53 protein-coding genes and 1 pseudogene (1 of these 54 only partly in view) are annotated in these 56,675 nt (G+C 71.3%); 38 read left to right on the top strand and 16 right to left on the bottom strand.

The window, feature by feature from the left end; genetic code table 11:
• The 3 genes in view from ACGFIW_RS09540 to ACGFIW_RS09530 are tightly spaced (each overlapping or abutting the next) and all read right to left on the bottom strand, a layout consistent with a single transcriptional unit that may run on beyond the window.
• Positions 1–743, bottom strand: the 5' portion of a protein-coding gene (locus ACGFIW_RS09540; protein WP_393312368.1) for an ABC transporter ATP-binding protein. 229 nt of this gene lie to the left of the window's left edge; only the first 743 of its 972 coding nucleotides appear in the window; its start codon is at positions 741–743; its stop codon lies beyond the left edge, outside the window.
• Positions 740–1,051 (bottom strand): transcriptional regulator, encoded by a 312-nt coding sequence (locus tag ACGFIW_RS09535; RefSeq protein ID WP_357068679.1) that lies wholly within the window; start codon positions 1,049–1,051, stop codon positions 740–742. Before ACGFIW_RS09535 ends, ACGFIW_RS09540 begins: the two co-directional genes overlap by 4 nt.
• Positions 1,048–1,686, bottom strand: a complete 639-nt coding sequence (locus tag ACGFIW_RS09530; protein ID WP_393312366.1) for a transporter — start codon at positions 1,684–1,686, stop codon at positions 1,048–1,050. Before ACGFIW_RS09530 ends, ACGFIW_RS09535 begins: the two co-directional genes overlap by 4 nt.
• Positions 1,687–1,888: 202 nt before the next feature.
• Here ACGFIW_RS09530 and ACGFIW_RS09525 point away from each other — a divergent pair, with 202 nt between their 5' ends.
• Both ACGFIW_RS09525 and ACGFIW_RS09520 read left to right on the top strand, forming a co-directional pair.
• A complete protein-coding gene (locus ACGFIW_RS09525; RefSeq protein WP_393312364.1) occupies positions 1,889–2,059 on the top strand; it encodes a hypothetical protein in 171 nt (56 codons plus the stop codon).
• On the top strand, positions 2,056–2,667 hold the full coding sequence (locus ACGFIW_RS09520; protein ID WP_393312362.1) for a hypothetical protein: 612 nt from the start codon (positions 2,056–2,058) through the stop codon (positions 2,665–2,667). The genes ACGFIW_RS09525 and ACGFIW_RS09520 overlap by 4 nt, the downstream gene beginning before the upstream one ends.
• Here ACGFIW_RS09520 and ACGFIW_RS09515 read toward each other — a convergent pair.
• Together ACGFIW_RS09515 and ACGFIW_RS09510 are read right to left on the bottom strand one after the other, a co-directional pair.
• Entirely contained in the window at positions 2,656–4,995 is a 2,340-nt protein-coding gene (locus ACGFIW_RS09515; protein WP_393312360.1) for a HelD family protein, read from the bottom strand. The genes ACGFIW_RS09520 and ACGFIW_RS09515 overlap by 12 nt on opposite strands.
• Before the next feature lie 886 nt (positions 4,996–5,881).
• Positions 5,882–7,132: a DUF222 domain-containing protein gene (locus tag ACGFIW_RS09510; protein ID WP_393312358.1), complete on the bottom strand. Its 1,251-nt coding sequence runs from the start codon at positions 7,130–7,132 to the stop codon at positions 5,882–5,884.
• Positions 7,133–7,331: 199 nt separating this feature from the next.
• On the opposite strand from ACGFIW_RS09510, the gene ACGFIW_RS09505 reads away from it, so the two are divergent.
• On the top strand, positions 7,332–8,183 hold the full coding sequence (locus ACGFIW_RS09505; RefSeq protein ID WP_393312356.1) for a menaquinone biosynthetic enzyme MqnA/MqnD family protein: 852 nt from the start codon (positions 7,332–7,334) through the stop codon (positions 8,181–8,183).
• Positions 8,184–8,402: 219 nt separating this feature from the next.
• Here ACGFIW_RS09505 and ACGFIW_RS09500 read toward each other — a convergent pair whose 3' ends face one another.
• Together ACGFIW_RS09500 and ACGFIW_RS09495 are read right to left on the bottom strand one after the other, a co-directional pair.
• Positions 8,403–9,362 carry a hypothetical protein gene (locus ACGFIW_RS09500; RefSeq protein ID WP_393312354.1) on the bottom strand — a complete coding sequence of 320 codons (960 nt, stop codon included), beginning with the start codon at positions 9,360–9,362 and terminating at the stop codon, positions 8,403–8,405.
• Complete coding sequence (locus ACGFIW_RS09495) at positions 9,362–10,348, bottom strand: hypothetical protein (protein WP_393312352.1); 987 nt, start codon at positions 10,346–10,348, stop codon at positions 9,362–9,364. Before ACGFIW_RS09495 ends, ACGFIW_RS09500 begins: the two co-directional genes overlap by 1 nt.
• Positions 10,349–10,717: 369 nt before the next feature.
• Here ACGFIW_RS09495 and paaA point away from each other — a divergent pair, with 369 nt between their 5' ends.
• The 6 genes from paaA to ACGFIW_RS09465 all read left to right on the top strand — a co-directional run bounded on the left by paaA (position 10,718) and on the right by ACGFIW_RS09465 (position 14,912).
• Positions 10,718–11,797, top strand: a complete 1,080-nt coding sequence (gene paaA / locus ACGFIW_RS09490) for a 1,2-phenylacetyl-CoA epoxidase subunit PaaA (RefSeq protein ID WP_393312350.1) — start codon at positions 10,718–10,720, stop codon at positions 11,795–11,797.
• Positions 11,794–12,081, top strand: coding sequence for a 1,2-phenylacetyl-CoA epoxidase subunit PaaB (gene paaB, locus ACGFIW_RS09485; RefSeq protein WP_355027413.1), 288 nt, complete (start codon positions 11,794–11,796; stop codon positions 12,079–12,081). The genes paaA and paaB overlap by 4 nt, the downstream gene beginning before the upstream one ends.
• Complete coding sequence (gene paaC / locus ACGFIW_RS09480) at positions 12,078–12,803, top strand: 1,2-phenylacetyl-CoA epoxidase subunit PaaC (RefSeq protein WP_393312348.1); 726 nt, start codon at positions 12,078–12,080, stop codon at positions 12,801–12,803. The genes paaB and paaC overlap by 4 nt, the downstream gene beginning before the upstream one ends.
• Before the next feature lie 131 nt (positions 12,804–12,934).
• On the top strand, positions 12,935–13,408 hold the full coding sequence (gene paaD / locus ACGFIW_RS09475) for a 1,2-phenylacetyl-CoA epoxidase subunit PaaD (RefSeq protein ID WP_393312782.1): 474 nt from the start codon (positions 12,935–12,937) through the stop codon (positions 13,406–13,408).
• Complete coding sequence (paaE, locus tag ACGFIW_RS09470) at positions 13,405–14,514, top strand: 1,2-phenylacetyl-CoA epoxidase subunit PaaE (RefSeq protein WP_393312346.1); 1,110 nt, start codon at positions 13,405–13,407, stop codon at positions 14,512–14,514. The genes paaD and paaE overlap by 4 nt, the downstream gene beginning before the upstream one ends.
• Positions 14,511–14,912, top strand: coding sequence for a hypothetical protein (locus ACGFIW_RS09465; protein ID WP_393312344.1), 402 nt, complete (start codon positions 14,511–14,513; stop codon positions 14,910–14,912). Before paaE ends, ACGFIW_RS09465 begins: the two co-directional genes overlap by 4 nt.
• A 12-nt stretch (positions 14,913–14,924) precedes the next feature.
• Here the strand turns inward: ACGFIW_RS09465 and ACGFIW_RS09460 are convergent, their stop codons facing one another.
• Positions 14,925–15,131, bottom strand: a complete 207-nt coding sequence (locus tag ACGFIW_RS09460; RefSeq protein ID WP_393312342.1) for a hypothetical protein — start codon at positions 15,129–15,131, stop codon at positions 14,925–14,927.
• A 303-nt stretch (positions 15,132–15,434) separates the two neighbouring features.
• On the opposite strand from ACGFIW_RS09460, the gene ACGFIW_RS09455 reads away from it, so the two are divergent.
• The 22 genes and pseudogenes from ACGFIW_RS09455 to ACGFIW_RS09350 all read left to right on the top strand — a co-directional run bounded on the left by ACGFIW_RS09455 (position 15,435) and on the right by ACGFIW_RS09350 (position 39,651).
• On the top strand, positions 15,435–16,283 hold the full coding sequence (locus ACGFIW_RS09455) for a helix-turn-helix domain-containing protein (RefSeq protein ID WP_393312340.1): 849 nt from the start codon (positions 15,435–15,437) through the stop codon (positions 16,281–16,283).
• A 7-nt stretch (positions 16,284–16,290) separates the two neighbouring features.
• Entirely contained in the window at positions 16,291–16,497 is a 207-nt protein-coding gene (locus ACGFIW_RS09450) for a DUF397 domain-containing protein (protein ID WP_393312338.1), read from the top strand.
• Positions 16,498–16,590: 93 nt separating this feature from the next.
• Complete coding sequence (gene mqnC / locus ACGFIW_RS09445) at positions 16,591–17,781, top strand: cyclic dehypoxanthinyl futalosine synthase (protein WP_393312336.1); 1,191 nt, start codon at positions 16,591–16,593, stop codon at positions 17,779–17,781.
• Between the two features lie 423 nt (positions 17,782–18,204).
• Positions 18,205–19,492: pseudogene (locus tag ACGFIW_RS09440) on the top strand (LPXTG cell wall anchor domain-containing protein).
• A gap of 155 nt (positions 19,493–19,647) precedes the next feature.
• Entirely contained in the window at positions 19,648–20,358 is a 711-nt protein-coding gene (locus ACGFIW_RS09435) for a demethylmenaquinone methyltransferase (RefSeq protein WP_357557411.1), read from the top strand.
• A 79-nt stretch (positions 20,359–20,437) separates the two neighbouring features.
• Positions 20,438–20,662: a hypothetical protein gene (locus ACGFIW_RS09430; RefSeq protein ID WP_357557412.1), complete on the top strand. Its 225-nt coding sequence runs from the start codon at positions 20,438–20,440 to the stop codon at positions 20,660–20,662.
• Positions 20,663–20,801: 139 nt separating this feature from the next.
• On the top strand, positions 20,802–22,079 hold the full coding sequence (locus ACGFIW_RS09425) for a geranylgeranyl reductase family protein (protein WP_357557413.1): 1,278 nt from the start codon (positions 20,802–20,804) through the stop codon (positions 22,077–22,079).
• Between the two features lie 135 nt (positions 22,080–22,214).
• Positions 22,215–22,580 (top strand): NADH-quinone oxidoreductase subunit A, encoded by a 366-nt coding sequence (locus tag ACGFIW_RS09420; protein ID WP_110565037.1) that lies wholly within the window; start codon positions 22,215–22,217, stop codon positions 22,578–22,580.
• A gap of 14 nt (positions 22,581–22,594) precedes the next feature.
• Positions 22,595–23,272 carry an NADH-quinone oxidoreductase subunit B family protein gene (locus ACGFIW_RS09415; protein WP_030486262.1) on the top strand — a complete coding sequence of 226 codons (678 nt, stop codon included), beginning with the start codon at positions 22,595–22,597 and terminating at the stop codon, positions 23,270–23,272.
• Entirely contained in the window at positions 23,269–24,006 is a 738-nt protein-coding gene (locus ACGFIW_RS09410; RefSeq protein ID WP_393312333.1) for an NADH-quinone oxidoreductase subunit C, read from the top strand. Before ACGFIW_RS09415 ends, ACGFIW_RS09410 begins: the two co-directional genes overlap by 4 nt.
• Positions 24,003–25,328 carry an NADH-quinone oxidoreductase subunit D gene (locus tag ACGFIW_RS09405; RefSeq protein WP_393312331.1) on the top strand — a complete coding sequence of 442 codons (1,326 nt, stop codon included), beginning with the start codon at positions 24,003–24,005 and terminating at the stop codon, positions 25,326–25,328. Before ACGFIW_RS09410 ends, ACGFIW_RS09405 begins: the two co-directional genes overlap by 4 nt.
• Entirely contained in the window at positions 25,325–26,494 is a 1,170-nt protein-coding gene (gene nuoE / locus ACGFIW_RS09400) for an NADH-quinone oxidoreductase subunit NuoE (protein WP_393312329.1), read from the top strand. Before ACGFIW_RS09405 ends, nuoE begins: the two co-directional genes overlap by 4 nt.
• Positions 26,491–27,807 (top strand): NADH-quinone oxidoreductase subunit NuoF, encoded by a 1,317-nt coding sequence (gene nuoF, locus ACGFIW_RS09395; protein ID WP_393312327.1) that lies wholly within the window; start codon positions 26,491–26,493, stop codon positions 27,805–27,807. Before nuoE ends, nuoF begins: the two co-directional genes overlap by 4 nt.
• Entirely contained in the window at positions 27,807–30,314 is a 2,508-nt protein-coding gene (locus ACGFIW_RS09390; RefSeq protein ID WP_393312325.1) for an NADH-quinone oxidoreductase subunit G, read from the top strand. Before nuoF ends, ACGFIW_RS09390 begins: the two co-directional genes overlap by 1 nt.
• Positions 30,311–31,663, top strand: a complete 1,353-nt coding sequence (nuoH, locus tag ACGFIW_RS09385; protein WP_393312323.1) for an NADH-quinone oxidoreductase subunit NuoH — start codon at positions 30,311–30,313, stop codon at positions 31,661–31,663. Before ACGFIW_RS09390 ends, nuoH begins: the two co-directional genes overlap by 4 nt.
• Before the next feature lies 1 nt (position 31,664).
• Positions 31,665–32,306 carry an NADH-quinone oxidoreductase subunit NuoI gene (gene nuoI, locus ACGFIW_RS09380; protein WP_393312321.1) on the top strand — a complete coding sequence of 214 codons (642 nt, stop codon included), beginning with the start codon at positions 31,665–31,667 and terminating at the stop codon, positions 32,304–32,306.
• Complete coding sequence (locus tag ACGFIW_RS09375; protein WP_393312319.1) at positions 32,303–33,073, top strand: NADH-quinone oxidoreductase subunit J; 771 nt, start codon at positions 32,303–32,305, stop codon at positions 33,071–33,073. Before nuoI ends, ACGFIW_RS09375 begins: the two co-directional genes overlap by 4 nt.
• Positions 33,073–33,390, top strand: coding sequence for an NADH-quinone oxidoreductase subunit NuoK (gene nuoK / locus ACGFIW_RS09370; RefSeq protein ID WP_393312317.1), 318 nt, complete (start codon positions 33,073–33,075; stop codon positions 33,388–33,390). The genes ACGFIW_RS09375 and nuoK overlap by 1 nt, the downstream gene beginning before the upstream one ends.
• A 12-nt stretch (positions 33,391–33,402) precedes the next feature.
• Positions 33,403–35,328: an NADH-quinone oxidoreductase subunit L gene (gene nuoL, locus ACGFIW_RS09365; RefSeq protein WP_393312315.1), complete on the top strand. Its 1,926-nt coding sequence runs from the start codon at positions 33,403–33,405 to the stop codon at positions 35,326–35,328.
• Between the two features lie 64 nt (positions 35,329–35,392).
• Complete coding sequence (locus tag ACGFIW_RS09360) at positions 35,393–36,925, top strand: NADH-quinone oxidoreductase subunit M (RefSeq protein ID WP_393312313.1); 1,533 nt, start codon at positions 35,393–35,395, stop codon at positions 36,923–36,925.
• A 53-nt stretch (positions 36,926–36,978) separates the two neighbouring features.
• Positions 36,979–38,475: an NADH-quinone oxidoreductase subunit NuoN gene (nuoN, locus tag ACGFIW_RS09355; protein WP_393312780.1), complete on the top strand. Its 1,497-nt coding sequence runs from the start codon at positions 36,979–36,981 to the stop codon at positions 38,473–38,475.
• 90 nt (positions 38,476–38,565) lie between these two features.
• Complete coding sequence (locus ACGFIW_RS09350; protein WP_393312311.1) at positions 38,566–39,651, top strand: polyprenyl synthetase family protein; 1,086 nt, start codon at positions 38,566–38,568, stop codon at positions 39,649–39,651.
• 19 nt (positions 39,652–39,670) lie between these two features.
• On the opposite strand, the gene ACGFIW_RS09345 is transcribed toward ACGFIW_RS09350, so the two are convergent.
• Positions 39,671–40,864 (bottom strand): MFS transporter, encoded by a 1,194-nt coding sequence (locus ACGFIW_RS09345; RefSeq protein ID WP_393312309.1) that lies wholly within the window; start codon positions 40,862–40,864, stop codon positions 39,671–39,673.
• Between the two features lie 154 nt (positions 40,865–41,018).
• Here ACGFIW_RS09345 and ACGFIW_RS09340 point away from each other — a divergent pair, with 154 nt between their 5' ends.
• The gene (locus ACGFIW_RS09340) at positions 41,019–41,801 is read left to right on the top strand and encodes an IclR family transcriptional regulator (protein ID WP_393312307.1); all 783 of its coding nucleotides are present in this window, start codon (positions 41,019–41,021) and stop codon (positions 41,799–41,801) included.
• A 114-nt stretch (positions 41,802–41,915) separates the two neighbouring features.
• Here the strand turns inward: ACGFIW_RS09340 and ACGFIW_RS09335 are convergent, their stop codons facing one another.
• A complete protein-coding gene (locus ACGFIW_RS09335; RefSeq protein ID WP_393312305.1) occupies positions 41,916–44,042 on the bottom strand; it encodes a PhoX family protein in 2,127 nt (708 codons plus the stop codon).
• A gap of 248 nt (positions 44,043–44,290) precedes the next feature.
• Here ACGFIW_RS09335 and ACGFIW_RS09330 point away from each other — a divergent pair, with 248 nt between their 5' ends.
• Together ACGFIW_RS09330 and ACGFIW_RS09325 are read left to right on the top strand one after the other, a co-directional pair.
• Complete coding sequence (locus ACGFIW_RS09330; RefSeq protein WP_393312778.1) at positions 44,291–44,785, top strand: sigma-70 family RNA polymerase sigma factor; 495 nt, start codon at positions 44,291–44,293, stop codon at positions 44,783–44,785.
• Positions 44,782–45,501 carry an anti-sigma factor family protein gene (locus ACGFIW_RS09325; protein ID WP_393312303.1) on the top strand — a complete coding sequence of 240 codons (720 nt, stop codon included), beginning with the start codon at positions 44,782–44,784 and terminating at the stop codon, positions 45,499–45,501. The genes ACGFIW_RS09330 and ACGFIW_RS09325 overlap by 4 nt, the downstream gene beginning before the upstream one ends.
• On the opposite strand, the gene rarD is transcribed toward ACGFIW_RS09325, so the two are convergent.
• The 4 genes from rarD to eccE form a co-directional block, all read right to left on the bottom strand.
• Positions 45,486–46,487, bottom strand: a complete 1,002-nt coding sequence (gene rarD / locus ACGFIW_RS09320; RefSeq protein WP_393312301.1) for an EamA family transporter RarD — start codon at positions 46,485–46,487, stop codon at positions 45,486–45,488. The genes ACGFIW_RS09325 and rarD overlap by 16 nt on opposite strands.
• Positions 46,488–46,516: 29 nt before the next feature.
• Complete coding sequence (locus tag ACGFIW_RS09315; RefSeq protein ID WP_393312299.1) at positions 46,517–46,981, bottom strand: GNAT family N-acetyltransferase; 465 nt, start codon at positions 46,979–46,981, stop codon at positions 46,517–46,519.
• 114 nt (positions 46,982–47,095) lie between these two features.
• A complete protein-coding gene (locus ACGFIW_RS09310; RefSeq protein ID WP_355027384.1) occupies positions 47,096–47,482 on the bottom strand; it encodes a phage holin family protein in 387 nt (128 codons plus the stop codon).
• Positions 47,483–47,543: 61 nt separating this feature from the next.
• Positions 47,544–49,508, bottom strand: coding sequence for a type VII secretion protein EccE (eccE, locus tag ACGFIW_RS09305; protein WP_393312297.1), 1,965 nt, complete (start codon positions 49,506–49,508; stop codon positions 47,544–47,546).
• Between the two features lie 291 nt (positions 49,509–49,799).
• On the opposite strand from eccE, the gene ACGFIW_RS09300 reads away from it, so the two are divergent.
• Both ACGFIW_RS09300 and ACGFIW_RS09295 read left to right on the top strand, forming a co-directional pair.
• The gene (locus ACGFIW_RS09300) at positions 49,800–50,120 is read left to right on the top strand and encodes a WXG100 family type VII secretion target (protein WP_393312295.1); all 321 of its coding nucleotides are present in this window, start codon (positions 49,800–49,802) and stop codon (positions 50,118–50,120) included.
• Positions 50,121–50,143: 23 nt separating this feature from the next.
• The gene (locus ACGFIW_RS09295; protein WP_357068594.1) at positions 50,144–50,437 is read left to right on the top strand and encodes a WXG100 family type VII secretion target; all 294 of its coding nucleotides are present in this window, start codon (positions 50,144–50,146) and stop codon (positions 50,435–50,437) included.
• An 85-nt stretch (positions 50,438–50,522) separates the two neighbouring features.
• On the opposite strand, the gene mycP is transcribed toward ACGFIW_RS09295, so the two are convergent.
• Positions 50,523–51,752: a type VII secretion-associated serine protease mycosin gene (gene mycP / locus ACGFIW_RS09290; RefSeq protein WP_393312293.1), complete on the bottom strand. Its 1,230-nt coding sequence runs from the start codon at positions 51,750–51,752 to the stop codon at positions 50,523–50,525.
• Positions 51,753–51,904: 152 nt separating this feature from the next.
• On the opposite strand from mycP, the gene ACGFIW_RS09285 reads away from it, so the two are divergent.
• Positions 51,905–55,078, top strand: coding sequence for an SseB family protein (locus ACGFIW_RS09285; RefSeq protein ID WP_393312291.1), 3,174 nt, complete (start codon positions 51,905–51,907; stop codon positions 55,076–55,078).
• Complete coding sequence (locus ACGFIW_RS09280; RefSeq protein WP_393312289.1) at positions 55,075–55,440, top strand: hypothetical protein; 366 nt, start codon at positions 55,075–55,077, stop codon at positions 55,438–55,440. The genes ACGFIW_RS09285 and ACGFIW_RS09280 overlap by 4 nt, the downstream gene beginning before the upstream one ends.
• A 4-nt stretch (positions 55,441–55,444) precedes the next feature.
• Here ACGFIW_RS09280 and ACGFIW_RS09275 read toward each other — a convergent pair whose 3' ends face one another.
• The gene (locus tag ACGFIW_RS09275) at positions 55,445–56,377 is read right to left on the bottom strand and encodes an alpha/beta fold hydrolase (RefSeq protein ID WP_393312287.1); all 933 of its coding nucleotides are present in this window, start codon (positions 56,375–56,377) and stop codon (positions 55,445–55,447) included.
• Positions 56,378–56,675: the final 298 nt, after the last annotated feature.

The raw sequence follows: 56,675 nt of genomic DNA, 5'->3' as shown, positions 1-56,675 counted from the left end.
AGGTGCAACCGCCCGTCGATCCGTTCGCTGCGGACCACCCCGGGAAGGTCGGGCAGTCGGTCGGCGACCAGGCTGACCCGGCGTACGCCGACGATCCCGCGCACCGCGTCCACTGTGTCGTCGGCGAGCACGCGGCCCTGCCCGATGACGACCACCCGGTGGGCCAGCGCCTCCACCTCCTCCAGGTAGTGGCTGCTCAACAGCACGGTGCCGCCGTCGCTGTGAAAGGCGCGGATCGCCTCCCACAGGGTGTGCCGGGCGGCCACGTCCAGGCCGGTGGTCGGTTCGTCGAGCAGCACCAGCCGGGGCCGGCCGACGAACGCCAGCGCGACCGCCAACCGACGGCGCTGCCCACCGGAGAGCCCACCGGTCTGCCGTCGGGCGAGATCGCCCAGACCGAACTGGTCGAGCAGTTCACCACGGGGGATCGGGTCCGGGTAGTGCGCCGAGACGAAGTCGACGACCTCACCGACGCGCAGCGTGCCCGGCAGGCCGGTCTCCTGCGGGGTGACCCCGATCTGGCGACGGCTCGCCGCGTCGCGGGGGTCGCCGCCGTTCAGCTCGACCCGGCCGGACGTGGGGCGGCGCAGACCCACCAGCAGGTTCATCAGTGTGCTCTTGCCGGCACCGTTCGGCCCGAGGAGGCCGACCAGTTCACCGGCCCGGACTTCCAGGTCGACGCGGTCGAGGGCGAGGACGTCGCCGTACCGGCGACTGACCTGGTCGGCGCGAGCGAGGATCATGACTGCTCCTTCGACGGGGTGGGGTCGAGCAGGGCACGAATTGTCTCGGTGTACTCCTCGAACGCCCGCCGGCCCCGCCGGCTGAGCCGGACCAGGGTTGCCGGGGTGCGCCCACGGTGGGTCTTGCTGATCTCCACGTAGCCGGCGTCCTCGAGTTTGCGCAGGTGCACGGAGAGGTTGCCGGCGGTCATGGCGAGCAGTTCCTGCAACCGGGGGAACGCGATCCGGTCGCCGTCGCCGAGAGTGGAGAGGCTGGCGACCACCCGCAGCCGGGCCTGCGCGTGGATGACCGGGTCGAGTTCGGTCATGCCCGGTGCCGCTGCCGCCGTCGGGCCATCGCGCCTGCGACAAGCATTCCGCCACCACCGGCCACCGCCACGATCAGCGCGTGCCAACCCGGCCCGGCTAGGACACCGGCCAGGTTGATCATGCTGACCCAGACACCCAGCCGGAACAGGTCCCGGTCCAGCCAGATCGCTGCGCCGGCCATGTGCAGTGCGCCGGTCAGCCCGACGGCGGTCGCCGACCAGAGCAGCGCGGCCAGGTCGTGCGGCAGGTGCTCGGAGATCCGGCCGAGCGCCGCATAGACGCTCACCGGGCCCAAACCCCAGGCCCAGAGGTACCAGTGCCCGCGCCGGGCGGAGTCGCCGGTCACCTGCCCGTAGGCGCGCGCGCCGGCCATCGCCTGGATCGCCGCCGCGACCAGGAGCAGTGCGAAGAGGGCGATCAGCGGCAGCCAGCTCGGCAGGTGGACCAGCGACCGCTCGCCGGGGGAGAACCGCAGGAAGAACAGCCCGAAGCCGACCAGCCAGGCGACTCCCCAGGGCCAGTAGAGCAGGCGGGCGTCGGGATCGAGTCTGCGTACCGTCGCGGACCGCTGCTCCTCGATCAGCCGGAGCGCCGCCGCGGCGTCGGCGGGCGGCAGATCGTCGTCGTGATTCACGCAAAGAACTTTACGGCACAAAGTCAAAGGGTGGTGTCCCCGACGACGGGGTCACCGGCGGTGGTGGGCAGTGCCTATGGTGGGGCCGTCGCGGCTGACCCGTCGCACCGGGCCACAGGCCCGGATCGAAGACGCCGACGGTCCGGCAGTCCAGAAGGGGCCGTCGCGGCTGACCCGTCGCACCGGCCACAGGGGAGGGTCCGTGTCGAGCCCGAACAGCGAGCCGAAGGTCCAGCCGGAGGCCCTGCCGGCGTTCGCCGAGGCACCCAGGGGCCGGCGGGCGAGCAGTCGCGAGCCGCACCGCTCCTTCGGCGACGGGCACGCCCCCGGCACGACCCGCACCGACCAGACGGCCACGAGGGGGCACCGATGACGCTCGACGGGAGTCACGCACGCCACGTCGAGGGGGTCACCCGACTGCTACCGGATGGCGAGCGGGTGCGTGCGGTGGCCCGGGTCCGAGCCGGCGCAGGTCTGACCCCGGCGGCACCTCCGCAGCCAGCGGCACCACCTGCGCCCGGTGGTCCGGGCATCCTGGGCATCCTGCTCAACGTGCTCTCTCCCACCATCACCTTCGGTCGGGCGGACAACGCCGTCGACTGGCTCTTCTTCGGTGTCGGAGGTCGAGGCGCACCGGGTTCGCAGGCGTCCTTGCTGCACCACGCCCTGACCGTGGCGACGAAGGGGGCCGGCCTCCGGGACATCGTGTTGGGGGTCACCGACAGGCGGTTGCTGCTCGGCGTGACAGCACCGGTCGGGCTGCTGTCCAGCTCGGCGACGGACGCACGAGCGCAGGCCGATGTCGAGCTGCTCGGGTCGGTGCCGCGTACGACCGTCGCCGCCCGGGTCGGCCGCTACCGGTTGAACCGGAAACGGCTGCGGATCGACTTCGCCGACGGTTCGTGGCTGTCGTTCCACGTGCCGCTGGGGGACTCCGGCCGCCCCCTGCGGGACGTCGCGGCGGCAGTGTCAGCCGACTGAGCTGCCGTCGAGCGGGGCGGGCAGCGGCTCGCGGTGCAGCACCGTCAGTCGGGACACCGCCCGGGTGAGCACCACGTACAGCCGGTGCAGCCCGCGCGGCTCGGCCGCGACGATCGCGGCCGGCTCGACCACCACCACATGGTCGTACTCCAGGCCCTTGACCAGCGTCGCGGGCACCACGGTGACCCGCTCCGCGGCGGCCACGTCGTCGGCGGTCGCGGTCTCGACACCGGCGGCGGCCAGCGCCGCGCGCAGCCCGTCGACCGCGTCGTCCGCGGCGATCACGCCGACCGAGCCGTCGTAGTCGAGCGCCGCGCGCACCTCGGCCACCGTCTCCGCGACCAGATCGGTCACGGTACGCACATCCAGCCCGCCGTCGTGGCGCAGCGACTCGGCCGGCGGTACGTCCACCGCGAGGGCCGGGAGCAGCAGGTTCGCGAAAGCGACCACCGCCGCGGGCACCCGGAAGCCAACAGTCAACGGGACCACCACGGCGTCCGGCTTGCCCAGGTGGGCGAGGGACTCCCGCCAGTCCGTCGCCGCCCACGGCGCGGTGCCCTGTGCGAGGTCACCGAGGAGGGTGACCGAGCCGTGTTCGCTGCGCCGAGCAATGGCCCGACACTGCATCGGGGACAGATCCTGCGCCTCGTCCACGACCACGTGCCCGAACCCGGAGGGCCGTTCCAGCAACCCGGCCGCCTCGTCGATCAACACCACATCGGCGGCGGTCCAGCGGGTCGCCTTCGCGGTGCGAGCCGGCTTCACCCAGCTGAGCAGCGCCTGCTCGGTGTCGCTGAGCAGCCCGTCCGCCGCTGCGGCGAGCCGTCCCGGGTCGGCGAGCAGACCGTAGACCAGCCCTTCCGGGGTGAGCGCCGGCCAGACCGCGTCCAGAAAATCGAGGACCGGACGGCAGCGGCCCATCCGCCGTAACCAGGCATCGCTTGGCGACTCCGCCCGACGCGCCTCGGCCTGCCGTTGCAGCAGGCTCACCACCCGCGCCCGGACTCGTTCCCGGCCCGTGCCGTACGGCAGCCCTTCCCGTCGGGTCTCCTCGACGATCCGGTGCAACGGCTCCAGCCCTACCCGCCACCGGAACGACCCGTCGGACACGGTGATCGACTCGGTAGGAGTGCCGATCTGTGCCTGCACCGCGCGCTGTAACACCCGCGCCATCCGTACGTCGTGCTTGAGCACCGCCACCGCCGGCGCGTCGACCGCCCGAACCGGCACCCCGGAAATCAACTCCTCCACCGTGGCCTGCTCGACCTCGACCTCACCGAGCGCCGGCAACACCGCCGCGATGTACGACAGGAACGCCCTGTTCGGCCCGACGATCAGCACACCCGCCCGCCGCAGCCGCTCCCGGTGCAGATAGAGCAGGTACGCGGCCCGATGCAGGCCGACCGCCGTCTTTCCGGTGCCCGGCGCTCCCTGCACACAGATCGAGTCGGCAAGGTCGGCTCTGACCAACTCGTCCTGCTCCGGCTGAATCGTGGCGACGATGTCCCGCATCGGCCCGACGCGCGGTCGCTCGATCTCGGCGGTGAGGATCCGGCTCGTCGTGCCAAGCTCCTCGCCCCGATCGAGACGCTCATCCTCGAAGCTGGTCAGCACCCCGTTGCTGAACCCGAACCGTCGCCGGACCGCCACTCCCTGCGGATCCCGTGCGCTGGCCTGGTAGAACGACCGGGAAACGGGTGCCCGCCAGTCCAGCACCAACGGCTCGCCGCGCTCGTCGGCGACGTGCCGCCGCCCCACGTGATACCGCCGCCCGTCATGGCCAAAGCTGCTCGCACCCGCGCCGGGATCCGCGCCGGACCTGCCGTCAGTGCTGCCGGTGTCGGTGCTGGTGCTGGTGTGGGTGGTGGGCCTGTGCGCGGCGCTGGTGTGCGCGGTGCTGGTGTGCGCGGCGCTGCTGTGTGGGGTGCTGGTGTGCGCGGCGTGGCCGTGGTCGGTGCTGGTGTGTGGGGTGATGGTGTGCTCGGCGCTGGTGTGGGCGGTGCTGCCGGGGTCCGTGGCGTCCGGGTCCGTGGCGTCCGGGTCCGTGGCGTCCGGGTCTGTGGCGTCCGGGTCTGTGGATTCGGCGAAGTCGAGGCGGCCGAAGAAGAGTGGCGTGGTCGGGTCGTCGGCCAGTTCGGTCACCCGTCGGGCCAGGGTGCGGCCGAGCGTCTCCGCCGCGTACGCGTCGCCGGCCACCTGATCGCCGGTGGCGAAGAGGGCTTCGGCGCGCTCCCGCATCCTTCGCAGCGCGGCCCGCGAGGCTGCCAGGTGTGCGCGTTCGGCGGACAGATCCGTGTCGAGGTGGGTGTCGATATCGAGTGCGGGCATGCTGACGTCCCATCGTTCACATCTGCTGCGCGCTCGCGTGTCCGGGGGCGGATGGCCGGCCGCCCGGCGCGAAGACGTCCGTGCCGGTGCAGGTCACCTCGGCCGTCAAGCGGCCTGCAACCTTACGCTCTTCTCTCGGTTACCACTACCGAAATACCCAGGGGGCCACCTGTCCGAGACGGCGTGTTGCCGGGCGGGGCGTCCCGCCCGAGGGCGATCCGCGAGAGGCGACAGAACGACCTGGCCATCCAGGGCGTCACCTGATGGCCCGGCGGGCTGCCGACTTGATCGCCACCCGGAAACCTAGCGACTCGGTAGCCCGGAGGTCTGCTGGTCTGCTGGTCTGCTGGGCGGTCTGGCGGCCTGGTGGTGCCGGCGGCCTGGTGGTGCTGGTGGCCTGGTGGTGCCGCGGCGGTCTGGTGGTGCCCGTGGTCTGGTGGTGCCGGCGGTCTGGTGGTGCCCGTGGTCTGGTGGTGCCGGCGGCCTGGTGGTGCTGGTGGCCTGGTGGTGCCGCGGCGGTCTGGTGGTGCCCGTGGTCTGATGGTGCCGGCGGCCTGGTGGTGCCCGTGGTCTGGTGGTGCCGGTGGCGCCGGCGGTCTGGTGATCAGGTGGCCTAGTCACCTGGTGGCCCGCCGCCTAGTCATCCGGCGGCATGGTGGTCCGGCGGCACGGGTGGTCTGGCGGCACGGGTGGTCTGGCGGCACGGTGGTCCGGCGGCACGGTGGTCCGGCGGCATGGGTGGTCTGGTGGCATGGGTGGTCTGGTGGCGCGGTGGTCTGGCGGCACGGTGGTCCGACGGCACGGTGAGCTAAGGGCCTGGTGGGCGGCAGGGGTTGGCCCGCCTGCCTGGTCGGGGCCTCGGGTGGTGTCGGCGTGCTCGACGGCATCAGCATCGCCGGTGGTAGAGGTTGCGACGTGGTGTGCGTAGTGGGTCGAGCCAGCGGGGCGGAAGGAACTCGGGCCGGCCGTCCGCCGCGATGCGGACTGTCCAGTCGCCGCGGTGGACGAACCGGTGGTGGTAGCCACAGAGCAGCACCGCATTGCCCAGCGCTGTCGCCCCACCGTCGGCCCAGTGTCGGACATGGTGACCGTCGCACCATCTCGGCGGTCGATCACAGCCGGGGAAGGCGCACCCGCCGTCTCGCAGCACCAGCGCACGCCTCAGCGGGCCGGTGAAGAGCCTCCGCTGGCGGCCGACGTCCAGGACCTGACTGTTGCCGCCCAGCACGGCCGGCAACAGGCTGGCGTCGCAGGCGAGCCGACGGACCGCACCCGGCGTGAGGAGTGCTCCGGTCTCCAATGTGCCGGCGCGTACGCCGTTGACCAGATCGTCGAGCGAGACGGTCACCACGAGCTGAGGTCTGTCTCCGCCGCTGTCGGGCAGCTGGCCTGTGCGCAGCGCCAACCGGCAGATCTCGCCCAGCGCGTCGGCGCGGCGTTGACCAGGACTGCGATCATCGTGCTCGCCGGCCGGGGCGCAGAGCGGGTCGATCGCCTCACGGAGCAGGCTCGCGGTTTCGGTGTCGAGGTTTCCGCTCAGGCGTACCTGACCGTCTTGCTGCTCGGAGAGCGTGACGTGCCGGCGGGCCTCGGCCCGCTCGGTGGCCCGTTGAAGAGCCTTCAGCTCGGCCTGGTCGGCCAGATCCGGTGCGACGTGCGTGAGGACGCGCTCCCCGAGCCGGCTCAGGATGGTCGGGTCGAACCGGTCGGCCCAGGCGACCAGCAGTTGGGTGGCCTTGTCTGCGACCTCCGGACCGGCCTCCACGGGGAGGGCGGCGATCGTCTCGGCCACGACTCGGCCCTGCTCCACGGTGATGGCGCCGCTGAGCAGTGCGTCACGCACCGCTGCTGGCGCGGCGTCGACGGTGGCGGCGAGCTGGACCAGTTGGCGCGCGGAGCGGCCGGAGAGTCGGAGCCGCTCCCGCAGCCAGACGGCGGTGGACGAGGCACCCTGGTCGACCGCCAGGCCGCGGCTGTCCAACTCGCGGATCAGCCCGAGCTGAACGGTGGCCAGCCGCTGCGTGAGCACCTGGGTCGCGTCGAGGGAGGCGAGCAGCTCGTCGTCGGAGAGCCCCCACAGCGCGGCCTCGGCGCAGTCGTCGACCGCACCACCTGCCTGCGCCAACGCTCTCAACATGACACCAGATTAGAACTGACGTACGACAATTTCCGTTGGTGTTGATCAATGGGTAGGAGGCGTTTCCACCCGGGCGGTACGACGTGGGTGGCTGGTCGAGCCCTGCGGGGGCCGAGGTTGTCGACCGGTCGGATGCGGGGTTGGCCACTCCGGGGCGACCCGCCGAGCCGGTTCGGAAAGCCGGGGATACGGTCGGGCCATGGCTGAGCGCATCGCACGCCCGCGGGTCGGGCACATCCAGTTCCTGAACTGCTTGCCGATCTACTGGGGTCTGATGCGCTCCGGTGCACTGCTCGACGTCGACCTGCAGAAGGATTCGCCGGACCGGCTGAGCGCGGCACTGGTTGCCGGCGATCTCGACATCGGCCCGATCACCCTGTTGGAGTACCTGAAGCACGCCGACGAACTGCTCCTCCTGCCGGACCTGGCGGTGGGTAGCGACGGACCGGTGCTCTCGGTCAACATGGTCTCCACCCGGCCCCTCGCCGAGCTGGACGGTGCCCGGGTGGCGCTTGGCTCGACCTCGCGGACCGGGGTGATGCTGGCCCAGTTGCTGCTCGCCGAGCAGTACAACGTGCGGCCCGAGTACTTCCGCTGCCCACCGGACCTGACGCAGATGCTGCTCGAAGCCGACGCCGGGGTGCTGATCGGGGACGTGGCGCTGCGGGCGTACTACGAGGCACCGCAGCGGGGGCTCATCGTCACAGACCTCGGGCAGGCGTGGCGGGAATGGACCGGTCTGCCGATGGTCTTCGCCGTCTGGGCGGTGCGCCGCGACTTTGCCGCCGCGCACCCGGGGCTGGTGAAGGAGGTGCACGAGGCGTTCCTGCGTTCGCGGGACCTCTGCCTGGCCGAGCTGGACCAGGTCGCCGAGGCGGCGGCTCGCTGGGAAACGTTCGACGCGGAGACGCTGGCCACGTACTTCCGGACCCTGGACTTTTCTCTCGGCGACCGGCAGGTCGCCGGGCTACGTGAGTGGGCCCGGCGAGCGGCCGCGATCGGCGAGGCCCCGGAGCTGCCGGACGGCGGCCCCGAGTTCTTCGCCGGCTGACCGAGCGGGCCCCCTGCCGCTGCGGCTGAGAGGGGCCCTGCCGCGGCGGCTGAGCGGGATCTAGCCACTGCGACCGAGAGCGCCCCTAAAGCTGCCACTGAGAGCGCCCCTAAAGCTGCGACCGAGAGCGGCCCTAAAGCTGCGGCTGAGAGCGGCCCTGCCGCGGCGGCTGAGAGCGCGCGCCCAGCCGCCGCTTCTGACCTGCGGCGGAGCAGCCGTTCAGACGCCCGGGCGCAGGAGTGCCTTGGTGACCTTCTCGCAGTTGTCCATGCCGTAGTCGTAGCCCAGGTTGATCGGGTACTTCAGCATCACGCCCATCGTCCAGGTGTCACCGATGGCCATGCAGTTGATGTGCATCTGCTGCACCTCGATCCGGTCGATCCACCCGTTCTTGATCGCGATCTGCTTCCGTTGGGCGGCCGGGAAGGCCTTGCGGATGCCGAAGTCGCCGGCGCCGCGAACCAGCTTCATCTCGTTGAGCAGCCACTTGGTCCATTTCGGCCCGGCGGCCGTGCCGGTGGCGATGCAGTTGCCCATGCGGGCTGCGTCGCGGGGGGAGAGCGCCGTCTCGCTCCAGCCGCGGTCGGGGGCGACCTTGCTGTCGGTCAGCTTGCACATGGAGATCAGGCGCTTGATCGAGGCGGCTCCGCCGACCTGGTTGTAGAACTGCTGGGCGCGGGTGTTGTCGCTGTCCCGGATGATCAGCGTCGCGTCGGCGAGCTTCGCGTTGCTCGGGGTCTGGCCGGCGTCGGCCGCGCGACGCAGGTAGTCGGCGACGACCCAGGCCTTGATCATCGAAGCGGTCGTGCTGGTCTCGCCCATGTTCTTGGAACCGATAATCTCCCCGGTGCGGCGATCCAACACGCTCCAGGAGTACCAGCCCTCGATGTCCAGGTCGAGGTCCTTGGCGACGAACGGCAGCGGCTCCAACGTCGGGGTGGGGCTCGGCGACGGCGCGGCCGGCTGGCGGGCGCTGCGGTTGGTCGCCGCACCCGTGGACCGGTCGCTGTCTCCCGCGCCGTCACCCCACTTGGCGGCGGCAGCCGACTCGAACGGCGACCCGGGCAACAGTCGCAGCGAGACCAGCACCAACCCGATCAGGATGACGGCGATGGCGACCAGCCGCAGCGGGGACGCCTCACCGCCGCCACGTCGGTCGGCCCGGCGGTTGCCGGCCATCAGAGCTTCCCCACCGGCTGCTGCGGCACCTTGAGCGCGGCGCCGGGCTGCGGGGTGACCAACTGGGTGGCCACACTGGCGCAGACCTTCGCGCCGTAGTCCAAACCGCTCTTGACTGGATAGCGCAGCATCACCGCGAGACTCCATTTGCCGGTGACGGCGAGGCAGTTGACGTGCCAGCTGCCGTCATAACTGATCCTGGTCCACCCGTTCTTGATGCTGACCGGGCCCTGTTCGGTGATCGACTTCGGTAGGCCGTCGATGATCCCCCACCGGCCACCGCCCGACGTGGGCCGCTGGTCCGTGGCCGCGGTGGTGCCCGTGACGTTGCTCATCTGGTCCAACACCCATTTGGTCCATTTCGGGCCGGCGGCCTTCCCGTCGGCGATGCAGTCGCCGACCCGGACCGCGTCACGGGGAGACATCTGGGTGTAGCTCCACCAGCCCTCGCGCTTCGGCACGGTGCCGCGCTTGGTGTCGGTCAGCCCGCAGATCTTGATGGCCCGCTGGATGACCGGCCCGACCGACCCCTTTGGCGGCGACCGGTACGACCCACCCGCAGCGAAGTAGAGCTTGTCGGTAGCTCCGTCGCTGCTGTCGACGATGGCGATTCGCGCCAACTCCTTCATCTCTGCCGGCGGCTCCTTCTTGCCGAGCTGCCGCAGGTAGTCGGAGACGATCCAGGCCTTGATCATTGATTCGGTGGAGCTGGTCGCGGCCATGTTCGGCGACCCTGAGATCTTGCCGGTCCGTCGATCCAGCAGCGCCCAGGAAAAGAAGTCACCCTGGAAGTCCACCGACACCGGACCGGCCGCGAGTGTGGGCGCCGGTGGTGGGGTGGGCGCGGCAGTGGCGACGCTGGAGGCACCGCCGCCGAATCCGCTGCTGTCGTCACTGGCGAGTCTTGCGTACGCGGCGGAGCCCAGGAGGACGCCGCTCAGCAGGACCGTCGTGACGGCGAGCACCAGGGCCACGCGGGATCGCATGAGTGGGTGAGCTCCAGGTGTCAGGGCCGGGGGGCCGGCTTGTTGTCCGGACGGATCGGCGGATCGCCAGGGCCGGGGGAGATGGCCGCTGTCTCGGTGGCAATCATCTGAAGCCGATCGGTGTGCCGGCGAAAGTCTACGTCCGGTTGGCTGACCTGCCAGGTTTCGACACCAGACAACCTGCGATGAGGGCGGGATATGGGACCGCTATGAGGTTTTTGCTTTGTTTCACCTTTGTTTCGTGGCCTAAGTCACGCCGATGTGGCGGCCGGGCAGTAGCGCAAAGCGTTCATTTGACTACAGATCGGCTGTCCGGATTCCTGTTACACCCCCTGGTGCAACGCGTCGCAAGCTGTAACACTTGGCATCATGTATGGCAACGACTTCTCCGCCCCTGACGGCGCCCCGGACGAGACGCCCGGCGGCGGCCTGCTGGGCGAGGTCGAGGCCGCCGAGGCGGAGCTACGCGCGGCGGCGGCGCGGGGGCGGCGTGGCGGTCCCGCGCCCGACGAGGACCTCGCTGCGTACTTCGCCGAGGTGGTCGACGCCGAGCAGAAGATCGAGCCACGCGACTGGATGCCCGACGCGTACCGCCGGACGCTGATCCGGCAGATCGCCCAGCACGCCCACTCCGAGATCATCGGCATGCAGCCGGAGGGCAACTGGATCAGTCGGGCGCCCTCGCTCAAGCGCAAGGCGATCCTGCTGGCCAAGGTGCAGGACGAGGCGGGCCACGGCCTCTACCTCTACGCCGCCGCCGAGACCCTCGGCATCAGCCGCGACGAGCTGGTCCGGCTGCTGCTCGACGGCCGCCAGAAGTACAGCTCGATCTTCAACTACCCCACCCTGAGCTGGGCCGACGTGGGCGCGATCGGCTGGCTCGTGGACGGTGCGGCGATCGTCAACCAGGTGCCGCTGTGCCGCTGCTCGTACGGCCCGTACGCCCGAGCGATGATCCGGGTCTGCAAGGAGGAGTCGTTCCACCAGCGGCAGGGCTACGAGATCCTGCACACCCTCGCGCACGGCACCCCGGCGCAGCAAGCGATGGCCCAGGACGCGGTGGACCGCTGGTGGTACCCGTCGTTGGCGATGTTCGGCCCGCCGGACGGCGACTCCACGCACTCCGCCCAGTCGATGTCCTGGAAGATCAAGCGTTTCTCGAACGACGATCTGCGGCAGCGTTTCGTCGACATGTGCGTCCACCAGGCCGAGATCCTCGGGCTGCGCATCCCCGACGCCGACCTGCGCTGGAACGAGGAGCGGCAGGCGTACGACTACACCCAGCCGGACTACGCCGAGCTGCTGCGGGTGATCTCCGGCGACGGGCCGTGCAACCGGGAGCGGATGGCCCACCGCCGGGCCGCGCACGCCGACGGCGCATGGGTACGCGAGGCCGCCGCGGCGTACGCCGCGAAGCGGACGCAGCAGAGGGAGAAGGTGGCCGCGTGACGACCGAACACTCGCCGCTCTGGGAGGTCTTCGTGCGAGCCCGACGTGGGCTGTCGCACACCCACGTCGGCAGCCTGCACGCCCCCGATGCCGAGCTGGCCCTGCGCAACGCCCGGGACCTCTACACCCGCCGCCAGGAGGGCGTGTCGATCTGGGTCGTGCCGGCCGGCGCGATCACCGCGTCCAGCCCGGACGAGAAGGACGCCTTCTTCGACCCGGCGGCCGACAAGGTCTACCGCCACCCCACCTTCTACGAGGTGCCGGACGGGGTGGCCCACCTGTGAACGGGCCCTATGACTTCACTCTCGCCCTCGGCGACGACGCGCTGATCGCGGCGCAACGACTGGCCGAGTGGACGACCCGTGCGCCCGAGATGGAAGAGGACATCGCGCTTGCCAACATCGCCCTCGACCAGCTCGGCGCGGCCCGCCTGCTGTTGTCGTACGCGGGTGAGCTGGAGGGCGCCGGTCGTGACGAGGACGCGTTGGCGTACCTGCGCGATGACCGCGAGTTCCGCAACGCGCTCCTGGTCGAGTTGCCCAACGGCGACTTCGCGGTGACCATGACGAAGCTGTTCTTTCTGGCGGCGTACCAGCTACCGCTGTACTCGGCGCTGGCCGGCTGTGCGGACGAGCGGTTGGCCGCGATCGGCGCGAAGGCGCGCAAGGAGTCGGCGTACCACCTGGACCACGGCACGCTGTGGGTGAAGCGGCTCGGCGACGGCACCGAGGAGTCGCACCGTCGCATGCAGGCGGCCGTCGACCAGGTGTGGCCGTACACCCACGAGTTGTTCGCCGCGGACCCGGCGGCGCCGGTCGACCCGGCTTCCCTGCGGCCGGCGTTCGACGAGACCGTCGGCGCGGTGTTGGCCGAGGCGACCCTCACCCGACCGGAGAACGGTTGGGCACCGGCCGGCGGGCGGGACGGCGTGCACACCGAGCACCTGGCCTTTCTGCTCGCCGAGATGCAGGTGCTGCACCGCGCCCATCCCGGAGCGCAGTGGTGAGCGCGCGGACCGCGAGCCCGCCGGTCGTGACCGGCGGCACGGTGAGCGCGCGGACCGTGAGCCCGCCGGTCGTGACCGGCGGCACGGTGAGCGCGCGGACCGTGAGCCTGGCGGGCCCGACCGGCGGCACGGTGAGCGCGCGGGAGGCCGCGGCCAGCGTCGTGGACCCGGAGATCCGGGTGATCACCATCGACGAGCTGGGCATCCTGCGGGCGGTCGAGGAGGACCCGACCAGCGGTCGGGTCACCGTCACCATCACGCCGACCTACACCGGTTGCCCGGCGATGGACGTGATCCGCACCGACATCCGCCGGGCACTGGCGGTCGCCGGTCACGCCGACGTCGAGGTCCGCACCGTCTACAGCCCACCGTGGAGCACTGACTGGATCTCCGCGGGTGGGCGGGCCAAGCTCGCCGCCGCCGGGATCGCCCCGCCGGCCCCGGTGCCCGCCACCGGAGTCGTCCCGTTGACCCTCGCGGTCCGTTGCCCGCAGTGCGGCTCGCCGGAGACCGAGCAGGTCAGCCGGTTCGGCTCCACCGCGTGCAAGGCGCTGTGGCGGTGCCGGTCCTGCTCCGAACCCTTCGACCACCTGAAGGCGCTGTGACTGTCACCATCACCCGCCCGGTCCGCCGGCGGCCGGTCTTCCACCCGTTGTCGGTCGCCGCCGTCGACCGGCTCACCGACGATGCTGTCGCGGTGACCTTCGCCGTACCCGAGGATCTGCGGGAGATTTTCGCGTTCCGCGCGGGCCAGCACCTCACCGTGCGGCGCGTGGCCGAGGACGGCACGGACGTGCGCCGGTCGTACTCGATCTGCTCCACCCCCGACGACCTGGCCCGGCACGGCCGGTTGCGGATCGGGGTGCGGGAGATTCCGGGCGGCGCGTTTTCGGCGTTCGCGTGCGGGGCGCTGCGTGGTGGCGACACGGTCGAGGTGCTGCCGCCGCTGGGCACCTTCACCACGGCGTTCGCGCCGGACCGGGTGCGGCACTACGGCGCGGTCGTCGCCGGCTCCGGGATCACACCGGTGCTCGCGCTCGTCGCGACCGCCCTGGCCGTCGAGCCGGCCAGCACCTTCACCCTGGTGTACGGCAACCGCACGGCCAACACGGTGATGTTCGCCGAGGAGTTGGCCGATCTGAAGGACCGCTATCCCACCCGGCTGCACCTGGTGCACGTGCTCTCCCGCGAGCAGGGCGAGTCGGCGCTGCTCTCCGGGCGGATCGACGCCGAGCGGCTGGGCCGTTTGCTGGGCACCATCGTGCCGGGCGACGTGATCGAGGAATGGTTCCTCTGCGGCCCGTACGCCATGGTGGTCGACGTCCGGGACGTGCTGACCGCACGCGGCCTGCCCGAGTCGGCGGTGCACACCGAGCTGTTCCACGTCGACGCGCCGCCGGAGCCGGTGCGCCGCCCCGCCGACCAGGCGGGTGCCGGCGCCGAGGTCACCATCGTGCTGGACGGCCGGTCGTCGCGCTTCACGATGGGTCGCGAGGAGCGGGTGCTGGACGCCGCGCTCAGGGTGCGCGGCGAATTGCCGTACGCCTGCAAGGGCGGGGTCTGCTCGACCTGCAAGGCGAAGGTCGTCGACGGGGCGGTCACGATGGCCCGCAACTACGCCCTGGAGCCCGACGAGTTGGCCGCCGGTTACGTCCTGACCTGCCAGTCCAGCCCGACCACCGACCGGCTCACAGTCGACTACGACGCGTGAGCGCGCCGAACGACCGGGAGTTCGTCGAGCGGTTCGCCGAGGTCACCGGCGGGCGACGGCCGACCGGCTACGTGCAGGGGTGGGAGCAGTTCGTCGGGTTCTGCGAGGACGGCTACGACGACGTCCTCGACGAGTACTGGTTCGACCTGAGTGTCCGGCACGCGATCGAGACCGTGCTGACCGACGAGCGGTTGTTCGGCTTTCCGCAGATGGGCTGGGTTCGGGAGCGGATCGAGGCGGCGGACGAGCGGTTCCGCGCGGTGCTGTCCGAGCAGCCGATGCCGGGGCGGGCCGAGCGGCAGTGGTGGGAGGCGCACGTGCCGGCCTGGGTGGGTCCGGTGCTCGCGGCGGAGCTGCGGGACCTGTACGGCATCAGGGTCGAGGTACGCGAGAGCTGAGTAAGCCCGACGTCAGTCGTTGGGGCGGACGTGGGCGGTCCAGTAGGTGAGGTCGGAGCGGTGCTCGACCAGGGCGACCCGTTCGCCGCACGCCTCCTCGATCAGCTTGACCGCCTCGTCGAGGTGGGCCGGGTAGTGGTCCCAGTCGGTGTCGCGGAACAGTTGCAGGCCGACCTCGCCTCGGTCGTCGCCGAGCGCCACGGCGGCTTCGGGCGGCACCAGCACCACTGTGTATCGGCTCGCCTCTCGCTCGGCCTCCGTTGGGGCGGGCTCGTCCTGCCGTCCGCGCCGTCGGAAGCGGTTGATCACCGACGGGATCGGTCCGGGCGAATCGGCGGGATCGTATGGTCGCAGCCAGGCGGGCTGGTGGGTCCGGACGGGCATCGCAACCTCCGAGTAGCGAACGAATGCCAGCAACGTTGCTTGCGATGGTTGCGGGTTACTGAGATCAAGTCAATACTCAACGCGACGAGTCCATGCCGTCAGAGTGACGGTGGGGCGGGATCGACGTGGAGGATCAGGATGCCGAAGGCCAGTCAACCCACAGTCGTCGGTCGTGGACTCGGCGGCGAGCTACGCGACCTGCGGGAGGCGCGCAAACTGCCGCTGCGTCGGGTGGCTATCCGGCTGGGCTGGCAGCCGTCCAAATTATCGCGGATGGAGACCGGCATCCAGGGCATCCTGGCCGCGGATGTCGCCTCGCTGCTGGTGATCTACGGCGTCACGGGGGACGAGCGTAAGCGGCTGCTCGGGATGGCCGAGCGGTCGGCCGAGACCGGTTGGTGGGAGGCGATCGGTGGGCTGTCCGACGAGTCTCGGACACTGATCCGGCTGGAGGCCGAGGCGACAAGCGTCGTGAACTGGCAGCCGCTGCTGGTGCCGGGCCTGTTGCAGATCCCGGATTACACCCAGGCGGTGATGGTCGGCTGCGGAGTGCCGGCGGACGAGGCGCAGGGGCGGGTGGCCGCCCGGCTGGGCCGGCAGGCGATCCTGAGCCGGGCCACGCCGCCGACGCTGCACGCGCTGCTCGACGAGATGGTGTTGCGCCGGGTGCTCGGTGGCCACCGGGTGATGGCCCGTCAGCTTCGGCACCTGATCGAGGCCGCGGAGCGGCCCAACGTGACGTTGCAGGTGGTGCCGCTGGCGGTGGGTGGGCACACCGGGTTGGACGGGTCGTTCGCGCTCTTCGACTTTCCCCGCAACCGGTCGGTGGTCTATCTGGACCACAAGCTGGCCGGGCTGTTCCTGGAGGAGGCGCCGCAGGTGGCGCACTTCCGACGGGAGGCCGATAGGCTGGCCGAGGTGGCGCTGAGCCCCGTCGATTCGGTGGAGTTCGTTGCGCGGGTCGCAACGGAGCACGAGCGAGAGTGAGCCCCCGATGATCACTGCGGAGCTGTCCGGCGCGACCTGGCGCAAGTCCAGCCGCAGCGGCTCGAACGCCGACTGCGTCGAGGTCGCCGAGCTGACCCACGTGATCGCCGTACGCGACTCGAAGGACCCGGCCGGGCCGGTGCTGGCCTTCGACCGTGCGGGTTGGTCCCGTTTCGTGGGAGCGGTGCCGCGCGCAGGCCGCCAGTCTCGGTGAGCGGGGCGGAAACGGTGTGGCGCGGGATCCTGACATCACAGCCCTGAACCACCCCTCAGGGGCAACGCGCGTGACCGGCGTACGCTCGGGGACGTGACGGTGAGCCGGGAGATCGACGACATCCTGCAGCGGGGCGCGGACGGCGGGCGGATCACGCCCGAGGAGGCGCTGCTGCTCTACACGGAGGCGCCCTTCCACGCGTTGGGTGAGGCGGCGGACGCGGTGCGTCGGCGGCGCTACCCGGACAACGTCGTCACGTACCTGATCGATCGCAACATCAACTACACGAACGTCTGTGTGACGGCGTGCAAGTTCTGCGCGTTCTACCGGGCGCCCAAGCACACGGAAGGGTGGACCCACCCGACCGAGGAGATCCTGCGCCGGTGCGGCGAGGCGGTCGAGCTGGGCGCCACCCAGGTGATGCTCCAGGGTGGCCACCACCCGGACTACGGCGTCGAGTACTACGAGGAGCTGTTCTCCTCGGTCAAGCAGGCGTACCCGCAGTTGGTCATCCACTCGATCGGCCCCAGCGAGATCCTGCACATGGCGAAGGTCTCCGGCGTGAGCCTGGACGAGGCCATCGCCCGGATCAAGATCGCCGGTCTGGACTCGATCGCGGGCGCCGGCGCGGAGATGCTGCCGGAGCGGCCGCGGAAGGCCATCGCGCCGCTCAAGGAGTCGGGCGAGCGCTGGCTGGAGGTCATGGAGCTGGCGCACCGGCAGGGCATCGAGTCGACCGCCACCATGATGATGGGCACCGGCGAGACGCACGCCGAGCGGATCGAGCACCTGCGCATGATCCGGGACGTGCAGGACCGCACCCGCGGCTTCCGGTCCTTCATCCCGTGGACGTACCAGCCGGAGAACAACCACCTCAAGGGCCGCACCCAGGCCACCACCCTGGAATACCTGCGCCTCGTCGCGGTGGCCCGGCTCTTCTTCGAGACCGTGCCGCACCTCCAGGCGTCCTGGCTGACGACCGGCAAGGACGTCGGGCAGCTCGCGCTGCACATGGGCGTGGACGACCTCGGCTCGATCATGCTGGAGGAGAACGTGATCTCCTCCGCCGGTGCGCGGCACCGTTCCAACCTGCACGAGCTGATCGGCATGATCCGCTCCGCGGACCGGATCCCCGCGCAGCGCGACACCCTCTACAACCGGCTCGCCGTGCACCACACGCCGGCCGACGACCCGACCGACGAGCGCGTGGTCTCGCACTTCTCCTCGATCGCGCTCCCCGGCGGTGGCGCGGGCCGGTCCCTGCCACTCGTCGAGGTCAACTGACGCGGCTCGACGCCCGGCCGTTCGGCTGATCGAGGCTCATGCTCCCGCCGGCCGACCCCGGCGGTACGGGTTGTCCCGTCCGCCGCAGCGTCAGGCTGTCCGCCGCAGGGGTGGTGGAGATGATCGTCGGCGGCTAGCGTCCCGGCTCATATCCGTCATCGTCGGCGACCGGTGATTCAGCGCGATCGTGCTGGTGGCGGGTGGTCTGACGGTCGTTCGTGGGCTGTCCTCCATCGGCCCGTTGCGGGTCGTTCATATAACGCACGGCGGTACGGGCGGGATGGGTGACCATCCCGCCCGTACCGTCTGCCCACCCCGGGCTGGACGGATGGAAAAGGTCTCCGATGCTGGCGTGCGTGATCGACCTTCGATAGCGTCCGCTCGTTCCGCAACCACTCTTTCTTTCCCCACCCCGGGGGACCGATGACAGCGTTCCACCGCTCGGCCCTGGCCCGTGCCGGCGTTGTGGCAGTGCTCGCGGCCGGTGGCCTGGTCACCGTGGCCGCCCCGGCGCAGGCCGCCGACCAGGCCGACCCTGGCCCTGGTGCCGCTCAGTTCGGAACTGGCCAAGGGTGTCAAGGCGGCCAAGGCCAAGCCGTTCAAGTTCCTTGTCGACAACACCCGGAGCACGGTCGCCGCCAAAGGCGTCAGCTACACCGTGGACACCAGAAACCTGCTGAACAGCGTGGTCGGGGTCGTCGTGCCCAAGGGCTGCCAGGTGAAGGGCAAGACGTTCACCTGCCCGCTCGGCGACGTGCCGGCCGGCACCAGCGAGGACTTCGGCATTCCGCTGTTCTCCACGGGTGCGCGCGGCGAGGCCGGCACGCTCGTGGTCACCATCACCTCGGCCACCGCCGACCCCAAGAAGAAGGACAACACGGTCGAGCACGACATCACCGTCGGCAAGCGCGGCTACGACCTGACCAGTTGGGTGCAGGACGTCTACGCGAACGTCGTGGTGAACGGCGTCCAGGGCGACGACCCCAACCTGCGACCGGTCAAGCGCGGCGAGACGGTGCCGCTGGACTGGGCGGTCTACAACGACGGCAGCCGCAAGGCCACCGGCCTGTCCTACGTGCTCACGCTCCCGGCCGGGGTCACCTTCGCCACGCTTCCGGACACCTGCGTGTCGCAGACCCTCGCCGACGTCGCCCAGGCGCTCTGCCAGGACGACGGCGCGGTGATCAAGCCCGGTGAGTACTACACGGCGGACGTCAGGGTGACAGTCGGCGCGAACGTCACCGAGCCGGTGCTGCGGGTCGGCGAGCTTGTCGCGCAGGGTCTCGACGCCGCGACGGGTCGGGCCGAGGAACAGCCCGAGGCGGCGACCAGCGCCCAGCGGAAGGCCTTCACCGAGGTCGACGAGGGCGACAACCAGGCGATCTTCGATGTCTTCGTCGACCTGAGCGTGCAGCCGACCCCGACCGTCACCCCCACGGCCACGGCCACGCCGACCCCGGGCGGGACGGCCACCCCGACGCCGGGCGGCACGCCCACCCCGGGCGGTACGACGACGCCGGGTACGACCACGTCGCCGGCTGCCGGTGCTGGTGGCTCCGGTGGTGGTGGCCTGCCGGTCACCGGTGTGCAGGTCGGCCTGATCGGCGGTATCGGTGGTCTCATCCTGCTGGTGGGCGGTGCGCTGCTGGTGCTCTCCCGGCGGCGCAGGGTGGTCATGGTCGCACCGAGCGACGAGAAGTCGACCGACTGACAGGTGACGCGCTGACGAGGCGTCGCGGCAACCGGTGCGCGCCGAGGGCCGGTGTCGGGACGTGGGCACGACGGACGGGCGGGGTGGGTGACCACCCCGCCCGTTCGCGTCACCCCATGAGTGCCGGGTGGCGGGCGGCTGGCAGAGTGGAGGGGGTGAGCCGTTCCCCGCAGGGCCAGCGCGCCAGTCTGGACAAGCAGCCGCACGAGGTCGCCGCGATGTTCGATGGCGTGGCCGAGCGCTACGACCTGACCAACACGGTGATCTCCTTCGGCCAGGACCGGTCCTGGCGTCGGGCCACCCGGTCCGCGCTCGGGCTGCGGCCGGGCGAGCGGGTGCTGGACGTGGGTGCGGGCACCGGCGTCTCGACCCGTGAGTTGGCGCAGTCCGGGGCGTACGCGGTGGGGGCTGACCTGTCGCTGGGCATGCTGTACGCCGGCAAGCGGGTGCGTCCCGAGGTGCCGTTGCTGGCCGGCGACGCGCTGCGGCTGCCGTTCGCCGACGCCAGCTTCGACGCGGTGACCATCTCCTTCGCGCTGCGCAACGTCAGCGACACCGACGCGGCCCTGCGGGAGCTGGCACGGGTGACCCGGCCGGGTGGGCGGCTGGTGGTGTGCGAGTTCAGCACTCCGGTCAACCCGGTCTTCCGGACGGTCTACCTGTCGTACCTGATGCGGTCGCTGCCGGTGGTCGCCCGCACGGTGTCGAGCAACCCCGACGCGTACGTCTACCTCGCCGAGTCGGTTCGGGCGTGGCCGGCGCAGGAGGCGCTGGCCGGGCGGGTCGCGGCGGCCGGGTGGGGCCGGGTGGCGTGGCGCAACCTGACAGGTGGTGTGGTGGCTCTGCACCGGGGAATCCGCGAGTAGTCGGAGCAACCGACGCGGACATTGTTCAGGTTTCGTGAATATCGGTTTTTAGTCCACTTTGCGCCGTACGCTCGTTCGCATGACCGGAGTAGACCCGGCGGACCCGGTGGCCGCCACCGACGACGACGCGGCCGAACTCATCGCGCAGTTGCGCGCGTTGGCCGGAGCCGATCCGGTGGAGGTCCGGCAGGTGGTCGCCGAGGTGTTGGCGGCGCTGGACCGGGCGGCGGGTGGGGCGCTCCGGGAACATCTGCCGGAGACCATCCGGGTCGATGCGGGCCTGGACGCCCCCAGCCCGGCCTGACACTCGACCGCTGTGGACGGTCATCGGCTGTCACATCGGCGAGTTAGGTACCCCTGATCCTGCGCAGGTATGACGCCGGTCATACACTCGTCCCGTCTGGCTTGTGAAGCATTTCACGAGCGTGCGGGAGGAGGCGCGAATGACCGCGGTGGAACACGACGCCGACGTCATTGTCGTGGGCGCCGGTCCCGGTGGGTCAGCGACTGCGTACCACCTGGCCCGGCACGGCGTACGGGTGCTGTTGTTGGAGAAGACCGAGTTCCCCCGGGAGAAGGTCTGCGGCGACGGGTTGACCCCACGCGCGGTGCGCCAGCTCATCCGGATGGGTGTCGACACCTCGCCCGAGGCGGGCTGGCTGCACAACCGGGGCCTGCGGGTCATCGGCGGCGGCGTCCGCCTGGAGCTGGACTGGCCCGAGCTGGCCAGCTTCCCCAACTACGGTCTGGTGCGCACGCGGCTGGACTTCGACGACCTGCTCGCGCAGCGGGCGGTGGCCGCCGGTGCCAAGCTGCGCACCAACGTCAACGTGTTGGGCCCGGTGCTCGACGGTGACGGCCGGGTCACCGGCGTCGAGGCGGAGGTTGGCCCGGGTAAGGAGCCGACCACCTTCCACGCCCCGCTCGTCGTCGCGGCGGACGGGGTCTCCGGCCGGTTCCCGCTCGCGCTCGGGCTGGCCAAGCGGGAGGACCGGCCGATCGGCGTGGCCGTCCGCCGCTACTACCGCTCGCCGGCCAAGCACGAGGACAACTACCTGGAGTCCTGGCTGGAGTTGCGCAGCAAGGACAGCGGCGACAACCTGCTGCCCGGGTACGGCTGGATCTTCGGCCTGGGCGACGGGCGGGTCAACGTCGGGCTCGGCGTGCTCAACTCGTCCTCGGCGTTCGGCAAGACCAACTACCGCCGGCTGCTCACCGACTGGCTCGCCAACACCCCGGAAGACTGGGGGATGACCGACGAGGCCAACGCCGACGGTCCGATCCTCGGGGCCGCGCTGCCGATGGGCTTCAACCGGGTGCCCCACTACACCCGGGGGGTGCTGCTGGTCGGCGACTCCGGCGGCATGGTCAACCCCTTCAACGGCGAGGGCATCGCGTACGCGATGGAGTCCGGCGAGTTGGCCGCGGAGGTCGCGGTCCAGGCGCTCGCCCGGCCCGCCGGCCCGGAACGGGAGCGCGCGCTGCTGGCGTACCCGAACGAGTTGAAGGCCCGCCTCGGCGGCTACTACCGGCTCGGCGGCATCTTCGTGAAACTGATCGGCCGCCCCGAGATCATGCGGATCGCCACCAAACACGGCATGCCGCACCCGACGCTGATGCGTTTCGTGCTCAAGCTGTTGGCCAACCTGACCGACCCACGCGGTGGGGATGCGATGGACCGGGTCATCAACGCGATGACGAAGGCCGCGCCGGCGGTCTGAGTAGGACGGCATCGGTGCTGGTCACGGCCCCGACGCTGACAAAGATCGACCCCCGCCGACTGCCTCTGCGAGGGACGTGAATAGTGTGATTTTCGTCAAGCACCGAGGGCAGGGAAGGACGAGCAGGAGAAAACGATGTCGCTCTCGCCTTACGCACCGATCATCGGGCTGTTCGCCCTCGCCGCGGCGTTCTCGCTGTTTTCCGTCGGCGCCGCCCGCTTCGCCGGGCCCCGTCGCTACAACAAGGCCAAACTCGAGGCTTACGAGTGCGGCATCGAGCCCAGCCCGCAGCCGGTCGGCGGCGGCCGGTTCCCGATCAAGTTCTACCTGACGGCGATGCTCTTCATCGTCTTCGACATCGAGATCATCTTCCTCTACCCCTGGGCGGTCACGTTCGACGCCCTGCCGATCTTCGGCTTCGTGGAGATGGTCCTGTTCATCGTCGCGGTCTTCGTTGCGTACGCCTACGTGTGGCGGCGCGGCGGCCTGGACTGGGACTGAGGAAGGAACGTCAGATGGGCATCGAGGAGAAGCTTCCCGCCGGCGTCCTGCTCACCTCGGTGGAGAAGCTGGTCAACTGGTCCCGGAAGTCGTCCGTGTGGGGCGCGACCTTCGGCCTGGCCTGCTGCGCCATCGAGATGATGGCCGCCGGTGGTCCGCACTACGACATGGGCCGCTGGGGCATGGAGGTCTTCCGGGCGTCCCCCCGGCAGGCCGACCTGATGATCGTGGCCGGCCGGGTGAGCCAGAAGATGGCTCCGGTACTGCGCCAGATCTACGACCAGATGGCCGAGCCCCGCTGGGTGCTCTCCATGGGCGTCTGCGCCAGCAGCGGCGGCATGTTCAACAACTACGCGATCGTGCAGGGCGTCGACCACGTGGTGCCTGTCGACATGTACCTGCCCGGCTGCCCGCCCCGGCCGGAGATGCTCATCGACGCGATCCTCAAGCTCCGCGAGAAGATCATGTATGAGCCGCTGGGCCCGAACGGCCGCAAGATGCTGGCGGCCCGTCAGGAGCGCGGCGACGTTCCGGTCGTGCCCTACGGCTCGATGCCCTCGTCGTACCGCAGCGACAAGGCCCGGCGCGCCGAGTGGACCCGGGCGGTCCGCGAGGGCCGCGAGGAGCAGTTGCGCATCGAGAACTGGATGAACGCTCAGAACCACCTCCACCCGCAGGCAGGCCCGAAATGACGTCACCCACGGACAAGCCCAACGACGGCGGCGTACCGCTGCCGGTGGTGCCGGCCGGTGCCACCAGTGGCGCGCCCGCCGAACTCCCGCCGGCCAGCCCGGCCGGTCGCGGGATGTTCGGCAACCACGGCACCGGCGACGTGTCCGGCTACGGCGGCCTGGTCCGCCAGCGCCAGCCCATCGAGGAGGCGTCCCGGCCGTACGGGGGCTACTTCGACGAGGTCCGCGACGCGTTGGAGGAGGCGTACCCGGCCTTCGGTGACGCGATCGAGAAGGTCGTGGTCGACCGGGGCGAGCTGACCCTGCACGTCCGGCCGGAGCGGATCGCCGAGGTGTGCCAGGTGATGCGCGACGACCTGGCCCTGCGGTTCGAGCTGTGCTCCTCGGTGTCCGGCGTGGACTACCTGGGCGCCGACGAGCGCCGGCTGCACGTGGTCTACCTGCTCACCTCGATGACGTACCGGCGGCGGGTCCGGCTGGAGGCCGCGGTCTCCGTGGCCGCCCCGCACCTGCCCAGCGTGACTGCCGTCTACCCGACCGCGGACTGGCAGGAGCGGGAGGCGTACGACATGTTCGGCATCGTCTTCGACGGTCACCCCAACCTGACCCGGATCCTCATGCCGGACGACTGGGAGGGCCACCCGCAGCGCAAGGACTACCCGCTCGGCGGCGTGCCCGTCGAGTACAAGGGCGCGGAGATCCAGCCGCCGAACGAGCGGAGGTCGTACCAGTGACGACGTCGAACTACGCGAGCGAGCGCGAGACCGAGGAGGGGCGGGTCTTCACCGTCACCGGTGGGGACTGGGACACCATCGTCTCGGGCACCGACCCGATCAACGACGAGCGGATCGTCGTCAACATGGGTCCGCAGCACCCGTCCACGCACGGGGTGCTGCGGCTGATCCTGGAGCTGGAGGGCGAGACGGTCCGCGAGGCCCGGTCCGTCATCGGCTACCTGCACACCGGTATCGAGAAGAACCTCGAATACCGCAACTGGGTCCAGGGCTCGACGTTCGTGACCCGGATGGACTACCTCGCCCCGATCTTCAACGAGACGGCGTATGCCCTCGCGGTCGAGAAGCTGCTCGGCATCACCGACGACATCACCGAGCGGGCCACCACCATCCGCGTGCTGATGATGGAGCTCAACCGGATCTCGTCGCACCTGGTCTGGCTGGCCACCACCGGCATGGAGCTGGGCGCGATCTCGATCATGCTGTACGGCTTCCGCGAGCGGGAGTACATCCTCGACATCTTCGAGACCATCACCGGCCTGCGGATGAACCACGCGTACGTCCGCCCGGGCGGGGTGGCGCAGGACGTGCCGGACGACGCGATCCGCAAGATCCGCGAGTTCCTCAAGATGATGCCGAAGAAGCTCAAGGAGTACGAGGACCTGCTCTCCGGCCAGCCGATCTGGACCGAGCGGACGAAGGGCGTCGCGGTGCTGGACGTCACCGGCTGTGTGGCCCTCGGCATCACCGGCCCGGTGCTGCGTTCCGCGGGTCTCGCCTGGGACCTGCGCAAGACCATGCCGTACTGCGGCTACGAGACGTACGAGTTCGACGTGCCGACCCACCCCGACGGTGACGTGTGGGGTCGCTACCAGGTCCGGCTCGCCGAGATCCGGGAGTCGATGAAGCTTGTCGAGCAGGCGCTGGACCGGCTCAAGCCGGGCCCGGTGATGGTCGCCGACCGCAAGATCGCCTGGCCGGCGCAGCTCGCCATCGGCGTGGACGGCATGGGCAACTCGCTGGAGCACGTCGCGAAGATCATGGGTCAGTCGATGGAGTCGCTGATCCACCACTTCAAGCTGGTGACCGAGGGCTTCCGGGTCCCGCCCGGTCAGGTGTACGTCGCCATCGAGGCGCCCCGCGGCGAGTTGGGCGTGCACGCGGTCTCCGACGGTGGCACCCGGCCGTACCGGGTGCACTACCGGGAGCCGAGCTTCGTCAACCTCCAGGCCCTCCCGGCGATGGCCGAGGGTGGCCTGATCGCCGACGTGATCGCCGGCGGTGCCTCGTTGGACCCGGTGATGGGTGGGTGTGACCGATGACGACGACGTTCACTGACGAGACCCGGGATCGGGCGCGCGAGATCATCGCCCGTTACCCGGCGGACCGGTCCCGCTCGGCGTTGCTGCCGCTGCTGCACCTGGTGCAGGCCGAGGAGGGGTACGTGTCCCCGGCCGGGGTCGCGTTCTGCGCCGAGGTGCTGGGGCTGAACAAGGCCCAGGTCGGCGCGGTGGCCACCTTCTACACGATGTACAAGCGCAAGCCGACTGGTGACTTCCTGGTCAGCGTCTGCACCAACACGATGTGCAACGTGCTCGGTGGCCAGGAGGTCTACGACACCCTGTCCGAGCACCTGGGCGTCGGGCACGACGAGACGACCGGCGACGGCACGATCACGCTGGAGCACGCCGAGTGTCTGGCGGCGTGCGACTACGGCCCGGTGATGACCGTCAACTACGACTTCTTCGACGGCGTGGACCCGTCGACGGCGGTCGGTGTGGTCGACGAGCTGCGCGCGGGCGGGCGACCGATGCCGACCCGGGGTGCCCGGCTCTGCACGCTCAAGGAGATGGCGGTGCAGCTCGCCGGCTTCGCCGACGAGCGCGACGGTGCCGTCGCCGACGGCGACCCGGGCGAGCCGACCCTGCGCGGGCTGCGGCTGGCCCAGCAGCACGGCGTCTCGGTGCCGGGCTTCGACCCGAACACCCCGATCCGGAGCAAGGCGGAGGCGGACAAGGCCGCCGCCGAGGCCAAGGCGAAGGCGGAGGCCGCCAAGCCGGCGCCCGTCGAGGCCAGCGCGGCCCCGGTCAAGGGTGGCGACGGGGCGTCCGCCCCGACGCCCGGCAACGCCGGTGCCGGCGAGCCGGCTCCCGCCGCCGCCGCGAGCGGCAGCACCGCACCGGACGTGAAGGCACCGGACGACAAGTCGCCGCAGGTGCGTACCGCCGAGACCCGGCAGCCGGACGCGGGCACGGCGGTGCCGGACGCCCCCGGCACCAGGGTCCCGGCGGACAGCACCGCGTCCGAGCCGCGTGACGCGCGGTCGGCCGAGGCCGCCGGGGTGGCGGCCAACGCGCCGGCCGGCGACGGCAAGCCCGCCGGCGACGAGGCCGGGGCGCAGGAGCGCAACCTCACCGAAGCGAAGGCTGGTACGGACGCCGACGGCGCCGGACCGGCGGACGCGAACGAAACGGGGGCCCAGAAGTGACCACTCCCCGCCCGGAGACCGTGGCCAAGCTGACGCCGGTGCTGACCAAGCGCTGGCTGTCGCCGGACGCCTGGCGCATCGGCACGTACGAGCAGCTCGACGGCTACGCCGCCCTGCGCAAGGCGCTCAAGGCCCACCCGGACGACCTGATCCAGTTGATCAAGGACTCCGGGCTGCGGGGCCGGGGTGGCGCGGGCTTCCCGACCGGTCTCAAGTGGGGCTTCATCCCGCAGGGTGACGGCAAGCCGCACTACCTGGTGGTCAACGCCGACGAGGGCGAGCCGGGCACCTGCAAGGACCTGCCGCTGATGACCCACGACCCGCACGCGCTGGTCGAGGGCGTCATCATCGCGTCGTACGCGATCCGGGCGAGCCGCGCCTACATCTACATCCGGGGCGAGGCGGTGCACGCCGCGCGCCGGCTGCGCAACGCCGTCCAGGAGGCGTACGACAAGGGCTACCTGGGCCGGAACATCCTGCGCAGCGGCTACGACCTGGAGCTGGTGGTGCACTCCGGCGCCGGGGCGTACATCTGCGGCGAGGAGACGGCACTGCTGGACTCGCTGGAAGGGTTCCGGGGCCAGCCTCGGCTGCGCCCGCCGTTCCCGGCCACCCACGGCCTGTACGCGAGCCCGACGGTGGTGAACAACGTCGGCACCATCGCCAGCGTGCCGCCGATCGTGCTCGGTGGCGCCGACTGGTGGAAGTCCATGGGCACCGAGAAGTCCTCCGGGCCGATGATCTACTCGCTGTCCGGTCGGGTCGCCAACCCGGGTCAGTACGAGTGCTCGATGGGTGTCACGCTGCGCGAGCTGCTGGAGTTGGCCGGTGGCATGCAGCCCGGCCACAACCTGCGGTTCTGGACTCCGGGCGGATCGTCGACCCCGCTGCTCGCCGCCGAGCACCTGGACGTGCCACTGGACTTCGAGGGGGTGGCGGCGGCCGGCTCGATCCTCGGCACCACGGCCACCCAGATCTTCTCCGACCAGGACTGCCCGGTCTACGCGACGTACCGGTGGTTGGAGTTCTACCACCACGAGTCGTGCGGCAAGTGCACCCCGTGCCGCGAGGGCAACTACTGGATGGTCCGGGTCTACCGGCGGATCCTCGCCGGTCAGGGCACCCACGAGGACCTGGACACCCTGCTGGACACCTGCGACAACATCCTGGGCCGCTCGTTCTGCGGCCTCGGTGACGGCGCGACCAGCTCGGTGACCTCCTCACTGAAGTACTTCAAGCAGGACTACCTCGACTACATCGAGGGACGTACCGCGCCGAAGCTGTCGGACAAGCAGCTGGTGGGAGCCCACTAATGACCGACGTAGCCAAGCAGACCGAGACCGTCACGCTCACCATCGACGGCGTCGAGGTCACCGCCCCCAAGGGGACGCTGCTGATCCGGGTCGCCGAGCAGATGGGCACCGAGATCCCCCGGTTCTGCGACCACCCGCTGCTGGCCCCGGCCGGCGCGTGCCGGCAGTGCCTGGTCGAGGTGGAGGGCCAGCGCAAGCCGGTGGCCTCCTGCACCCAGACCGTCGCCGACGGCATGGTGGTTCGCACCCAACTCACCTCGCCGGTCGCCAAGAAGGCGCAGGAGGGGGTGATGGAGCTGCTGCTGCTCAACCACCCACTGGACTGCCCGATGTGTGACAAGGGCGGCGAGTGCCCGCTCCAGAACCAGGCGATGTCCACCGGCCGCACCGACTCGCGCTTCCACGAGCACAAGCGGGAGTACGAGAAGCCGATGGCGATCAGCAGCCAGGTGCTGCTGGACCGCGAGCGCTGTGTCCTCTGCCAGCGGTGCACCCGGTTCTCCGAGGAGATCGCCGGCGACAAGTTCATCGACCTGATGGGCCGGTCGTCCGCCGAGGAGATCAACATCTACCGCGACGACGCGTACGGCGAAGAGGGCGACGCCGGCGACGTGCCGTTCAACTCCTACTTCTCCGGCAACACCGTGCAGATCTGCCCGGTGGGTGCGCTGACCGGTGCCCAGTACCGGTTCCGGGCCCGCCCGTTCGACCTGGTCTCCAGCCCGAGCGTCTGCGAGCACTGCTCGGCCGGCTGCGGGCAGCGCACCGACTGGCGACGCGGCAAGGTGCTGCGCCGGTTGGCCGGTGACGAGCCGCAGGTCAACGAGGAGTGGAACTGCGACAAGGGTCGGTGGGGCTTCCAGTACACCCGAGCCACCGACCGGCTGACCACCCCGCTGGTCCGCGACGAGCACACCGGTGAGCTGCGCGAGGCGTCCTGGAGCGAGGCGCTCACCGTGGCCGCCGAGGGGCTGCACACCGCTCGGGAGGGCGGGCAGGGCACGGCGGTGCTCACCGGCGGCCGGCTGACCGTCGAGGACGCGTACGCGTACGCGAAGTTCGCCCGGGTCGCCCTGAACACCAACGACATCGACTTCCGGGCCCGGCCGGTCTCCCGCGAGGAGGCCGACTTCCTGGCCAGCTCGGTCGCCGGGGTCACCGACGTCACCTACACCGACGTGGAGAACGCGCCGGCGGTGGTGCTTGTCGGCCTGGAGCCGGAGGAGGAGTGCCCGATCCTCTTCCTGCGGCTGCGCAAGGCGTACCTGAAGAAGACCCTGACGGTGTACGCGCTGGCGCCGTTCGCCACCCGCGGCCTGGAGAAGCTCGGTGCCAAGCTGGCCCGGGTCGTGCCGGGCGAGGAGGCCAGCGTGCTCGCCGAGCACGCCACGGTCGCCGAGGCGCTGAGCGCACCTGGTGCGATCCTGATCGTCGGCGAGCGGTTGGCGAGTGTGCCGGGCGGGCTCTCCGCCGCCGCGGACGTGGCCCGGCGTACCGGCGCGAAGCTGGCCTGGGTGCCGCGGCGCGCGGGTGACCGCGGCGCGGTCGACGCGGGCTGCCTGCCCAACCTGCTCCCCGGTGGCCGGCTGGTCACCGAGCCGGCCGCGCGGGCCGAGCTGGGTGAGGCGTGGGACATCCCGGCCGGGGTGATCCCGAGCCAGGCCGGTCGGGACACCGACGGCATCCTGACCGCCGCCGCCAACGGGCAGCTCGGCGCGCTCGTCGTCGGCGGCGTCGACCCGGCCGACCTGGCCGACCCGCGACTGGCCGAGTCCGCCCTGGACGCGGTGCCGTTCCTGGTCAGCCTGGAGCTGCGCCCCACCGCGGTGACCCGGCGGGCGAACGTGGTGCTGCCGATCGCCCCGGTGGCCGAGAAGGCCGGCAGCTTCCTGGACTGGGAGGGTCGGCTGCGTCCGTTCGAGGCGGTGCTGACCACTGCCGCGATGACCGACGGTCGGGTGCTCGACGCGCTTGCCGCGCTGCTCGACGTGCGCCTCGGCACCGCGGATGTGCCGAGCGTGCGTCGCGAGCTGGGCGGGCTGCCGGCGACGCGTACGACGCGGCCGTCCACGCCCTCGGTTGCGCCGGGCCGGGTGCCGCACCCGGGCCCCGGGGAAGCGGTGTTGGCGACCTGGCACCAACTGGTGGACCTCGGCAGCCTGACCGATGGTGACGAGAACCTGGCCGGCACCGCTCGCCCGCCGGTGGTCCGGCTGGGCAAGGGCACCGCCGACGCACTCGGTGTCGCCGACGGCGACGCGGTCACGGTCGGCACCGACCGGGGGGCGCTGACCCTGCCGGCCGAGCTCACCGAAATGCCGGACGGCGTCGTCTGGCTGCCGACCAACTCACCCGGTTCGACCGTGCGACGCAGCCTCGGGGCGACGTCCGGCGCGGTCGTCCGGATCTCCGCCCCCGCGGCGAGTCCGGCCATCCCGGCCGGGCGTGCGGCGGCCGACGAGACCGGTCTCCCGGGTCCGCTCCTCAACTCCGGGGGTAACCAGTGACTTCGTCAATCCTGGCCCAGGATCCGACGCTTGCCGACTTCGGTCGGGATCCGTGGTGGCTGGTTCTCGGCAAGATCGTCTTCGCGTTCGCCTTCGGTCTGCTTGCCACCCTGCTCGGTGTCTGGTTCGAGCGGCGTGTGGTCGGCTACATGCAGGTGCGGCCCGGCCCCAACCAGGTCGGCCCGTTCGGTCTGCTGCAGACCCTCGCCGACGGCCTGAAGATGGCCTTCAAGGAGGACATCCTGCCGAAGGCGGCCGACAAGGTCGTCTACTTCTTCGCCCCGACCATCTCGGTGATCTGCGCGGTCACCGCCCTGTCGGTGGTGCCGTTCGGCCCGATGGTGAGCATCTTCGGCCACCACACGCCGTTGCAGGTCACCGACGTACCGGTGGCGGTGTTGCTGCTGCTGGCCTGCTCGTCGATGGGCGTCTACGGCATCGTTCTCGGCGGTTGGGCCTCCGGCTCGACGTACCCGCTCCTCGGCGGTCTGCGGTCGAGCGCCCAGATGATCTCCTACGAGGTCGCCATGGGCCTGAGCATCGTGGCGGTCTTCATGACCGCCGGCACGATGAGCACCAGCGGGATCGTCGCCGCTCAGGGCGACGCCACCCGGCTGACCATCTTCGGCACCGAGATCCCGGCGCCGGGCTGGTACGCGATCCTGCTGCTGCCCAGCTTCGTCATCTTCTTCATCGCCACCGTGGGTGAGACCAACCGGGCGCCGTTCGACCTGCCCGAGGCCGAGTCCGAGCTGGTCGCGGGCTTCATGACGGAGTACAGCTCGCTGAAGTTCGCGCTCTTCATGCTCAGCGAGTACGTCGCCATGGTGACCATGTCCGCGGTCACCACCACGCTGTTCCTCGGCGGTTGGCGCGCACCGTGGCCGATCACCCTGTGGGAGGGCGCCAACTCCGGTTGGTGGCCGATGCTCTGGTTCTTCGGCAAGGTGATCGCGCTGGTCTTCGTCTTCGTGTGGCTGCGCGGCACGCTGCCCCGGCTGCGCTACGACCAGTTCATGCGCCTCGGTTGGAAGGTGCTGCTGCCGATCAACCTGGTCTGGATCCTGGTCCTGTCGGGCCTGCGGTCCATCGAGGACTGGGACTCGCGCGGCAAGGTCATCGCCGTCGGCATTCCGGCCGGCATCCTGCTGCTCGTCACGATCTTCTGGCCCAGCCGGCGTCCGAAGTCGAATCCGACGACGCAGGAACAGGTCGACAACCGGCCGTACGGGAGCTTCCCGCTGCCGCCGATGGATCTTCAGGTACCACCGAGCCCGCGCATCACGCGCGTGGTCGCCGAGCGGGAGCCGGCCAACATCGTTGCCGGCTCGGACTCCAGGGAGGTGTGACGTGGGCGCGATCACCGGAACGTTCAAGGGATTCGGTGTCACCTTCTCGCACATGTTCAGGAAGGTCGTCACCACCGACTACCCGTTCAAGCCGCCGGTGTCGGCGCCGCGCTACCACGGGCGGCACATCCTCAACCGGCACCCGGACGGCCTGGAGAAGTGCATCGGCTGCGAGCTGTGCGCGTGGGCCTGCCCGGCGGACGCGATCTACGTCGAGGGTGGCGACAACACCGACGAGCAGCGCTTCTCGCCGGGTGAGCGGTACGCCAGCGTCTACCAGATCAACTACGCCCGGTGCATCTTCTGCGGGCTGTGCATCGAGGCATGCCCGACCCGTTCGCTCACCATGAGCAACGAGTACGAGCTGGCCCGGGACAACCGGCAGGACCTGATCTTCACCAAGGAGCAACTGCTCGCGCCGCTGCTTGAGGGCATGGAGCAGCCGCCGCACCCGATGCGCCTGGGTGACAGCGAGAAGGACTACTACGTCGGCGCGTTGGACAACCCGGGCACCTCCGCCGGTGCGGAGACGTCCCCGATGGGCCCCGGCCGCTACCAGGTCGAGGAGCACCCCGGCGTGACGTTCCCGGGCGCCGAGCAGGCCGCCCAGCGCGTCGCGGCCGGCAAGGGAGAGGGAGCATGACCACGTCTACGGTGCTCGCCGCCGCCGGTTCGGTATCCGGCGGCGAGGCGGTCACCTTCTGGATCCTCGCCCCGCTCGCGCTGATCGGCGGGATCGGGATGGTGGCCGCGCGCAACGCCGTGCACTCGGCGCTGTGGCTGGTGCTGACCATGCTCTGTCTGGGTGTGTTCTACGTGCTCCAGGCCGGTCCGTTCATCGGCATGGTGCAGATCATCGTCTACACCGGCGCGATCATGATGCTCTTCCTGTTCGTGCTGATGCTCGTCGGTCGGGACTCCACCGACTCGCTGATCGAGACGCTGCGTGGCCAGCGGGTCGCCGCGATCGTGCTCGGCCTGGGCTTCGCCGGCCTGGTCGGCACCGGCCTCTACCAGGCACTGGACCGGACCAACGCGGTCGGCCTGGAGCAGGCCAACACCGAGGGCAACGTGCAGGGCATCGCCCGGCTGCTGTTCACCAAGTACGTCTTCGCGTTCGAGCTGACCTCGGCACTGCTGATCACCGCGGCGGTCGGTGCCATGGTGCTGGCCCACATCGAGCGGCGCAAGCAGGACAAGGTCGACCAGGTGTCGACCATGCGGGCGCGCTTCGCCCCGGGCAACTACCCCGGTCCGAAGCCGGGGCCGGGCGTCTTCGCGACCTCCTCCTCGGTGGCCACCCCCGCACGGTTGCCCGACGGTCGCCTGACCGACCGCAGCACCCCGGCGATCCTTCCGCAGCGTGAGCTGACCGCCGAGGAGACCTCGCTGAAGGGGACGGACAAGTAATGGAAACGTTCTTCTCGGTCGAGCCGACCTACTACCTCGTGCTCGCCGCGGTGCTGTTCACCATCGGCGCCGCCGGGGTGCTGATCCGGCGCAACGCGATCGTGCTGTTCATGTGCGTGGAGCTGATGCTCAACGCGGCCAACCTGACGCTGGTCACCTTCAGCCGGATCAACGGTGACCTGAACGGTCAGATCATGGCGTTCTTCGTGATGGTGGTGGCGGCGGCCGAGGTCGTGGTCGGGCTCGCGATCATCATGTCCATCTTCCGGACGCGACGCTCGGCGAGTGTCGACGACGCCAACCTGCTCAAGTACTAGAGGGGTCCACCGGTGGAAGAGACTGTGGAATACGCCCAGGCCACGGGGCTGCTCGGGGGCGTCTGGCTGCTGGTGGCGATCCCGCTGGTCAGCGCGGCCATCCTGCTGCTGCTCGGCCGCCGGGCCGACCGCTGGGGGCACTGGTTGGGCGTCGCGGCCATCGGCGCCGCGTTCGTGCTCGGCCTGAGCTTCTTCTTCCAGCTGCGTGGCCTGGAGAACAAGTCGGTCGAGCTGAGCCTCTGGGACTTCATCGCGGTCGGTGACCTGCGTGTCGACTTCGGCCTGCTGTTCGACCCCCTGGCCGCGGTCTTCGTACTGCTGATCACCGGGGTGGGTTTCCTGATCCACCTGTACGCGGTGGAGTACATGGCGCACGACGCGGGCCGTCGGCGGTTCTTCGCGTACTTCAACCTGTTCGTCGCGGCGATGCTGCTGCTGGTGCTCGGCAACAACTACGTGATGCTGTACTTCGGCTGGGAGGGCGTCGGTCTGGCGTCGTACCTGCTGATCTCCTTCTGGACCGAGCGGCCGAGCGCGGCCACCGCCGGCAAGAAGGCGTTCCTGATGAACCGGGTCGGCGACGCCGGCCTGGCCATCGGCATCTTCGTCATGTTCGCCACCCTGGGCACCACCCAGTACGACGAGGTGTTCAACGGCGTCGGTTCGCTGACCGGCACCACCGTGCTGGTCCTCGGTCTGTTGCTGCTGCTCGGCGCGGCCGGCAAGTCCGGTCAGTTCCCCCTCCAGGCATGGCTGCCGGACGCGATGGAGGGCCCCACCCCGGTGTCGGCGCTCATCCACGCGGCCACCATGGTCACCGCGGGCGTCTACCTGATCGCCCGCTCCAACCCGGTCTTCTCCGCCAACTCGACGCTCCAACTCGTGGTGGTCAGCGTCGGCGCGCTCACCCTGCTGATGGGCTGCGTCATCGGCGCGGCCAAGGACGACATCAAGCGGGTGCTCGCCTGGTCGACGGTGAGCCAGATCGGCTACATGTTCCTCGGTGTCGGCCTCGGCGGCGGGGCGTACGCGCTGGCCATCGTGCACCTGCTGGCGCACGGGTTCTTCAAGGCCAACATGTTCCTGGGCGCCGGTTCGGTGATGCACGGGATGAAGGACCAGGTCGACATCCGCCGCTTCGGCGGGCTGTCGACGTACATGAAGGTCACCTGGTTGACCTTCATGATGGGCTGGCTGGCCATCATCGGCATGTTCCCGTTCTCCGGCTTCTTCTCCAAGGAGCCGATCATCGTGGCCGCCTTCGAGCGGGAGGACTGGACCGCCTGGCTCTTCGGCGGGGCGGCGCTGCTCGGCGCCGGGCTCACCGCGTTCTACATGACCCGGCTGTTCGTGCTCACCTTCCACGGCCCGAAGCGCTGGACCGAGGACATCGAGCACCCGCACGAGTCGCCGAAGCTGATGACCATCCCGCTGATCCTGCTGGCGGCCGGTTCCGTCGGCGCCGGTTTCCTGCTCTCCACGTCGGTGCCCGACTGGCTGACGGCGACCGCCGGGCTGGGTGGCGAGCACGCGGAGCACGAGGCGGTCCTCTCGCACGCCGTGATCACCACGCTCTCGCTGCTGGTGACGGTGCTCGGCGCGGGGCTGGCCTGGTTCCTGTTCCGGGCCGGCACGGCTACCGCACCGCAGCCGGCCGGGGTCCTGGTCACCGCCGCCCGGCGCAACCTGTACACGGACGCGGTCAACGAGGCGATCTTCGAGAAGCCGGGCATCTTCCTCACCCGGGCGCTTGTCTACCTCGACAACCGGGGCATCGACGGGCTGGTCAACGGTCTCGCCGCCGCGGTCGGCGGTGGCTCGGGTCGGCTCCGGCGGATGCAGACCGGCTTCGTCCGCTCGTACGCCACCTCGATCCTCGCCGGTGCGCTGCTGGTGATGGCGGCGTTCCTGGCGGTGCAGGCGGGGTGGTTGGCGTGATCGACCTCAATACGCCCGCCCCCGCCGGCGGACCACGCATCCACGACGGAGGTAAGGCCGCATAATGTCCAACTTCCCGTTCCTCTCGGTGCTCACCGTGGCGCCACTGGTGGGCGCCCTGGTGGTGGCCTTCCTGCCGCGCCACCGGCCGGAGCTGGCCAAGCAGGTGGCGTTCGTCTGGTCGCTGCTGGTGCTGGCGCTCTCGGTGGTGATGTGGGTCAGCTTCAACGCCGGTGGCAAGCGGTTCCAGTTCCGCGAGTCGTACTCGTGGATCCCGGACTGGGGTGTCAGCTTCACCTTCGCCACCGACGGCATCGCGCTGGTCATGCTGATGCTGATCGCGGTGCTGGTGCCGCTGGTGATCCTGGCGTCCTGGCACGACGCGGAGTCGTCGAAGCGGTCGGTGCCTGTCTACTTCGCGCTGCTGCTGGTCCTCGAATGCACGATGATCGGTGTCTTCGCGGCCGCCGACGTCTTCCTGTTCTACGTGTTCTTCGAGGTCATGCTGGTCCCGATGTACTTCCTGATCGGCAGCTACGGCGGCCACCAGCGGCAGTACGCGGCGGTGAAGTTCTTCCTCTACTCGCTCGTCGGCGGTCTGTTCATGCTGGCCGCGGTGATCGGGCTGTGGGTGGTCGGTGGCAAGACCTTCGACTGGCAGGCGCTGTCGGAGGTCGACATCAGCACCGGCACCGAGCGGTGGCTGTTCCTCGGCTTCTTCCTCGCGTTCGCCATCAAGGCGCCGTTCTTCCCGTTCCACACCTGGCTGCCGGACGCCGGTGGTGCGGCCCCGGCGGGCGCGGCGGCGCTGCTGGTCGGTGTGCTGGACAAGGTCGGCACGTTCGGCATCCTGCGCTACTGCCTGCCGCTGTTCCCCGAGGCGTCGAAGTGGTTCGCGCCGTGGGCGCTGGCGTTGGGCGTGATCGGCATCGTCTACGCCGCGCTGCTGGCGGTCGGTCAGAACGACCTCAAGCGGCTGGTGTCGTACACCTCGATCGCGCACTTCGGTTTCATCGGGGTGGGCATCTTCGCCTTCACGACCCAGGCCGGCACCGGCGCGGTGCTCTACATGCTCAACCACGGTCTGGCGACCGGCCTGCTGTTCCTGGTCGTGGGCATGCTCATCTCCCGGCGTGGTTCCGCGCTGATCAGCGACTTCGGCGGGGCGGGCAAGCTGGTCCCGGTGCTCGCCGGGGTGCTCTTCTTCGCCGGTCTCGCCTCGCTCGCGCTGCCCGGTACGGCACCGTTCATCTCCGAGTTCCTGGTGCTGATCGGCACCTTCACGGTGAACAAGCCAGTCGCGATCATCGCCACGCTCGGCATCATCCTGGCCGCCGCGTACGTGCTGTGGATGGTGCAGCGCACCACCCAGGGCACTCTCAACCCGACGCTCACCGAGGTCGACGGCATGCGCCGGGACCTCAACCTGCGCGAGAAGGTCGTCGTCGCTCCACTGATCGCACTGATCGTGCTGCTCGGCTTCTTCCCCAAGCCGGTCACTGACGTGATCAACCCGGCCGTCCAGGCGACCATGGACGACATCGGCAGAACCGACCCGGCCCCGTCGGTGGGCACCGTCCAGGAGGCGGCAAAGTGACCGATTTCGAACTGCCGTCGATCGACTACGCGGCGCTCTCCCCGATCCTGATCATGCTGGGCACCGCACTGCTCGGCGTGCTGGTCGAGGCATTCGTGCCCCGGCGCTCGCGGCACGTGGTGCAGTTGACGCTCGCGCTGGTGGCGGTGCTCGCGGCGTTGACCATGGTGGTGCTCAACGCCGACGAGCGGATGATCACCGCAGGTCAGGCCATCGCGGTGGACGGCCCGACGCTGTTCCTCCAGGGCGCGATCCTGGTGCTGGCCGCGATGGCGCTGCTGCTGATCGGTGACCGTTCGGTCGAGCTGGGCGGGGCGTTCGTCGCCCAGGCCGCGGTGACCGCCGAGTCGGCCGACGACCGGCGGCAGGCCGAGGGGCGCAACGGCCTCACCGAGATCTACCCGCTCACCACGTTCGCCATCGGCGGCATGCTGATCTTCGTGGCGGCGAACGACCTGCTGACGATGTTCATCGCGCTGGAAGTCTTCTCGCTGCCGCTCTACCTGCTCTGCGCGCTGGCCCGTCGCCGTCGCCTGCTGAGCCAGGAGGCGGCGATGAAGTACTTCCTGCTCGGCGCGTACGCCTCCGCCTTCTTCCTGTTCGGCGTGGCACTGATCTACGGCTTCACCGCCGGCATGCCGGGCCGGGTGGCCGGCGTCGACTTCGCCACCATCAACGCCGCGGTGAGCGAGTCGCCGGCCAGTCAGGTGCTGCTCTTCGCCGGCATGGCGCTGCTCGCCATCGGCCTGCTCTTCAAGGCCGCCGCGGCACCGTTCCACGTGTGGACCCCGGACGTCTACCAGGGTGCGCCGACCCCGGTCACCGGCTTCATGGCGGCCTGCACCAAGGTCGCCGCGTTCGGTGCCCTGCTGCGCGTCTTCCACGTCGCGTTCGCCGACGCCACCTGGGACTTCACCCCGGTCCTCGGGGTGGTGGCGGTGCTGACCATGCTGCTCGGCGCGGTGCTCGCGGTCACCCAGACCGACATCAAGCGGCTGCTCGCGTACTCCTCGATCGCCAACGCCGGCTACCTGCTCGTCGGTGTGCTGGCGCCGAGCCGTGACGGGCTCGCCGGCACGATGTTCTACCTGGTCGCGTACGGCTTCTCGGTGCTGGCCGCGTTCGCGGTGGTGACCCTGGTGCGCGACGCCGACGGGGAGGCCACCCACCTGTCCCGCTGGGCCGGGTTGGGTCGCCGCTCGCCGTTCTTCGCCGCCCTGTTCACCTTCATCCTGCTGGCCTTCGCCGGTATCCCGTTGACCAGCGGCTTCATGAGCAAGTTCGCGGTCTTCGGGCCGGCGCTGGAGGGTGGTCAGACCTGGCTGGTGATCGCCGGTGTGCTGACCAGCATGGTGCTGGCGTTCCCGTACCTGCGGGTCGTGGTGATGATGTGGCTCTCCGAGCCGGGCGAGTCCACCCCGACGGTCACGGTGCCCGGTGGGCTCACCTCCGCGGCGCTGATGATCGGTGTGCTGGCGACCCTGGTGCTGGGCATCGCCCCGGTGCCGCTGCTCGATCTGGCCACCGGAGCTGCCGAATTCGTTCGATGACCGAGGGATCGACTACCGGGGGTTGGCGCGTGTTCACGTGCCGGCCCCCGGTGCGTATCCCCGGCCCGGAGCAGGTAGAACGGGTGTGGCATGGTTGATGGCGTGGTGAATCCGGCGGGCGAGCGTTCAGGTTCCTCCGGCCCCGGTGGTCGGCGGGGTCGGGCGAGCATGAGTCAGTTCGGCGCGCTCGGCCTCCACCTCGCCGATCCCCGCGTCGAGGCTTCCGTGCTCGGCGTGCTGGACACGGTCGAGGTCGAGCTGCGGGCCAGTGTGTCCAGTGCCGACCCGTTCGTCAGCGAGGCTGCCCGGCACCTGCTGGAAGCCGGCGGGAAACGTTTCCGGCCGCTGCTGGTGGCGCTCGGCGCACAGTTCGGTGACCCCGACGCCGCGCAGGTGGTCCCGGCCGCCGTGGTGATGGAGCTCACCCACCTCGCCACGCTCTACCACGACGACGTGATGGACGAGGCCGCCGTGCGCCGGGGCGCGCCGAGCGCCAACTCCCGCTGGACCAACTCGGTCGCCATTCTGGTCGGCGACTACCTCTTCGCCCGGGCGGCGGACATCGCCGCGGATCTGGGCCCGGAGGCGGTCCGGTTGCAGGCACGCACCTTCGCCCGGCTGGTGCACGGTCAGATCGCGGAGACCGTCGGTCCGCGGGCCGACGACGACCCGGTGGCCCACTACCTGCACGTGATCGCCGAGAAGACCGGCTCGCTCATCGCGACGTCGGCCCGGTTCGGCGGGATGTTCGGTGGCGCTCCGGCGGAGCACGTCGAGGCCCTGGCCGGGTACGGCGAGACGATCGGTGTCGCCTTCCAGCTCTCCGACGACCTGCTGGACATCGCCTCCGAGTCGGGGCAGTCGGGCAAGACCCCCGGCACGGATCTGCGCGAGGGCGTCCCGACGCTCCCGGTGCTCTACGCGCGCGCGGCGGACGACGCCGACGCGTCCTCGGTGCGGCTGCGGGAGATCCTGGCGACCGGTCCGCTGACCGACGACGCGCTGCACACGGAGGCGTTGGGGCTGCTGCGGGAGAGCCCGGCCCTGAAGCGGGCCCGGGAGACCGTCCGCAGTTACGCCGAGGACGCCCGAGCGCGGTTGGCGCCGCTCCCGCAGGGCCCGTCCCGCCGGGCCCTCGAATCCCTCTGCGACTACATCGCCGACCGCACCGGCTGACCCTGCTCCTCCCCGGTGATCAGGGGGCGGGGCGGGGTGCGGTCAACAGGCGACCGCCGGCGAGCATGAGGGCGGCGGCGAGCAGCATCGCCACCGCCGCGGTGGTCCACATGGCGGGGTAGCCGAAGTGGGCGGCGAGGGGGCCGAGGCTGAGCGGGCCGAGGCAGCCGCCCGCGTACACCCCGGTCTGGGTGATCGAGGTGGCGGTGGCCGGTGACTGTGGGTGGAGTCGGACCACCGCGAAGTTCACCAGACCCGGCCAGGCCCAACCCAGGCCGAAGCCGAGCACCACCCCGGTCACCAGCGGCACCGAGCCGGTCAGCGCGAGCAGGACCAGCCCGGCCGCGCCGACGACGAGCATCGCGGCGATGACGGCGATGTGACCGGTGTCGCGACGGTCTGCCAACCAGCCCGCACCCACCCGGGCCGTCACGCAGACCGCGCCGCCCAGGGTCAGGGTGAGGCCGGCGAGGCCGGGCGAGAGGCCCCGAGCCGCGGCGGAGGCCACCAGGAAGGTGCCAAGTGCGTTCGCCGCGGCCGCGGCCAACGCCGCCGCCGCGCCGATCACCACGAGCGCCGCCGTCGCCCGGCCGGTGCGCGAGACGCCGGCCGGCCGCGCCGGCCCGGGCAACTGCCGGGGTACGGCGGGCAGGGCCGTCAACGCGGCCACGGCGGCGGCCACGAACGCCCAGCGCCAGCCGACGGTGAGCGCGAAGGTGGGCACCGCCAGACCGGCCAGCAGGGTGGAGGCGGGGATGGCGGCCTGCTTGACGCCGAACGACAGGCCCTGCCTGCGTGCCGGCACGTGCTGGGCCAGCGCCGCGTTGCTGGCCAACTGGCCGAGCGCGTTCGCGGCGGCGCTGAGCGCCAGCAGGCCGACGAGCATCGGGTACGACCGGGCGAAGGCGGCCACGGCCAGCGTCGACCCGGCGGCCAGCACGATGCCGCAGCGGGCCACCAGAGCCGGCCCGTACCGCTCGACAAGTCGGCCGGAGGGCACCGAGGCGAGCGCGCTCACCCCGAAGTAGACGGCCACGGCCAGGCCGAGGCCGGCCGGAGAGAAGCCGAGGTCGGTGCCCATCTGCACGGCGAGACCGCCGAGCAGGAAGACGGGCAGCACGCAGGCCACGGTCGTGACGACCGCGCCGGCACCGGCCCGGACCGGGTGGGGTCGGGCGGTGATCGGGGCGGCGGTGGGGACGGTGTTGGTCATCGTCCGGCAAAGCTACGTGAACCCTCTTCGAACCACTCATGGTGACGGGCGGGGTACACGCTGTGGGTGATGATCTGGCATCCTCCACCCGAACAGGCATTTCGCAGTGGGCCTGTTTTTCATATGGTGTAAGTCCCCGGCGGCGGAGGTGGTTGTGCGCGACCCCTTGGCAGAACCTTCGGACCTGATTCGCAGCGTGTCCCGAGCGCTGCGGGTGCTGGAGTCGGTCGGTCGTGCCCCGAAAGGCCTGACCGTCAAGCAGATCGCCCGGCGGTGTGAGCTGACCGTGGCCACCACCTACCATCTGGTTCGCACGCTCGCCTACGAGGGCTACGTGATCCGTCGCGAGGACGGCACGTACATCGTGGGGTTGGAGGTGGCCGACCGCTACCGGGAGTTGGTGACCGCCTTCCGGGGTCCACCGGTGGTGGGTGAGACGTTGCGGCGGGCCGCTCTGGACACCGGCTACAGCCACTACCTGGGTCGCTTCGTCGGCGGGCAGGTGGCCATCACGGCGGTCGCCGAGGGGCACCGCTCGCCCTACCTGGAGGATCTGGTCCCCGGCTTCGACGAGGGGGCGCACGCGACGGCTCTCGGCAAGTCGCTGCTCGCCACCCTCACCGCCGACCAGCGCTACCGCTATCTGCGGGAGTACGGCATGCGCCCGTTCACCAGCGCCACGCTGACCACCGTCGAGGCGTTCGAGGCCGACCTGGCCGCCGGCGACCGGCGCGGCATGCAGTTGGAGATGGGGCAGTTCCGGCAGGGAGTGGCCTGTGCGGCGGTGCTCGTCGCCCCGGACAAGGACATGGAACGCCGGGTCGTGCTGGCCTGCGCGTTGCCGGCCAGCGAGATGATGACCTCCGCCCGGGTGGTCCGCGCCAAACTGCTCACCGTGGCGCGCAGCGTCGCGGACGGCATCGCCGCCGACTCCTGACCCCCACCGACGCCGAGAGGCCCTCTCCCGGGCTGGGAGAGGGCCTCTCGGGGCGGTCCAGCGCCGGACCCGCCGTGAGTGACGTTCAGCGGCCCGCCGGCCGTGGTGAGGCCGTCAGCTGCCCACCGGGCCGCCGTCGAGGCGCCAGGTGACCACCACGCCCGGCTTGGCGTAGTCGCCGTCGGGCCAGTTCGAGGCCGGGTTCTCCACCGAGGCGCCGGTGATCTCACCCGGGTGCTGCACGGCGACGAAGACCGAGCGGTTGTCGCCGGTGATGAACGGCCCGCAGGTCTCCGCGCCGAGCGGCACGGTCAGGAACTGCTTGAGGTGACCCCGCTCCGGGCCCTCCACGGCGGTGGCGAACAGGCCGTCGTTGCTGCCCAGCGCGTTGCCGTCGGTGGAGATCCACAGGTTTCCGGTGGCGTCGAAGGCGACGTTGTCCGGGCAGGAGATCGGAGAGACCCTGGTCCTGTCGTACCCGGCGAAGTAGGTCGACGGGTCGGTCGGGTCGCCGCAGACGATCGGCAGTGACCAGGCGAAGGTCTCGGCCGTGTTGTCGTTGCGGTCCTCGACCAGCTCCAGGATCTGCCCGTGCTTGTTGGCGTTGCGCGGGTTGGCCTCGTCGGCCGGGGCCTTGCCGGCCTTACCGCGGTCGGTGTTGTTGGTCAGCGCCACGTACACCTTGCCGGTGAGCTGGCTCGGCTCGACGTCCTCGGGGCGGTCCATCTTGGTCGCGCCGACCTTGTCGCCGGCGATCCGGGTGAAGGTGAGCACGTCCGCGGCGGTCATCCCGTCGACGAATGACCGGTTGCCGCTGACCAGCCTGATCCAACGACCCCGGCCGTTGAACGCGCCGTCGGTGGGGAGCTGGCCCGAGCCGTCGATCTCGGCGGCGCTCGTCTCGTCGAGCTTCGCCACGTAGAGCGTGCCGGACTCCAGCAGGGTCAGGTTGTGCTTGCGGGCCGCCCAGGAGTTGCCCTTCAGGAACTTCTGGTCCGAGACGAACTTGTAGAGGTAGTCGAAGCGCTCGTCGTCGCCCATGTACGCGACCACGTGACCGTCCCTCGCGACGATCACGTTCGCGCCCTCGTGCTTGAACCGGCCCATCGCGGTGTGCTTGCGCGGGCGGCTCTCCGGGTCGAACGGGTCGATCTCGACGACCCAACCGAACCGGTGCGCCTCGTTCGGGTGCTTGGCCAGGTCGAACCGCTCGTCGGCGCGCTCCCACCTGCGGCTGCCGCTGGGGTAGCGGCTCGCGGTGCCGATGCCGTAGCGGTCCAGCCTCGGCTTCAGCTCGGCCGGGGCGGCGTCGGCGCCCACGAAGTACTGGTTGAAGTTCTCCTCACCGGAGAGCACCGTGCCCCACGGGGTCACGCCACCGGCGCAGTTGTTCAGCGTGCCGACGACCGTACGACCCTTGGGGTCGGCGGCGGTCTTCAGCCAGGCCGAGCCGGCGGCCGGGCCGGTCAGGTCGAACCTGGTGCTGAGCGCGGTGACCCGCCGGTTGTATGGCCGGCGACCGCTGTCGACGGGCTTCCACTGCCCGGTGCCCGCGACCCGTTCCAGCTCCACGACCGACATGCCGTGGGCGGCCATGGCGGTGCGCAGCTGCTCGACGGAGAGCCCGTCCAGGCCGGGGAAGCCCGGGAACATCAGGTCCTCGTTCGTGTACTCGTGGTTGACCACGAGCAGCGCCCGCCTGCCCTGCTTGTCCAGCGGCAGCACACCCACGAAGTCGTTGTTGTAACCGAACTGCTTGGACTGCGCGGCGGCGGTCTGGTGGTGCAGGTCGAACTCCGGCGCGCCCGGCAGCACCGGGTCACCCCACTTGATCACCACGGCGTGGTCGTAGCCGTTCGGCACGACCAGGGTGTCCAGCTTGTTCGGTGGGATCGGCTTGAAGGTCAGCGCGCCGCTGCCGACTCCGGTGCCGGGACGGCCGAATCCGAAGGTCTCCGGGACATCCGGGGTGGCCGGGGCCGCCAGGGCCGGGGCCGCACCGGCGAGCGCACCGGCCGCCGCACCGCCGAAGCCGAGGACCAGCGCGCCGACCGCGCCGGCCCGGACCACGCCGCGCCGCGACACCTCGGCGTTCACCACATCACCGAAGTACGCGTTGTCGGAGGTGTTCGGTACCGGGTGGTCGCAGGCGTTTCCGCAGCGGTACAGACAGGTCATGGCGTCCCGGCTGCCGTGGCGGGTGCCGGTCAGCAGGGGGAGCAGCCGGGGGCGGTCGCTCATGGGGGAAGCCTCCAGAGAAGTCGGTGGCACGACAGGCGGCGTACCAGGCGGACGCTAGGAGGACGTGGTGAGCGCCCGTCGGCCACGATGTGAACCGGTCGTGAACACCTCTGCGGGTCGCGCTTCCCCGCAACCGGTCTGACCTCGGGCTGAACCGATCGGCGTGACCGCACGTATTCCCGAGCGAACGCACCGCCGGACGCGCGCCGGAAGCGAGGGAGACCGCCATCAGCGACCACGACGCCCAACTGCTGCGCGCGCTGCACGACGAGCACGCGGAGGCGCTGTACGCGCACGCCCTGCGGCTGGTCAACGGTGACCGGCAGCGCGCCGAGGACCTGGTGCAGGAGACGCTGCTGCGGGCCTGGCGACACCCGGAATCCCTCGACCCGCGGCGTGGTTCGGTGCGGTCCTGGCTCTTCACCACCGCCCGTAACCTGGCGATCGACGCCTGGCGGCGGCGCTCCACCCGGGTCGGCGAGGTCTTCACCGACGATCTTCCCGAACCGCCCGAGGCTGTCGACGAGGCCGAGCGGGCAGTGGAGGCGTGGACCGTCGCCGAGGCACTCAACCAGCTCAGCCCGACGCACCGCGAGGTGCTCGTCGAGTGCTTCTACCAGGGACGATCGGTGGCCGAGGCGGCGTCGCGCCTGGGCGTACCGCCGGGGACGGTGAAGTCCCGCACCCACTACGCGCTGCGGTCTCTACGGTTGGTGCTGGCCGAGATGGGGGTGACGGGATGACGCAGTGCGAGTTCGCGTACGACGACGGCGCGTACGTGCTGGGCGCTCTCGCCCCCGCCGAGCGGGCGGCCTACGAGCGCCACCTGGGCGGCTGCGCCTCCTGCCGGGAGGCGGTCGCCGAGATCGCCGTCCTGCCCGGGTTGCTCGGCCGCCTCGACCCGGCGGGGTTGGAGCAGATCCTGCCGCCGCCGGCTCCGCCCCGGGTGCCCGCGCTGATCGAGGAGGCCCGGCGTCGCCGGCGTCGGGAACGCGCCTCGGACCGCCGGCGGTACGCGTTGACCACGCTCGCCGCCGCCGGGCTGGCCGTGCTGGTGGGTGTGGGCACCGCCGTAGTGCTGCCCCGGCCCGCCGGCCCGTCCGGCCCCCCGGTGGCGCAGGGCAGCGCACCCGCACCGCAGGTGTCGATGGTCCCCATGCGACCGGTGGCCAGCACCGGGCCGGTGCACGCCGACATCGGGCTCACCGGCACCAAGTGGGGCACCGAGGTGACCATGCGCTGCGGCTACGACACTCGGACGAGCTACGGCAAGGCGTACCCGTTCCGGCTGGTGGCGCGCGGCCCGAACGGTGCCAGCGAACAGATCGGGTCCTGGCTGGCGGCGCCGGGCGACGCCCTCCAGCTCAACGGTGCCACCAGGTTCACCGCCGCCGAGCTGGTGAGCGTGGAACTCCAACGAGTCGACGGCACACCGATCCTCACCTACGCGGTCCCCTGACCAGCGCCCCCGCCACTCCTCGGCGATCTTGCACTTTCTGTCCTTCCATAACGGGTCATGGCCGACATCTCGGCGACAGAAACTGCAAGATCGCGGGGGAGGGGGCGGCGGTTCTGGCGGGCTTTGCCGACGGCGTCGGCGGTGAAGACGATGAGGGCGAGCCAGACCAGCGCGAATCCGGCGAGGCGGGCCGGCGGCATCGGCTCATGGAAGATCAACACGCCGCAGCCGAGCTGGAGGATGGGTGCCAGATACTGGATCATGCCGAGGCCGCTCAGGGGCAGCCGGTTCGTCGCCCCGGCGAACAGGAGCAGCGGGATCGCCGTGGCCGCACCGGCCAGCACCAGCAGCGCGGTGTGCCCGGCCGAGACGTGCCCGAACGTCGACTCGGCACGCCTCGTGAGCCACGCCAGGTAACCCAGCGCCGGCAGCGCCAGCACCGCCGACTCGACGAACAGTCCCTCCGCCGGTGGCAACCCGAGACGCTTCTTGACCAGGCCGTAGCCGGCGAAACTGAACGCCAGGGTCAACGCCAACCAGGGCAGCCGACCGTAGTCCACGGTGAGCACCACGACCGCCGACGCGCCGATCCCCAGTGCCACCCACTGTGCCGGGCGTAGCCGCTCCCGCAGCACGGTCACCCCGAGCAGCACCACGACCAGCGGATTGATGAAGTAGCCGAGCGCGGTCTCCACCACCCGGTCGGAGTTGACCCCGTAGATGTAGGCACCCCAGTTGACGGCGATCAGCGCGGCGGCGGCGACGACCCCGGCCACCGCCCAGGGGCGTCGCAGCAGTGCCCGCAGGAAGCCGACGTTGCGCAGCGCCGCCAGCAGCAGGGCCACGAAGACCACCGACCACACGATCCGGTGGGCCAGGATCTCCAGTGGACCGGCGGGTCGCAGGAGCCTGAGATAGAGCGGAAAGAAGCCCCAGAGCAGGTACGCGCCGAAGCCGTAGAGGTATCCCAGGCGGAGTGGCGTCACCCCTCCACCGTAAGGGGTGTAACGAGGCTTTACTCCTTTCCCGTGATCGGGGTCACCGGTACGCGCCGGTCGAGCTGCATCCACCGCTCCGGCACGTCCAGGGGCGTGAAGCCCGCCCGCGCGTACACCTGGTGGGCGTCGTTCGTGGCCAGCAGGATCCGGCGTACGCCGAGCTCGTCCAGGTGGTCGCGGATCGCGGCGACGAGCCAGCCGCCCAGTCCGCGGCCCCGGGCGGCACGGTCGACGTACACGTCGCAGAGCCAGGCGAAGGTGGCGCCATCGGTCACCACCCGGGCCACCGCCACCTGCCGGTCGTCCTCCGGGCGGTAGACGCCGAACGGCATCGAGCCGGCGAACGCCCGCGCCGTGATCTCCCGGGCCCGGCCGAGCGCCCAGTACGTGTCGGTGGACAACCAGAGATGGACCAGGGCCAGATCGAGCCGGGCGGGGTCGGTGCTGAGCAGATGGCCGTCGGTGCGGGTCAGCGAGAACACGCCGCGACGCTAGCCGCCCGGGCGGGCGACCCGACCGGCCAATTCCCAGACTCTGGTCATCGGCCGGCCGTGGTCGCGGCCCTCGGGGGCGGGCCGGTGTTGGCCCGTGGACGGTCAGTCCCGGTCGAGGACGGCGCCGAGGATCCAGGTCACGATGCTCACGAACAGCGCACCGAGCACGGCGGCCGGCCAGAAGCCATCCACCGTGAACGGCAGCCCGGCCTGGTCGGCGATCCAACTGGTGAGCAGGAACAGCAGCCCGTTCACCACCAGTGCGATGAGACCCAGGGTCAGCAGGTAGAAGCCGCAGCCGACGGTCTTGATGACCGGCTGGAGGACCGCGTTGACCACGCCGAAGATCACCGCCACCAGGAGCAGCGTGGTGACCGTCTCGACGGCGGAGTCCGACTCCAGCGAGATGCCCGGGATGAGGAGTGTGGCCAGCCAGAAAGCCAGCGCTGTGCTGGCCAGCCGAATCAGCAGACCTTTCAGGAAACCCATGGCGGGGATCGTGCCACGGACCCCGTACCGGCGTAACCCGGCGGTTGACCATCGCGGTGGATCAGCCGCGCGCCGGAGGCCCGATCAGTTGCGCCTCGATCGGCGTGGGAGAGAGCAGCGCCCAGCGCAGCGCCCTCCGGTTGACCACGGCGACCATGTCGTCCCGGATCCGGGTCAACCACTCGGCCGAGCCGCCCAACCCCAGGGCGGTGCCGGCCAACGCGGCCTCGGCGGCGTCCAGCGGTTGCAGCAACGCGAGGTCGGCCCGGCTCAACGCGTCGACGTCCGCGGGGGTCAGCTCGTCCCGTACGACAAGGGTGGCCCGCCACGGCGGACCCGGCTCGGCCTCGGCCGGCACCGGGCCGGCGTCGACGACGAGCAGCAACGGACGCAGCGCGGTGCCCACCCCGTCGGCGACCGGTCGACCGGGTGGCAGCAACGGGATCGTCCCACCCGGCGCGCCCACCCCCCGGACGAACGGCTCCCAGGCGCGCGGCCGGGTGGTCTGCACCACCACCAGAGCACCGAGGGCCAGTGCCCGCAGGGCCACCAACTGGGCGGCACGCACCCCACCGACCAGCAGCACCCGGGTGCTCTCCGGCCGGAAGAGCCGCACGGTGACGGCTCGGCCGTGCCGGTTCGTGCCGACCATCATCCCCGCGTCGCCCAGGGTCAGCTCCCAGTCGTCCATCGCGGAGCGATGTTGCGGCCCGAGTGTGGTCAGCGCCAGCGGCAGGGTGGCGGCCAACCCGTGCAGGTGCGCGCCGTCGAGACGACGCAGCTCCCCGCCCAGGTCCGTCACGAGACGCTCCAGCGCCTCGGTGGCCGCGGTCAACTCGGTCGCCGTCGCGGCGGCCAGGCGTACGGTCAGCTCGGTCGGCACCGGCCCGGCACCGCCGGTCGGCGACGGACCCGCGGTGATCGACACCGTCGTCGCGGTCGCCGGCAGCGCGAGCATCCGGGGCACCAGGCGTCGCCCACCGGCACCTCCCGCCTCCGGCCAGCGGACCAGCCGGAACGTGGCCTGGACCAAGGCGCCGGACCGGAGTGTCGGCCAGGACTCCCGCACCGGATGGCCGTCGTGGTGGGCCAGCTCGGCCAGGACCCGCAGCGCGGCGGGTACGCCGAGCGGCCGCGCCGTCAGCGATCCGAACCGGCGGACGATGCGGCGTACCGTGCCGGCGAGCACCCGGTGCAGGTCCTCTGCGGACCACCCGTCCACCCGCAGCACCCGGACCGCCACCACCGCCCGCTCCCGCCCGGCGAGTCGCCCGTCGGTGAGCTGCCGGTACGACGTGCCAGCCGTGCCGGCCGCCGGGACCGGCGCGGGTGCCCCCGCGAGCAGCAGCTGGACCCGCAGCGGGGGCATGTCCGGCCCGGCCGGGGGCAGCAACGCGGCTGGCGGGGGAATCGCCTGGGACGCGTCGCCGAGCAGGTCACCGGGGTCGCCGAGTTCCAGGAGGACCACCATGCCGGCGGTGTCCTCCAGCACGGCGGCCGGACCGCCGGTCAGCTCCGTCGAACGGACGACGGTGCCGGGTGCGACCAGGTCGAGCAGGTCGGCCGCGTCGGCCGGCCCGGCGAGCGCCCGACGTCGGGTCAGGTGCCCGATGGCGGTGCCCAGCCACTGGAACAGCCACCGCCCCCGCAACCGGACACCGGCGGTCGCCACCAGCAGCACGGCCACCAGTGCGACCGCGACGATGACCGGCGCGGGCCGCCCGAGGGCGGTGAGGACGAGCGCCGCCGCGACCTGCGCGGTCACCAGTTGGCCGGCCCACACCCCGGTGCCGGCCCGTCGATCCGACCAGGCATGACGATCCGACCAGGCGCGCCGATCGGACCAGGCGCGCCGATCGAGGGGTGACCGGCGGCCGGGTGTACGCGGACCGGCGGAGCCCGGTCTGCCCTCGGCGGGTCGGCCCGACCCGGCCGGCTCACCCGGCCCGATTGCTCGCGGCGCGGCGCTCGGCCCGGACCCGACCGGCGTCGCCGGGTGCGGACCTCCGGTGGTGATCGCCGGCACCGTGCCTCCTCGACCAGTGGGAACCCGGGTCGGGCGTCCGGTCGCCCTGCGGCGGCCCGTCACGCGCCGCGACGTGGCTGCGGCACATCGTAAGCGACCGATGGTTGTCGCGGTTGTCCACAGGGGAGAAAGGTGGGGTAGCCGAACCGCTACGAGGCCGCTACCGTCAGCCACGAAGTCATCGCTGACCCGGGTCTCAGTGCTCGACGACCGGGCCAAGCGGGCGGGCGCGTTCACAGGGCGGGCGCGTCGAGGGCCAAGGTGCGATCAGGGAGACGAGGTGACGTGCGGGTGTCCCAGACCCAGGCAGAAGCCGCGGTGATGCAGCAGACCGCCGCGAAGTTCGAGCAGGTTGACCAGTCGTTGCAGTCCATGCTCACCGGTCTGCTGGCCGAGTTGCAGGTGTTGCAGCAGGCCTGGCGTGGTGCCGGTGGCCGGTCCTTCGAGCAGGTCAAGCAGCAGTGGTCACAGGACCAGGCGGCGCTGCACCGGGCGCTGCGGGAGACCGCCGGGGCGATCCGCACGGCCGGCCGACAGTACGACGTCTCGGACGACGAGGTGGCCAGCCGGGTTGCCGGCACCAATCGCGGCGGCATCCAGCTGCCGCTCTGATCCCCGTTCGGGAGGAAAATCCGATGGACCATGGTGTGCTGGTCGTCAACTTCGCCGCGCTCCAGCAGGCCGGCGCGGACATTCAAAAGGCGCTGAACACGCTCGACTCGCAGCTCGGCCAACTCGAACGAGACGCTGCGCCGCTGGTGGCGAGTTGGACGGGCGAGGCCCGGCAGGCATACGAGCAGCGGCAGGCACGGTGGCGGTCCGCCTCGCAGGATCTCCAGGCGATGCTGCGGGACATCAGGTTGGCGGTGCACGACTCGGCCACCGACTACCTGGACACCGAAAAGAAGAACACCGGGCTGTTCCAGTGACCGCGGTCGGCCGGGAGAGCTGACCGTGTCCCGGTCAGCTACCCGGCCGCCGCAGGCCGTCGGTCCGGGCGGTCAGCTTCCGGGGTCAGGCCGGGTCGGCCGGGCGCCAGCGTCGGCGGGCGCCACGGGGCAACACCAGGGCGAGCAGCGCCACGGTGACTGCCGTCGTGCCGACCGCCGCACCGACCAGCAGGGCCCGATCCCGCGCGGTCGACCGGCGGGCCTGGCGGGTGAGCAGCGCCGGGTCGGTCCGGTCGTCGGCGAGCACGGCGACCGGACGAGGGTCGATCGTGCGGCCGCCGCTGGTCTCGGTGACCGCCCGGTACGGGTTCAGCACGCCGGCACCGTACCCGCCGCCGTGGCCCGTTCCGGGAGCTGGATCGGCGGTGGCGATGATCCGTGCCACCACCTGGGCAGCGGTCAACTCGGGCCGATACTCCCGCAGCAACGCGGCGGTGGCGGCCACGAACGGTGCCGCGTAGCTGGTGCCCTCGACCTGACGATGGCCCGACCCGGGGGCGGCGGTCAGCACCTCGCTGCCCGGCGCGACCAGGTCGACGTACGATCCCGTCTGCGAGAAGGTCGCCCGCCCACCGTCCGCGCCGATCGCCCCCACGCCGAGCACCCCGTCGTAGGCGGCGGGAAACGGCCGGGGGTCCCCGCCGTCGTGCAGGTTGCCGGCGGCGGCCACCAGCACCACGTCCCGGTCCAGGGCATATCCCACCGCGGCACGAACTTCGGGGTCGTCGGCGTACAACACCACCGACAGGTTCACCACGTCCGCGTCGTGGTCGACGGCCCACCGGATGGCCCGGGCGAACTCGTCGGCGCTGACCGTACGCCCCGACTCGCGTCCCTGCACCACCTGCTGCTCACTCACCCGCACCGGCATGATCCGGGCACCCGGTGCCAGACCGCGGAAGGCGACTCCGGGTTGGGGTGCCGCCGCGATGATGCTCGCCACGCCGGTGCCGTGCCCGGCGCAGTCTCGGCTGCCGTCGCCGCCGGGGTCGAGCAGGTCGGTGCCGGCCAGCACGCGCCCGGCCAGTTGGGGGTGCACCCGGTCCACCCCGGAGTCGACCACCGCTACAGTCACCCCGGCACCGGTGGCCAGTGGCGCGAGGCGGATCGGGTCGTACCGTTGCTGTGGCCATGGCACGGCCGTGACCGGCCGGACGGGGGCGAGGGGGGTCGCGCACACCGGTGCCGTCCGGAGTTTGGCGGTGGCGGTGGCGGTGGCGGTCGGGAGGGCCGGCACGGTCAGCAGGCTCGCGGCCAGACCTGCGAGGACCGGGCGCATGATCGATCGGGACATCGACAGCCTCCGTATCGTGTCGGCTCCGGGACGGGATGTTATCGCCTCGCCCGCGCGCCGGCAGACCGCCGACGGCCAGCCATTGTGATCTTGATACCACCTTGTAGGTTGTACGCGATACCTGTGGCCTGTTCTCGGAAGGGGAGGTGGCCGTGACCGAATGGGAGCCGGCCACGGAGGCCGAGGTGGCGATGCGCGACGCGCTGCGCGCCAACGACCAGGAGCTCTACTTCCGGCTTCTGTCCCGCACCGATCTGCTGCTGCCGGTCTCCGCGCCGGCGCAACCCGGCCAGGCACCTCCCGGCTGGGGCACCTGGACCACCGGTGGCCGCACACACGTGCTGGCCTTCACCTCCGTCGCCGCACTGCGGGTCTGCCTCGGTGAGCATCCCGGCACCAACCGACGGGTGCCCTTCGCCGACCTCGCGGTCGCCTGGCCCAACCAGGAGTGGTGGCTCGCCGTCAACCCGGGTCTGCCGATCGAGGGCTACCTGCCGGCCTGGTTCGTGGCGCAGCTCTCCCGGGGCGACGTGCGCCTGCCCGGCCGTGCCATGGGTGCCCGCGCTCGGCTGGAGCGGGCGGAGACCCTGGCCCGCACCCGCACCGGCGCACCTGGCCGGGACACCACGCCAGCTGCTGGATCACCTCCCGCGATGGGCGCGCCGCCGTCTGGGCCAGCCCTCGTTCCGCCTGCCGTGGTCGCGCCTGCCCCGGCCGCTCCTGCTGTGGTCGCGCCTACCGTCGTCCCGCCGGCCGTAGTGCCGCCTCCGCCGGTCCCGCCTGCCCCCGTGCCGCCGGCTGCGGTCCCGCCGGCTGCGGTCCCGCCTCCGCCGTTTCCCTCTGCCACGGTGCCGCCCCGCAGGGCCGCGTGGGGTCCGACGCCCCCGGCGGCGGGCACCCCGCCGATGCCCGGCCCGGCGTCGCGGACGCCCGGCCCCGTTGAGCCGCCGCGCCGACCTGGCCAGGACGACGTGCCCGCCGCCGGTCACCGGCACCCCAGCGGCTCGCCGCAACCAGGCGCGGCGGGCACCGGCCCCCTGCCCCGCACCGGTCGGTCGTCCCGGTTCGCACCGTTGACGCCCGCCGACCGTCCCGGTGCCCGTCCGACCGAGTCCCCCGGCCCCGGTCGGTCGGCCGAGTCTTCCGGCCCTGGTTGGTCGGCCGAGTCCCCCGGTCCCGGTTGGTCGGCCGAGTCTTCCGGCCCTGGTTGGTCGGCCGGGTTCCCCGGTCCCGGCCGGTCGGCCGAGTCCCCTGGCACCGGCTGGCCGGCCGCGAATCGGCCGAGCGACGTCGACGGCCCGGCCGCCGGTAACGGCGGCCCCCAGCCCGCTCGGCGTTCCTTCTTCGAACCCACCACAGCCCGGGACCGGGCGTCCGACCCGACGCCGGGCGGGGGCCGCCCCGCTGACCGTGCGGCCCCACCGACCCGATTCGGGCGGGGCAGCCAGCCCTTCCCACGCCGCCGCCCGGCCGACACGCCGGCCGAGGCGACACGCGCCTTTCCGATGGCGGACCCGGACGCCACCCGGCCACTGCGGCCGCGGCCCGGCGACCTCGGTGCGTCCCGCGGGGTCCGCGCGCCGGCACCGGCTGAGGAGATCACCCAGCCCCTGCCACCGCGCCGGCCCGACCCGATGGCTGAGGAGCCCACTCGCGCCTTTCGGCTGACCGGCGAGCCGCCGTTGAGCGCGGCGGCGGAGCGGCCCGGCCCTGCCGCGGAGCAGACCCAGGCGATCCCGCGCGAGCGGCCGAGCCGATTCGAGCCGGTGGAAGAAATGTCGGTGTCCGCCGCGGAACCGGTCTCCAGCCCGCCCGCGCCGCGTCGCGGCTTCACGCCCATCGTCATCGAGGGCACCATCATCGAGTCCCGCGACCTCACCGACCCGGTCGAGGCCAACGGCCTTTTCGACGCGGCCCGGCAGCCCCGCCCCGCCGAGGCCGCCCCGCGACGGTTCGACTCGGCGCCCTCCGGTCCGGACCTGTTCAGTCCGTCGTCCTCCACTCCGAGCCGGTCCGCTCCCGCGTCGACCAACCCCGCTCCGAGCCCGTCGGTCCCACCCACCAGCGGCGGGCCCGCCGCGGACGGTCTGATCGGTGCCGGCACAGGCGGCGGGCACACCGAGGACCGCCCTGGCGTCCCGGTCAGTGGCGATCGCACCGACATCGACGGCTCGTCGGTCGGCGCGACGAGCACGGATCGGCCCAGCGGCGCGACCGGCGCGGACCGGGTCGGCACCGCGACCGGCGCGGATCGGGTCGGCGCCGCGACCGGTGCGGATCGGGCCGCCAGTGGCGCGACCGCGACCGTGGACGGCGCCGGGCAGCCGCCGCCCGTCGACGAGCCGGCCCCGGTCGAGTTCGAGCCGGCCAACACCGTCGAGGAGGACCTGCTCGGTGCCGCCGGTTCCGGCAGCACCGACACGTTCCTGTCCACCCTGCTGTTGGCCCGGGTGCTGCTGCCGGCGGCACCGGATTCGCGGCCGGGCAGCCGACCCGGTGACGCGGGCTTCGTCTGGCGTACGGCGCAGCTCGACGACGAGACGTACGTGGTGGTCTACACGTCGCCGGAGCGCCTCGCCGACCACGTCGAGGGCGACGTCAGCACCGTCGGCGTGAAGTTCGCCCAACTGATCCGGCGGTGGCCGGACGAGGACTGGTCGTTCGCCGTCAACCCGGGCACCCCGGTCGGTGCCAAGCTGCCCGGGGAACAGATCGTCGCGTTGGCCAACTGGGCCGCCGAGGTGGGGCTCGGTGACGACCTGGAGGTGGACCCGGAGGAAGCGCCAGCCGTGGCGGAGCCCACCGCCCGTCCCCGGTACGCTCCGGCGGCGGTCGACCCAACCCGGCCCACGGTCATGCAGAAGGCGGTCGCGCCCAGCCAGCTCGCGTACTACCTGGATCGGGGGTACGACCGGGTCTCCGGCTTCGTGCACCGGGCCGGTGAGCTGGCCCACCTGACCACGCCCGCGCAGGTGCACGACGCACTCGGCCTCAGCTACCCCGGTTCGCCGTTCGCCCGGGATGCCGAGGAAATCTACGTGTTGCGCTGGCCGGCGCACCGCCCGAGCCTCTACCGGATCCCGTACGGCGGTCAGAACGAGCCGGCCATGCGGGCCATGGAGGGCTGGGTCATCGAACGCCCGCCGTTCCGGGGCAACGGCTTCGCCCCGGGCGAGAGCAGCGACGTGGTCGCGGAGTTCAAGGTGGACAGCGCGCGCCTCCCGCACGGTACGCAACTCTGGCGGATCGGCGCGGACGGCACCGAGCGGGTGGTCGCGGAGCTCGACACCGACACGGTGGTCTGGCGACGGGTCGGTGAGGCGTGATGCGCGACGGTTACGTGGCCCGGTGGCAGGGCCGGGAATACCAGGCCAGCCCGGACGGCGACAACGTCCGCCTGTACCAACCGGAGCCGGGCGAGGGCTTCGAGGAGGTCCGCGCGGGCCGGTACGTCCGGGTGCTGCCGGCGACCGAGATCGAGGATCTGGCGTACGTGCGGACCACCTGCACCTGGCAGGGGCAGCCGTTCATCGTGCTCGGCGAGCATGACGCCTGGTTGCGGGTGGAATACACAGGTGGCCGCTGGCCGGTGGCCGAGGCGATGCGGCTGGAGGTCTTCGACTTCGGCGTCTACCAGGGTTGGGCTCCGGCCTCCGAGGTCACCGACCTGCGGGAGCAGCGGGTCTGAGCGGTCAGCTCTTGGCCCAGCGCAGGATTTCGCCGAGCACCAACTCCGGCGCCTCCAGGTGCGGGAAGTGCCCCACCCCGTCAAGCAGTCGCCACTCGTACGGGGCGACGACGTAGCGCCCGGAGCCGAGGGCGGTGCGCGGCAGGGAGGCGGCGTCCAGCGCACCGTGCAGTTGCAGGGTCGGGGTGGCCAGCGGCTTCTGCATCAGGCGGACGAACCGGTAGCCGTGCAGCCGCAGCAGTGAGCGGAACGCCCAGCGGTAGCCCTCCAACGCGCAGAACGCGGCCTGCGGGATGCACATCGCCTCCCGGCACCGCGCGGCGTACGCGTCGAAGTCCGGCCCGGCGACCCAGTGTGGTCCGCCCCAGCGGCGCAGGATCTCCGCGACGGCAGCCGCGCCATCGCGGGTCAGGACGTGTTCGTAGCGGGGGAGTTGGAACTTCAACGCGGGGGTGGAGGCGGCGAACTGCCCGCGTGGGTCGGCGAAGATGCCGGCGCGCAGGCGCAACGGGTGCGGTGCCCCCAACACCACGAGCCGGCGGACCAGGGGCGGGTGGAACGACGCCACCGTCCAGCCCACCATGCCGCCGACACCGCTGCCGACGATCGTCGCCGAGCGTTCACCGAGCGCGCGGATCAACCCGGCGATGTCGGCCGCGAGGGTGTAACCGTCGTACCCCCGGGGTGGTTTGTCGCTGGCGCCGTAGCCGCGCAGGTCGACGGCGACCGCCCGGAAGCCGGCGTCGGCGACCGCCGGGAGCATCCGGTGCCACGCCCACCAGTGCTCCGGGAAGCCGTGCAGGAAGAGCACCATCGGCCCGGTGCCGGCCTCGACCACATGGAACCGGGTGCCGTTGGCGCCGACGAAACGGTGCGTCCACGGCCCCTCGGTGAGGACACAGGACTCGTCGACGACTCCGCCGCGCTGGTCGGTCATGGCAGACAGCCTAGGACCCGGTTACCGGCGACGGCCCTGGTGGTCGCGTTGAACAGGGAGAAGCCCGGGATGTCCCCTGGCGACACGCTGGCGCGGGTCGCCCGCGTCAGCGGGTGGCGATGCCGGCGCGAACCCCGGTCGGCACGACGAGCACGGCGAGAACGGCCGGCTGGACAAAGGGCGGGGGGGGGGGGGGGCCCCCCCCCCCCGCGCCCCCGGGGGGGGGGGGGGGGGGCGGGGCGACAATAGAACGTAATAGCTAGGGGGGCGCGAACATCCACCCACGTAATTTGACCCC

It is taken from the genome of Micromonospora sp. NPDC048935 (genome assembly GCF_043197875.1).
Lineage (GTDB): Bacteria > Actinomycetota > Actinomycetes > Mycobacteriales > Micromonosporaceae > Micromonospora.
This window is presented reverse-complemented; position numbering and strand designations above follow the sequence as displayed.

Excerpts from the sequence above, each read along its gene's own strand:
- ACGFIW_RS09535 (WP_357068679.1), bottom strand. The coding sequence starts at position 1,051 with ATGACCGAACTCGACCCGGTCATCCACGCGCAGGCCCGGCTGCGGGTG.
- ACGFIW_RS09520 (WP_393312362.1), top strand. The coding sequence starts at position 2,056 with ATGACGCTCGACGGGAGTCACGCACGCCACGTCGAGGGGGTCACCCGA.
- ACGFIW_RS09515 (WP_393312360.1), bottom strand. The coding sequence starts at position 4,995 with ATGCCCGCACTCGATATCGACACCCACCTCGACACGGATCTGTCCGCC.
- ACGFIW_RS09510 (WP_393312358.1), bottom strand. The coding sequence starts at position 7,132 with ATGTTGAGAGCGTTGGCGCAGGCAGGTGGTGCGGTCGACGACTGCGCC.
- ACGFIW_RS09505 (WP_393312356.1), top strand. The coding sequence starts at position 7,332 with ATGGCTGAGCGCATCGCACGCCCGCGGGTCGGGCACATCCAGTTCCTG.
- ACGFIW_RS09500 (WP_393312354.1), bottom strand. The coding sequence starts at position 9,362 with ATGGCCGGCAACCGCCGGGCCGACCGACGTGGCGGCGGTGAGGCGTCC.
- ACGFIW_RS09495 (WP_393312352.1), bottom strand. The coding sequence starts at position 10,348 with ATGCGATCCCGCGTGGCCCTGGTGCTCGCCGTCACGACGGTCCTGCTG.
- paaA (WP_393312350.1), top strand. The coding sequence starts at position 10,718 with ATGTATGGCAACGACTTCTCCGCCCCTGACGGCGCCCCGGACGAGACG.
- ACGFIW_RS09455 (WP_393312340.1), top strand. The coding sequence starts at position 15,435 with ATGCCGAAGGCCAGTCAACCCACAGTCGTCGGTCGTGGACTCGGCGGC.
- ACGFIW_RS09450 (WP_393312338.1), top strand. The coding sequence starts at position 16,291 with ATGATCACTGCGGAGCTGTCCGGCGCGACCTGGCGCAAGTCCAGCCGC.
- ACGFIW_RS09430 (WP_357557412.1), top strand. The coding sequence starts at position 20,438 with ATGACCGGAGTAGACCCGGCGGACCCGGTGGCCGCCACCGACGACGAC.
- ACGFIW_RS09425 (WP_357557413.1), top strand. The coding sequence starts at position 20,802 with ATGACCGCGGTGGAACACGACGCCGACGTCATTGTCGTGGGCGCCGGT.
- ACGFIW_RS09420 (WP_110565037.1), top strand. The coding sequence starts at position 22,215 with ATGTCGCTCTCGCCTTACGCACCGATCATCGGGCTGTTCGCCCTCGCC.
- ACGFIW_RS09415 (WP_030486262.1), top strand. The coding sequence starts at position 22,595 with ATGGGCATCGAGGAGAAGCTTCCCGCCGGCGTCCTGCTCACCTCGGTG.
- ACGFIW_RS09410 (WP_393312333.1), top strand. The coding sequence starts at position 23,269 with ATGACGTCACCCACGGACAAGCCCAACGACGGCGGCGTACCGCTGCCG.
- nuoE (WP_393312329.1), top strand. The coding sequence starts at position 25,325 with ATGACGACGACGTTCACTGACGAGACCCGGGATCGGGCGCGCGAGATC.
- ACGFIW_RS09390 (WP_393312325.1), top strand. The coding sequence starts at position 27,807 with ATGACCGACGTAGCCAAGCAGACCGAGACCGTCACGCTCACCATCGAC.
- ACGFIW_RS09375 (WP_393312319.1), top strand. The coding sequence starts at position 32,303 with ATGACCACGTCTACGGTGCTCGCCGCCGCCGGTTCGGTATCCGGCGGC.
- nuoK (WP_393312317.1), top strand. The coding sequence starts at position 33,073 with ATGGAAACGTTCTTCTCGGTCGAGCCGACCTACTACCTCGTGCTCGCC.
- ACGFIW_RS09360 (WP_393312313.1), top strand. The coding sequence starts at position 35,393 with ATGTCCAACTTCCCGTTCCTCTCGGTGCTCACCGTGGCGCCACTGGTG.
- nuoN (WP_393312780.1), top strand. The coding sequence starts at position 36,979 with ATGCTGGGCACCGCACTGCTCGGCGTGCTGGTCGAGGCATTCGTGCCC.
- ACGFIW_RS09350 (WP_393312311.1), top strand. The coding sequence starts at position 38,566 with ATGGTTGATGGCGTGGTGAATCCGGCGGGCGAGCGTTCAGGTTCCTCC.
- ACGFIW_RS09345 (WP_393312309.1), bottom strand. The coding sequence starts at position 40,864 with ATGACCAACACCGTCCCCACCGCCGCCCCGATCACCGCCCGACCCCAC.
- ACGFIW_RS09335 (WP_393312305.1), bottom strand. The coding sequence starts at position 44,042 with ATGAGCGACCGCCCCCGGCTGCTCCCCCTGCTGACCGGCACCCGCCAC.
- ACGFIW_RS09325 (WP_393312303.1), top strand. The coding sequence starts at position 44,782 with ATGACGCAGTGCGAGTTCGCGTACGACGACGGCGCGTACGTGCTGGGC.
- ACGFIW_RS09310 (WP_355027384.1), bottom strand. The coding sequence starts at position 47,482 with ATGGGTTTCCTGAAAGGTCTGCTGATTCGGCTGGCCAGCACAGCGCTG.
- ACGFIW_RS09295 (WP_357068594.1), top strand. The coding sequence starts at position 50,144 with ATGGACCATGGTGTGCTGGTCGTCAACTTCGCCGCGCTCCAGCAGGCC.
- mycP (WP_393312293.1), bottom strand. The coding sequence starts at position 51,752 with ATGTCCCGATCGATCATGCGCCCGGTCCTCGCAGGTCTGGCCGCGAGC.
- ACGFIW_RS09275 (WP_393312287.1), bottom strand. The coding sequence starts at position 56,377 with ATGACCGACCAGCGCGGCGGAGTCGTCGACGAGTCCTGTGTCCTCACC.